A 55908-nucleotide genomic window follows, 5' to 3' on the forward strand; every position below is an offset into this window, starting at 1 on the left:
TCATCTGCGCTGGCACGCCGCGCGGCTGAAGGCGTGATCATCACTTAGGACAACGCCGGTCCATCTCCGTCACCCCCGCGCAACGGCTTTGCCGTTGTCGCTGGAGGAGCCGCGAAGCGGCGTCTCGAAGGGTCGACGGCCCCTACTTTCTCCGCGCGGCTGGAGGTGGGCCGTTCATCCTTCGAGACACGCTACGCGCTCCTCAGGATGACGGGGAAAATCCGTGCGCGAAGCTATCGCGATTGCGGCACGCCGTAATTCGGGGCGAGCAGGCGGTTGCGCACGAGGTAATTGGTGGCGCGCGACCAGGATTCGTCGGTATTGCCGCGCATGTCGGCGCTCGCCGCGGCCAGCAATTGCCCGCTGTGCACGTCACGCAGATAGAGATTGATGTTGAGGATCAGGTTGGAGACCTTCTGCACCACGCCTGTCATCACGAGATCGGCGCCCAGCTCGCCGGCCAGCTTCACATCGCACCCGCCGCAGGCCTGAAGATTGCTGCCGTGTGCCGCAACATTGACGGGCGAGATGTCGAGCACGCGGAACCTGCCTGATTCCGCGAGCTCCTTGCGCACCTGATCGCCGGTCCGGAGCAGCCGTGCCTGCTCGTCAGTCCGCGGCCCGTTGACCTCGCCTTGCAGGCTGGTGTCGATCATCTCGAGGTCGAACACCGCGAGCCTGGGCGGCTCGGCGCGCGCGGCCGCCGCAGACATCACCAGCAAAGCGACGACGAAGGCGAACGTTGATCTCATGATTGTGAACCAATCGAAATTTGTAACCTCGCAACGACAAAAAGCGGGGTTGCAAGCTAGGCCAATTCGGTCATCTTGCACGTCAACGCATGGTCCGACAATCGCCATGCCCGGTGAAGAAAGACTGCGGGAGGAGTTATGTTCCGATGGCTGATCGGCACGATCGCGCTCAGCATGATGGCGACCGGAGCGCTGGCGGCTGATCCCGTCGAGGTCCATATCGGCTATCTCGGCCACGCCGGCGTCAAATCGACGCTTTCGCTGCTCGACCAGCCGGCCGACAATGACGGCATCGCCGGCGCACGGCTTGCGATCGAGGACAACAATACGACCGGGAAATTCCTCAACCAGCGCTTCGTGCTCGACGAGATCAAGGTCAAGGACAGCGACGACGTCGCCAAGGTCGCGACCGATCTCGCCGGCCGCAACGACTACATCATCACCGACCTGCCCGCCGATGCCCTGCTCAAGGTCGCCGATGCGCTGCGCGACCGCGGCACCGTGCTGCTGAATGCAGGCGCGATCGACGATCGGTTGCGCGAGCAGGACTGCCGCGGCAACGTCATCCATGTCGCACCGACCCGCTCGATGCTGGCTGACGCGCTTGGCCAGTACCTGGTGTGGAAGCAGTGGAAGCGCTGGGTCCTGGTGGTCGGCTCGCACGATCAGGACAAACTCTATGCCGACGCGCTGCGCCGCGCCGCCACGCGTTTCGGCGCCAAGATCGTCCAGGAACGGACATTCGAGGACACCGGCGGCGCACGCCGCACCGACTCTGGCGTCACGCTAATCCAGCGCCAGATGCCGGTGTTCACGCAGCAGGCGCCGGCTTACGACGTGCTGGTCGCGGCCGACGAGAGCGAGGTGTTCGCGAACTATCTGCCTTACCGGACCTGGGACCCGCGGCCGGTGGCGGGCTCGGCCGGCCTGGTGCCGACCAGCTGGGACGCGGCGCATGATCAATGGGGCGCCGTCCAGATTCAGAACCGCTTCATCAAGCTGAACATGCGCCGCATGACGGCGATCGATATGCAGGCCTGGACCGCCGCGCGCATGATCGGGGAAGCCACGTCGCGCACCAATTCGGGGGATCTCAGGAAGGTCATCGCCTTCCTCAAGGGCCCCGACTTCTCGATCGCCGCCTTCAAGGGCACGCGATTGACCCTGCGAAACTGGAATCTGCAGCTGCGCCAGCCGATCCTGCTGGCCGATGGTCGTATGGTGGTCTCGGTCTCGCCGCAGGAAGGTTTCCTGCATCAGGTCTCCGAACTCGACACGCTCGGTGTTGACCGGCCTGAAACGAAGTGCAAGCTGCAGTGAAGGAGAACCAACTTATGTGGCGCCGCTGTCTGTTGACCGGGATGCTGATTTGGCTTGCCGCGGCGCCGGCATCCGCTTTTGTTGCCTATGTCTCCAACGAAAAGGGCAACACGGTCACGGTGATCGACACCACGAGCTGGACCGTGACAAAAACCATCAAGGTCGGCCAGCGGCCACGCGGCATCGAGTTCTCACGCGACGGCAAATTCGTGATGGTCGCGGTCGGCGATGACGACACGATCCAGGTGATCGACACCAAGACCCAGGAGATCGTCGACACCCTGCCCTCCGGCCCCGACCCTGAACTGTTCGCCCAGGATGCCGCCGGCAAGACCATGTATGTCGCCAACGAGAACGACAACACGGTCACCGTGATCGATCTCGAGAAACGCGCCCGGATCGGCGACATCCAGGTCGGCGTCGAGCCCGAGGGCATGACGATCAGCCCGGACGGCAAGATCCTGATCAACACCTCCGAAACCACCAACATGGCGCATTTCATCGACACGGCGACGCGCCAGATCGTCGCCAATGTGCTGGTCGATTCGCGGCCGCGCTTTGCCCAGTTCAAGCACAACAGCTCTGAGTTGTGGGTATCGTCCGAGATCGGCGGGACGGTGTCGATCGTCGATCCCGTCAAGCACGAGGTGACGGGCAAGATCACCTTCGAGATTCCGGGCCTGCGGAGCGAGGCGATCCAGCCGGTCGGCATCGGCATGACCAAGGATGACAAGACGGCGTTCATCGCACTTGGCCCTGCCAACCGCGTCGCGGTGGTCGATGCCACCAGCCACAAGGTGATCAAATATCTCCTGGTCGGCCAACGGGTCTGGCACATGGACTTCACCCCGGACGAAAAATATCTGCTGGTCACCAACGGCGTCTCGAACGATGTCTCGGTGATCGACGTCGCGGCCCAGAAGGTGATCAAGACCATTCAGGTCGGCGAACTGCCCTGGGGGATCACGATCGCGCAGCCATGACCGCAACCGACGCCCATATCGCGAGCCAGCCCTCGCCGGACTCAGCCCCCGGAGCAGAAGCGGCCGTGCAGCCGGCACTGTCGATCGGCAATGTCAGCCACAGCTACGGGCCGCGGCGCGCCCTGATCGATGTCAGTTTCACGGTCGCACCGGCGAGTTTCACCGCGCTGCTGGGCCTCAATGGCGCCGGCAAGAGCACGCTGTTCTCGCTGGTGACGCGGCTGTTCGGCATCCAGAACGGCCAGATCAAGATCTTCGGCCACGACATCAGTCGGACGCCCGGTGAAGCGCTGCGGCTGATGGGCGTCGTGTTCCAGCCGCGCACGCTCGATCTCGATCTCTCGCTGACGCAGAACCTGCTCTATCACGCCGCGCTGCACGGCATCTCGCGGCGCGAGGCGCGGATGCGCAGCGCCGAGGTGCTCGGCCGCATCGGCCTTGCCGACCGCGCCGGCAGCAAGGTGCGCGACCTCTCGGGCGGCCAGATGCGGCGGCTCGAGATCGCCCGCGCGCTGCTGCACCGTCCCAAGCTGTTGCTGCTGGACGAGGCCACCGTCGGGCTCGACGTCAAGGCGCGCGCCGACATTCTCGACCATGTCCGGCAGCTCGTCACCGAACAAGGCATCGGCGTGCTCTGGGCAACCCATCTGTTCGACGAGATCATGCGAACGACGACCTCGTCGTGCTGCATCAGGGCAGGATGCTGGCGCACGGCCCGGTGTCGCGCGTGATCGCGGAGGCCGGCGCCCAGGACGTCAACACCGCGTTCATGCGCCTGACCGGAACGGCCACACTTTCGGGGAGACCGCCGTCATGAGCAGTACGACGGTGACGCCCGAGCGAAGCGGCTTCTCGCTGTCCGAATACATCGTCTGCCTGAACGGCATCGTGTGGCGCGAGGCGCTGCGTTTCCTACATCAGCGCGAGCGCTTCGTCTCGGCGCTGGTCAGGCCGCTGGTCTGGCTGTTCATCTTCGCCGCCGGCTTCCGTCAGGTGCTCGGCATCTCGATCATCCCGCCCTATGAGACCTACATCCTCTACGAGGTCTATATCGCGCCCGGCCTGATGGCGATGATCCAGCTCTTCAACGGCATGCAATCCTCGCTGTCGATGGTCTATGACCGCGAGATGGGCAACATGCGCACGCTGCTGGTCAGCCCGCTGCCGCGCGGCTACCTCCTGTTCTGCAAGCTGCTCGCCGGCACGGCGGTCTCGCTGCTGCAGGTCTACGCTTTCCTCGTCATTGCGTGGTTCTGGGATATCGCGCCGCCGACGATCGGCTATCTCACTGTGCTTCCGGCGCTGGTGCTGTCGGGCCTGATGCTCGGCGCATTGGGCATGCTGATCTCGGCCAGCATCAAGCAGCTGGAGAATTTCGCCGGCGTGATGAACTTTGTGATCTTCCCGATGTTCTTTGCATCGTCGGCGCTCTACCCGCTGTGGCGCGTGCAGGAAGGCAGCCCGATGCTGTATTATGTCTGCCAGTGCAATCCGTTCACCCATGCGGTGGAGCTGATCCGGTTCGCGCTGTATGGCAAGATGAACTGGGTTTCGCTCGCGGTGGTCGGCGGCTGCACGGTGGTGTTCATGATCGGCGCGATCGTGGCTTACGATCCCTCGCGCGGCCTGGTGCGCCGCGGACCCGGCGGAGGCGAGGCATGAGAGGTCTACGAATCGGACTGGGCGCGCTGTGCGCGATGGTTCTGTCGAACCAGGTCGCATCCGCCGCGGACCCGCGCTATCCGGACTGGCCTTGCGCACAGGCCAAGGTGCCCGAGATCTCGCTCGCCGCCGTCTGGGCCGGGCCGCCGCTGGGCGATGCCGAGACCAAATGGAAGGACGATCCGAAGATCAGCGCACTCGCGGCCAAGCTCGCGGCACGCCGCATTCCGCTGGAGGACGCGCAGAAAGAGATCACCGAGTTCCTGTCGGCCGCCGCGGCCGACAAGGCCAATGCGGGAAAGCTGCTGTTCGCGGGCCTGTTCAACACGCTCAACGGGCAGCGGGCCTCGGTGATGAACGGGCTCGAACGCGTGATGCGCAAGCAGCGGGAGGCCGCGGAAAAGATTCGCGCCGATACGCTCGCGCTGCAGGCACTGCAGGACGCCACACCGCCGGATCAGGCCAAGGTCGATGAGCTCGGCAATCAGCTGGTCTGGGAGACGCGGATTTTCGAGGACCGCGGACGCGTGGTGCGATTCGTCTGCGAGGTGCCGACCACCATCGACCAGCGCCTGTTCGCGCTGGCCCGCACCATCCAGCAGGAGCTGGATTGAGGCTGCGACCGATCGCCCCGGCGGTCATGAACATGCCTCCCAATGTGTTCACTTGGGCGGCGCCGATCCGGAACAAACTGCGCGCTCCGCTCGTTGTCTCCAACTATATCTGAAGTTGGGAGGCCTCGATGAGAGCAGCCAAGATCGTCATGACCGGCCTTGCGGCCGCGAGTCTGGTCACGTCAGCGGCTTTGGCCCAGCAACCCATGTCGGGAATGGTCACCAAGATTGACCGATTGAGCGGAACCATCTCGATCCAGCAGACACAGAGCGGAACCGTTGGCGCGGCTAGCGGCGCGATCCAGGAATACAAGGTACCCAAAGGACAGTCGCTGGAGGAGCTTCACGCCGGCGACAAGGTGACGTTCACCGCGGCGGACGGCGACGGAGGCAAGACGATCAGCAAGCTCGACAAGCAGAAGTAGCTCGCAAACCGCGCGTGAGGGCGGGCTCATTGCTCGCCGACGCGCGGCTCGGGCTCCGCATCCGCCAGCGGCAGTTTGGCGCGCCCCCACCCGTCGGTTCCATCCGGATACCACGCCACGTTGCGGTAGCCGTAAGACAGCACGCGCTTGGCGGCATTCCACGACATCCAGCAATTCTCCTGGCAGTAGATCACCAGCAGTCTCGCCTTGTCGTCGCCGGAGGCGCGGGTCAGTCCGCGTCGCAGATACGTTTCCGTCGGCGCGGCGAGCCTGCCGTAGCCGGTGTCGGGCAGCCAGATGCTGCCGGGGATATTCTGATGCGGCCGCTCGCGCCACACCGTGCCGGCGGGCAGATTTGGCTTCGGCGCGCGCGGCAGCACGTCGACGAAGGCGCCGGATTTCTCGCGCCAGATCGCTTCCGCTTCCGCGGTCGTGAGCACCTGTGCGCCGGCAAGCGTTGTCGGCACCGGCGCGCGATAGTCCTCGGTGCGATAGCCCTCGGGTTCTGCGGGATGGTCCTGCGCGCGGACAGGCGAAGCGGCGACCAACATCACCGCAAGCATGGCCGCAAACCTGATCATGGCGACTTGGTTGCGGTCTCCGGCCCGATCGGACGGTCGTTCTCGTCGAGCAACGGAACGCCGTAATCGAGCAGGATCTTGTTGATCGCCGGCTGGTTCTCCTGGATCAGGCGATTGAGCTGCCGCTTCCAGTTCTGATCGGACCCACGCACGCCCATGCCGATGCGATAGACAAGCTTCGGTCCCGTGGTCTCCTTGACCAGCGGCGTGATATGCAGCGGCGGGTTCGCCTTCTTGGCGTAATAGCCCGCCATCGGTCCCCACAGGATGCCGGCGTCGATCTCACCCTTGGCGAGATCGTTCATCATGGCCTCGGCCGACGAATCGTAGCGCGTGTCGATCATCAGCGGATAGGGCTTGGCGTTGCTCATCAGACCGTTGATGGCCATGTTGGTGGCGGGCGGCGTTCCCGCAACGATACCGATATGCTTGCCCTTCAGCCGCGCGTCCTCGAGCGTCGTGACCTCGTCGAGCCCGCTGCCAGGCTTGGCGACGATCGCATAGGCCGTGCGATAGTAGGGATTGGTGCCTTGCGCGAGGTCATCGCCTTGTGGAAATCCCATGATCACGTCGCAGCGATGCGCCGCGAGCGTCATCCGCACGAAGCCGGTCGCCTGCGGAAAGAACATGTAGTCGAGCTTCTTCTGCAGTTTTTCGGCAAACAGCTCGCCGAGCTTGTTCTCAAAGCCCTCGCCCTTTTCGTTCGAGAACGGCAGGTTGCGCGGATCGGCGCAGATACGCAGCACTTTGGCATCGATCAGCTCGATGGAGAGTTCGCCCTGATCATTGACCTGCGCGTGCGCGATGTCGCGCCCGGCCAGACAGGCGATGAAGCCTGCAAGCGCGAGCAGAACAGGACGGTATCCGGCAATTCTCATCACGCGGTCTCCTCTCGAACGGACGCTTCGCCGTCATCCAGCAATTGCAGGGCGTACCATGACGTGCAACAGGGATAATGATCGCGACAGCGCCGCGTTGCTTGTTGCAGCGCAAACTGGCGCGCGCCGACATTGATCGCGCGTCCCGGAGAAACTGAGGCTGAAACATGGCTCATGGCGGTTCGGTGCTTGCGCTGCTCCTGATGCTTTGGGCGCCGACCATAGCGTGGGCGCAAGAGGCGGAATTGCCTGTGAGCGAAGTCGCCCCCGGAATATTCGTTCACACTGGGGTCATTGCGTTGATGACGCGCGAGAACGAAGGCGCCATCGCCAATGTGGGATTCGTGGTCGGCGACAGCGCCGTCGCCGTCATCGACACCGGCGGCAGTGTCCGCGAAGGGCGGCAATTGCTCGCCGCGGTCCGCAGCCACACCGACAAGCCGATCCGCTACGTGATCAACACCCATGCGCATCCCGATCACAGCTTCGGCAACGCGGCCTTCGTGGGCGACGGGACCAGCTTCGTCGGCCACAAGACCCTGCCCCGCGCGCTGGCGACGCGCGGGCAATTCTATCTCGACGGCTTTCGGCGCACGATGGGCGACGCGTTGATCGACGAAGTCAGGATCATTCCCCCGACCGTGCTGGTCGAGGACACGCTGAAGCTCGACCTCGGCGGACGCAGCCTGACGCTGAAGGCGTGGCCGCCGGCGCACAGCGACAACGACCTCACCGTGCTCGACGAACAAACCCAAACCCTGTTCGCCGGCGATATGGTGTTTCTCATCCATATTCCCGTGGTCGACGGCAGCCTCAAGGGCTGGCTGCGTGCGCTTGACGACCTCCCGGCGATTGCCGCCGAGCGCGTGGTTCCCGGTCACGGCCCCGTGAGCGCATGGCCTGCGGCGCTCGCCGACCAGCGGCGTTATCTGGGTACGCTGACCTCAGACGTCCGTGCGCTTCTCGCGAGCGGCAAGCCGATCACGGCAGCCGCCGAGCATGCCGGCGAAGCCGAGCGGCCGCGCTGGCAATTGTTCGACGATTACAACGCCCGCAACGCAACTGCAGCATTCTCGGAAATTGAATGGGAGTAGCTGTTGGTCCTATAATGACGCAGCTCGCATAGGATTTCGCGAACATGCCTCGACATCGCGCCCGCCTGCTTTGCATCGCCAGCTTTCTCACGATGACGCTGGGCACATCGGCTGCGCCCGCCGCCGAGGCCTATGATCCCTGGCCGGGCCTCGTCCAGGACATCTTCAGCAACCGCCCGATGAACGACGGCGGCGACGTCATCGGCATCGAGATGCCGGCGCGCGCGGAAGACGCCGCGATCGTCCCGGTGACGCTGCGTACCAAGCTGCTGCCCAGCGACAGCCGCCGCGTCGTCGCGATCACGCTTGTCATCGACGAGAACCCGGCGCCGATGGCCGCGAAATTCACGCTGGGGCCGAGCGCCAACGTCAGCGAGATCTCGACCCGCGTCCGCGTCAACAACTACACCAATGTGCACGCCGTCGCCGAGCTCAGCGACGGCAAGCTCTATGTCAGCAAGGTCTATGTCAAGGCATCCGGCGGCTGCTCGGCGCCGGCCGGCAAGAACGTCGAGGAGGCGAAAAACCGCCTCGGCCAGATGCGCTACCGCCAGTTCACGAAGTCCGAACGGGGTCCGGCGACCAGCACGCGGGAAGCCCAGATCATGATCGGGCATCCGAACAATTCGGGCCTGCAGATGGACCAGGTCACGCAGCTCTATATCCCGGCCTTCTTCGTCAACGAGCTGCACATCTGGCAGGACGACAGTCCGGTGCTGGCGATGGAGGGAGGAATCTCGATTTCCGAGGATCCCAATATCCGCTTCACCTACGTCTCGAACGGCGCAAAACTCTTCCGTGCCGAAGCCAAGGACACCGACGGGCACGTCTTCGAGCACGAATGGAAGGTCGAGAATCCCGGGACCTGAGGCACCGTCGATCTCACTATAGACGTTAGAAGCACCTGACTTCGGCCTCGGCCTGGGCGCGCCTGAGGTCATTGAGGGCGTTCGCGGCCTGCTCGGACGAGCGGAACTGGCCGCCCAGATTGCCGCGCACCTGCGACATGCTCAGCACGGTCTCGGCGGTGATGTAGCGATCATAGGGGATGATCGATGCGACGACGTCGATCGAGCAGGAACATTGCTCGATCGACTGCCGGCTTTCGCCATTGGCCTTCATGCAGCCGAACACATATTCCGCCCGCGCCGAGGTCGGATAGTCGTTGACCTCCTGGGCCCGCACGCTGATGGCCGTCCCGGCGAGCACCCAGACGGCGACAATCGGTCGTAGCATGCCAGCTCCTGCCATGGTCCTGCTTCCTCTTCTCTTCGCGCAAGCTATGCTATGGATGTTGATCAGAAAAGAAAACATTCGGGGAAGTGGCACAAGAAACGATGATCATCTCTGTTCGCATGGTGTTGGCTGCGGCGGTCCTGGCGGTCATGCAGTTCGGCACCTCGTGCAACGCGGAGACCATCCGCATTGCAGCGCAGAAGACCGGAACGCTGGCCTGGGAACTGGCCATCATTCGCTCCCATGGCCTCGACAAGAAGGCGAATCTGTCGATCGACGTCACCGAGCTCGCCAGCCCCGAGGCCGGCAAGATCGCGCTGCGCGCCGGCTCGGCCGACGTGATGGTGTCCGACTGGCCCTGGGTGTCGCGGGAGCGTTCGCTCGGCGCCAAGCTGCAGTTCTATCCCTATTCGAGCGCGCTTGGGGCCGTGATGGTCCCCGCCGCCTCGCCACTCAAGACGCTCGCGGACCTCAAGGGACGCAAGCTTGCCGTCGCCGGCGGCGCGATCGACAAGAACTGGCTGCTGCTGCAGGCCGCGATGAAGCAGGACGGCGTCGACCTGAAGTCGCAGTCGACCATCGTCTATGGCGCGCCGCCGCTGCTTACGGCCAAGACGCTCGACGGCGAGATGGACGCGACGCTCAACTACTGGAATTTCTGCGCCGCGCTTGAAGCCAAGGGCTTCCGCCGTCTCGCCGGCATGGAAGAAATCCTGCAAAAGCTCGGCAGCAAGGGCCGCATCGCAATGATCGGCTACGTGTTCGACGAAGCCTGGGCCAACGCCAACAGGGATCTGGTGGCTCGTTTCATCGCCGTGACGCGCGCCGCGAAGCAGATCCTGGCAACCTCGGACGCCGAATGGGAGGCGATCGCGCCCCTCACCGGTGCGCAGGATGCCGCAACCCTGCATGCCTATCGCGACCGCTACCGCGAAGGCATCCCGCGTCGTTCGATCGCGGACGAAGAAGCGGATGCGCGCGTACTCTACCGGGTGCTGGCGCAACTCGGCGGCCGCGATCTGGTCGGCACGGCAACCGAGCTCGATCCCGGCACATTCTATCAAGCGATCCCGGGAGACTAGCGGTGCTGCGTCTCCTGTCCTTCGCGCTATTCATCGCGACCTGGTGGATCGCCTCGCTGCTGATCGGCGATGCGAAGCTGCCGGCACCGCCGGCGGTGCTGTCCGTGCTCGTCGCCGAAGCCCGATCGGGGGCGCTGTTCGTCAATCTCGGTGCAACGCTGGCGCGCGTCGCGCTGGCCTTCACGCTCGCGATGGCGCTCGGCTCGGCGATCGGTTACCTGATGGGCCGCGTCTCGCTGGCCAACCGCCTTGGCGACCCCTGGCTGATCCTGCTGCTCAATTTGCCGGCACTCGTCGTCATCGTACTTGCCTATATCTGGGCCGGGCTGACCGAAGTCGCCGCGATCGTGGCGATCGCCATCAACAAGCTGCCGACCGCCGTCGTCACGCTACGTGAGGGCGCCCGCGCACTCGATCCCGCGCTCGACGAGATGGCAACGGCGTTTGCCTTGCCGCGCGGCCGCGCCTTCCGACATGTGATCCTGCCGCAGCTTGCACCCTACATTGCGGCCGCGGCGCGCTCGGGACTCTCGCTGGTGTGGAAGATCGTTCTGGTCGCCGAATATCTGGGCCGGCCGAACGGCGTCGGCTTCGAGATCGGCGTCGCCTTCCAGCTGTTCGATATCCCCTTGCTGCTCGCCTACTCGCTGAGCTTTGCTGGTGTCGTTCTCGTCATCGAGACCCTGCTGGTGCAGCCGTTTGAAACCAGGCTAACGCGGTGGCGGCTCCGTGCAGCTTGAGGTCGATATCACAGGCAAGAGTTTTGCGAGCGCGGCCGGGAAACGGCACGACGTGCTCGACAACGTCACCTTCACGTTGAACGCCGGCGAGGTTGGCGTGCTGTTCGGCCCGTCGGGCTGCGGCAAGAGCACCCTGCTCAGGATCCTCGCCGGGCTCGACGGCAACTACCAGGGCCACGTCGCGCGCTCGCCCGGCATGCGCCTCGGCATGGTGTTCCAGGAGCCGCGGCTGCTGCCCTGGCGCACCGTCGAGGAGAATGTGCGGCTGGCCGCACCTCACGTCGACGACAGCACACTCTCGACGCTGTTCGAGGTGCTCGAACTGACCGTGCACCGCAACCATTTCCCCGGCGAGTTGTCGCTCGGCCTCGCCCGCCGCGTCGCGCTCGCCCGCGCCTTCGCCATCGAGCCGGATTTCCTGATCCTCGATGAGCCGCTGGCCTCGCTCGACAATGCACTCGCGGGGCGGCTGCGCGATCAGATCGCGACTCTGGTGGCAAGCCGGAAGATGATGACGCTCCTGGTCACCCACGATCTCGACGATGCAGTCCGCCTCGGCGACCGCCTGTTCTTCCTGTCGCCGCGGCCGGCGCGTATCCTTCACGTCGAGACCATCGCCGCACCGCGCGCGTCGCGCGATGATGCCCAGATCGGAGAAATCAAGCGGCAGCTCTCACAGTTGGACCTTGCAAATATGTGAGACGCCGTCATCCTTGGACAAAGCGTAAGGGAGAAATTGGATGTCGCGCGCGTTGATTGCTGCTGGGGTTGCGTTGCTTGTGCTGCCGGGCGCGGTGCTGGCCCAAAGCAAGGGCAAGGGCATCCGGCTGTGGAATCTGACCAGCGCCACGATTTCGAGCTTCGAGCTGTCGCCGGCGGGCAAGAACGAGTGGGGTCCCAACCAGACGCTCAATGACAAGGACAAGGAAGTCGACCACGACGAGCGGCTGCGCATCACCGGCGTCGAGCCCGGCCGCTTCGACGCCAAGGTCGGCTACAGCGGTGCCAAGCAATGCTTCGTCCGCGACATCGAGATCAGGGCCGACGCCGTGTTTTCGGTTTCCGACAAGGACCTGAAGGACTGCAACAAGTAGAGCGCCTAGCCCGCCGGCGGCTCGCCACCGGTGCCGGCGCGGTCATTGCTGTGCGGATATTCACAGCGCCATCGCACCGCGGTCCATTTCGGATGCTCACCGACCCATTGCGCGATGTAAGGCGGCGCGGCCATGGCGCATTGCTGCAGCGAGCCGCTCCAGTTGAACACCAGATGCTGCTCCTCGCAGGTGGCGGGCGACAGCACGGCACATACAGTGACGATCAGATCAATCGGGTTCATGCGCGATCCCTAAGCGTGCTCATGAAGTAGATAACACGACGGAATACGTAATCAGCCAAGACAGAGTTTCACAGCCCCGTGAGAGGACGTGGGAACCTAGAAGTTGAGACCGTACACCAGCCGCGCCTGATGGCGCTCAAAATTGACCAGATCGAGGGCGCCGCTGCTCCCGGCGTGCTGTCCCCAGGCCTGGACGCTCCAGGTCGCCGTCAGGCGTGAGCGCTCGGATATCTGGAAATAGGCGGTCGGCCCGATGAACAGCGCTTGCCCGAACAATTCATCGAGCCCGATCCCCTCATACTTCCGGAAATAGCGCACTTCGCCGCCGAGCAGGATATCCGGCTTCACCTTGGCCATCAGCCCGAACGCGACGCCGACCGTGGCATCCTGCTCTGCTGTGCCGGTGCGCGGCATCCGCGTCCATTCCGGCTCATAGCTGACGTTCAAGGCCGCCACCATAAAGTTCGGGATCACTTCGCGGTCGAACGCCAGCGTGAGCTCGGTGCCGTAGCTGCGGACGGCCGCGGCTGTCACTTCGTCGACGCGGTCGGCACGTGTCTCCAACGCGACGGTCATACCGAATGGCGCCGACTCGCGATCGAGAAAGCGATAGCGGAAATCGGCCGAGACGCTCTGCCACGACAATTGGCGGCGATCGTCAAAGCCGGGGACGCGGTTGATGTCGTAGGCCGAGAACGAGGTTCCGAGCTCGACGCGAAAATTCGGCGCCGGAACGAGCTCGAGCTCGAGCTCCTGATTGAGCGTGCGATACCGGCCGCCGACCTTGGCGAAGCGTCCGGTGGTCTGAGTCTGAAACTCGCGCTCGCCGACCTCCCCCACATCGGAGCCGATCATGAAGCCGAAGATGTGCTCGGTATCAAAACCCTCGGCATAGGCGCCGAGCGGCAATACCGCGGCGACGCCGGCAACCGCCGCGCACACCACGCCTACCCAACGCCCGATCTTGATTGCGAGATTCATCGTCCCCTAGCACCACCTTGAACCGCACTGTAGGACAAAGCGGCACGGCCCGCCAATCGCACGGGCGATGTCGATCTCAAGGTCCTGTGGGAACGATGTGAGGGAAGCTGTTCGAGCGACTGCGTCGGAGCCGCGAAAGTACTTTGCGCGAAAGACGCCTGCCACGGCCCGATGCAGCAAGCTGCACCAGCCGGGCAGGCTGTCTCACATTACTTGCGTTACTTGCGCGCCGCGCAGGCGTACATGTTGATTTCCATGCCCACCGGCACTTCGACGATCTTCGGTGTTTTCCAGGCCATTTCCTTCTCCCAAGTATAAGTTGGCGCAAGCTTCGCGCCGCGCGGCAAGCTAGGGCTGGCTTTTCCAGCGCGCAAGCCGGGGTGGTCGGGACCCGACTTCGCTGCTGGACATGCCGGAACGGACGACGGCTCGCTGACGCCTGCCCGGCTTTGGAACGGCTGGGAAATTCCGACACTGTTCTGTCAGGCATTTTCCGGCTGCCGGGCAGCGGCGCACGGATAAGGAGACCCGATCACGGCAGCCGAGTCTTGCCCAAGAGCGAAATCGCAACTTTTTTTGTTATGCGCCGGATTCCAGCGTCAATGACCGGAATCGGCCCCGTGGAGGGTGCTGCCGGAAGCTTATTTGAGCAGGCGCAGCAGTGCCCGGCCGGCGCGCGACTTCAGCTCTTTCGCATCCAGCGTTCCGTCATTGTCGGGATCGGCGGCCTTGAAGCGCTGCTCGACGACCGCGAGATATTCGTCGAGCGTCAGGGTGCCGTCGTGATCGGGATCGGCCATCGCCAGCTCTTTCGCGGTCAGCCGTCCGCGCAATTCGCGCACGTCGAGCGTGCCATCATGGTCAGGATCCAGCTTCGCGAACAGGTCGGCGGCCGCCTTCTTGGCTTCGGCAAGGTCGACCGTCCCGTCATTGTCGGGATCGAGCATCTTGAGCACGCTGCCGCGGCCGGATGCCGCCAAAGCGGGGCCCGCGAGGGCGGCCATGCCCAAAGTCAAAGCAAGCGATCGGCGCGAAATCATCATTCGTCTCCCTTGCGTGCCGCTCCGGCGACGTGACGAAGCGCGCGCTGCAAATCGAGACAAAGCATAGCAGCTTTGGAGACGCGCCGTACAGTTTGCACAGCCGGTAAGCCCTCGTCGGGTTTCGGGTGGAACGAGACTGCCCCACCGGTCATCTCTGGAGTCCTGACGCATAGCACCAGAATGAACGAGGTCATCCATGAGCGGCATTTGCAGGAATGCGTTGGGCTGCCTTGTCGTGCTTGGCCTGATCGCGCCGGTGTCGGCACAGACCAGAGCCCCTGACCGATCCGCGGAGGCGGTCCAGCAACGCACGCTCACCGGCAAGGAGCGGCTCGGCCGCAAATGGACCGACGAGCAGCGCATCGACAATTGCAATGTGCCACCGGACAAGCGGGGCACGAAGCCGCGCCCGAGTGCCTGTCCCCATTCGCCGTCAAGCTGATCGAACCGTGCGCGTTGCGACATAACCGCGGGCCACGCGTGGTGTTGTGTATTCCACGCCGCGGTAAGCTACGGACGCATCTGCGAAAAACCTGACGTTCTTGACCGGGTCGCCGCGTTCGCTGGGGTTCGTTCACGTTTTCGTATTGACCCGTTTTGCTTTCAGGCCGATGGTTGCATCCGCAACGTCAGGGAATAGGCGTGCAGCAAAAAGGTTCATTGGGAGGAGATATGATGAGACGCATTGCGCTGGCCGCAAGCCTCGTGATTCTTGCATCGTATGGTGCAAGCGCGCAGACCAACGAACAGTTGGTCAAGGGGGCGACTGATACATCTAACGTTCTCAATTATGGAATGGGCTACAATCTTCAGCGCTTCTCGCCGCTGAACCAGATCAACAAGGACACCGTCAAGAATCTGGTGCCGGTCTGGAATTACAGTTTGAACGACGACCGCAGCGAGGAATCGCAGCCGCTCGTCTACCAGGGCGTCCTTTACGTCACCACCCACAGCGCCACGATCGCGATCGACGCCAAGACCGGCAAGCAGATCTGGAAGACCAAGGTCGAGTATCCCGCCGAGACGCCGCGTATCGTCTGCTGCGGCATCATCAATCGCGGCGCGGCGCTCTATGACGGCAAGGTGTTCCGCACCACCCTCGACGCCAACGTGATCGCGCTCGATGCCAAGACCGGCAAGGAGCTGTGGCGCGAGAAGGCCGCCGACATCAAGGAAGGCTACTCGATGACGGTGGCGCCGCTGGTCGCCGACGGCGTTGTCATCACCGGCATCTCGGGCGCCGAATTCGGCACCCGCGGCTTCATCGACGGCTGGGATCCCGCGACCGGCAAGAAGCTCTGGCGTACCTATTCGATCCCGACGCCGGACGAGCCCGGCGGCGACACCTGGAAGGGCGATACCTGGAAGCTCGGCGGCGGATCGACCTGGATCACCGGCTCCTATGATGCCGAATTGAACACGGTGTATTGGGGCATCGGCAATCCCGGCCCGTTCAATTCGGCGGTGCGCCCGGGCGACAACCTCTACACCTGCTCGGTGCTCGCGCTCGACCCGAAGACCGGCAAGATCAAGTGGCACTACCAGTTCTCGCCGAACAATCCGTTCGACTATGACTCGGTGGCCGAAATGGTGCTCGCCGACATGAATGTCGAGGGCAAACCGACCAAGGTGCTGATGGATGCCAACCGCAACGGCTTCTTCTACGTGCTCGATCGCACCAACGGCAAGCTGCTCGCGGCCAATCCCTATGTGAAGGTCAATTGGGCCACCGGCATCGACATGAAGACCGGACGCCCGATCGAGACCGACGTCAGCAAGGATGCGCGCGACGGCAAGAAGGTCACCGTCTATCCGTCGATCCTCGGCGGCAAGAACTGGGAGCCGATGTCGTACAATCCGCAGACCGGCCTCGCCTACGCCAACACGCTGGCGTTCGGCGGCAAGTACAAGGCCGAGCCGGTGACGTTCAAGCAGGGCGAGTGGTATCTCGGCATGGACCTCACCGATCCCTGGGAATGGGGCACCGGACCGCGCGGCCATCTCAAGGCGATCGACCCGATGACCGGCAAGGCCAAGTGGGAAGCGCCGAGCGACATTCCGCGCTTCTCCGGCGTGCTCTCCACCGCCGGCGGCGTAGTGTTCTCCGGTCAGCTGACCGGCGAGTTCGAGGCATTCGACGCCGACACCGGCAAGAAGCTCTGGCAGTTCCAGACCGGCTCCGGCATCGAAGGGCAGCCCGTCACCTGGCAGCAGGACGGCGTGCAGTATGTCGCGGTGACCAGCGGCTATGGCGGCGTCTACGCACTGTTCTCCGGCGACGAGCGGCTGGCGAAAGTGCCGCCCGGCGGGTCGCTGTGGGTCTTCGCGGTCAAGAACTGAGCGCGGAGCGCACGTGACTGAAAGAGTAACTCTGTTGACGGCGGCGAGCTTCGCCGCCGTCGCGGCCGGCCTTGATCATGCTGATCCCGGCTGCCGCACAGCAAACCAGTGCAATCGATCTTTCCGGTCAGGCCGACCAGGGCAAGGTCACCTACGCCAAGAACTGCTCGCATTGCCATGGGCCCAACATGGTCAACTCCGGCACCATCACGCCGGACTTGCGCGCCTTCCCCGACGACAAGACGCGCTTCGTGACGACCGTCAAGCAAGGCAAGAACGGCAAGATGCCGCCCTGGGTCGACATCCTGAACGAACAGGAGATCGCCGACGTCTGGGCCTTCGTGTCGAGCCGGAGGACGCCATGAGGGCTCTGCTTGCGGGCGCAGCGACGGTTCTGCTGCTCGCCGCGATGCCGGTGGCGCATGCCGCCGGCGACCCGCTCAAGGTATGTCTCGACGAGGATCTGCCGCCGCTGTCGGCGCATCATCGCGGCAAGCCGGATGCCGGCTTCGACGTGGCGCTCGCGCAGGCCATTGCCGAGCGGCTCGGACGGCCGCTCAAGATCCAGTGGTTCGAGAGCAAGCTCGACGAGGATTCGAGTCCCGCGCTCGAAGCCAACGCGCTGCTGTCGGACGGACGCTGCTCGCTGGTCGGCGGCTACGCCCTCACCACGGACTCGCTGAGGGTGCCCGGCGTCACGACGGCCAAGCTGCCGGGCTTCGACGGCGCCACCCGCGAGGATCGGCGCCGGCGGATCCCGATCGGCGTGCTGGTGCCGAGCCGGCCCTATATCTACTCGCCGATGACCGTCGTGCTCGGTCCCAAGGCCAAGGACAAGCTCAAGGACCGCAAGATCACCGATATCGGCGATCTCGCCGGGCTTCGCCTCACGATCGAAAGCGGCACGCTCGGCGATGCCATCCTGATGACCTTCGACAAGGGCAAGCTGATCGACGACATCACCCACCTCGTTCCGGGACGCAGCGACCTGCTGGGCGAGCTCGAGCGCGGCGAATTCGACGCCACGTTGCTCGACCTGCGCCGGTTCGACGCCTACCGCGCCGAGCATCCCGACACCAGGATCACGGCCTCGGGCTACTATTATCCGATCGGCGCCAACCGCGGCTACGTTGCGCTCGAAACCGACAAGGCGCTGCTGGATGCCGTCAACAAGGTGCTTGAGGATATGCAAAGCAAGGGCAGCATCGGCCAGCTTGGCCAGGCGGCTGGCCTCACCTGGCTTCCCCCACGCGAACCGATCATCCTCGGCGATGTCTGGCTGAAGATCCTGAACCGCTGATGCGACCTGTGGCCCGCTATCGCAGATAGCTCGCCAGGTTCATGCTCTGGATCTTGGAGATCGCCGAATAGGATGCGGTCAGCTGCGCCTGATAGGTCGAAAGCTGCGCCGTCACTGCAGCGACATCGACGCTGGTGAGGTTGGTCGACAGGGTCTTTGCGAAATTCTGGTAGTCGCTCTGGTTGGTGCTGGCGGTCTCGATCTGCGAAGCCGCTGTCGAAAGCTTCGCCTGCACCGTTGACGTCGCATCCAGCGCATTGCTGGCAAGGTCGAGCGCTTGCGAGATATCGCTCGACGACAGTGTCGTGCTGTTGCCGACGTACTTCAAGAGCCGCATCACCTGCTCGAAGGCCGGGTTGTCAGCGGTGACGCCGTAGGAAATCGACTGGCTGTCGGAGACGCGCACCGACGCGATCTCGCTGTCACCCTTGTAGTAGCTGGTGTCTGATGTCGTCAGCGAGCCGGTGCCGGTGTCGAAGGTCGACAGATCCGCAGGGGCGGTGTCGGTGCGGGCGCCGCTGAAGACATATTCGCCGTCATATTGCGTGTTCAGCAGTCCCTGCATCTGCGATATCGCCTGCTGGGCATAGTTGATCACCGACGCCGTCGCCGTGCTGCTGCCGGTGGTCGCAGCACTGAGCTGGGTCCGAAGCTGCGTGATGATATCGGTCACCGAGCCGACCGCCGAATACATCGCCTGCACCTTGTTGTCGGCGAGATTGCTGGCATCGATATAGGACTGGGCGCGCGTCACCGAGACCTGCAGATTGATGACACGCCCGGCGCCGGAGCCGTAACCGCCGAAATCCTCGGATTGCAGCCCGGAGGACTCCTGCACCTGCTCGTTGGCCATCACCGCCTGCACCCGCAGCGCACTGGTGATCATCTGTTCCGACTGTGCAAAGGTGGCAACACGCATCATCATGATAACGCCCTCACACTCAGCTTGCGCTCATCGCGGTCATCAGCGCCGAGAACATGGCGTTGATGGTCGTAATGATCTGGGACGCGGCAGCGTATTTGTTCTGCAACGAGCTCAGATTCGCGCTTTCCTGATCGAGGTTGACGCCGGACTGCGACGACAGCGAGCTCGCATAGGTCGACTGCGCGGTCTGCTTGGCGGTGTAGGTCGCCGACGCCTGGGTCGCCTTGCTTGCGACGTTGGCGACGATCGCGGCGGCATAATCGGTGAACGAGCCGGTGGTGGCGCCGAGCCCGCCCGCCATGGCGAAATTGGTCGACCCCGTCAACGTGCTCGAGAGCGCGTTCACCACCGTCGCGGAGCCCGGCGACAGCACCGAGTTTCCGACCGTCAGCGTGGATGACGCATCGAGCGTCGCGGTCGGCAGCGCCGCCGTGCCGTTGAGGATGTCGCTGCGGACCGCGATATCCGACGCGCCAGTCCCCGTGATCAGGTCGTTGAGCCCGAAATAATCCGAAAAGCCCTCACCGGAACTGCCGACCGAGCTCGTCATCTCATTGATGGCGACACCGTTGCCGGACCCGGTCGCCGAGATCGACAGATGTCCGTTGGCATCGACCGACGCCGACAGGCCCGATATGCCGTTGATCGCGGTAACGAGATCGCCGACCGTCGCGTAGGACGACAGATCCAGGTCCTTGTAGGACACGAGATTGCCGCTCTTGTCCGCAACCGCGATGCGCACCGTGCCGGTCGCCGACAGCGCCGTCGCGCTGCTCACGGTGGCGGTCCCGGTCAGGCTGGACGGCGGCGGCACCGACGTGCCCTGGTTCGACACCGCGTTGACGCTCGCGGCAAGCTGCTGGGCGAGTTGATCGAGCTGCGATTGAGCGGCCGGCAGCGTCTGGTCGCGCAGCGTGATCAGCGCGCTGACCTTGCCGGAGGAAATCTGCGAGGTGATGTCGACCCCGTTGACGGTGATGCCGCTGAAACCGCTGGACGATCCAGCGCTGTAGGTCGTTGAAGCCGTGACGCTGGGCAGCGCCGTATAGCTCAGCGGATGCGCCGTGCTGTCGACCAGCGCCTGCCCCGATCCGGTATAGACCTGCAGATCGCCGGTCGACGTGTTGAAATAGCTCACATTCATCATCGACGCGAGGTCCTGCAGCGCGCTGTTGCGCTGGTCCTCCAGATCGGCGGTCGACTGCCCGGCTGCGGCCTGCTGCTTGATCTGCTTGTTGAGGTCGGAGATCTGCTGCAGATCGGAATTGATGTCGGTGACCGACGACGCGATATCCTGGTCGGCATTGGAGCGCAGCGTCTGGATGCCGCTCGAGGTCTGCTGAAGTTGCGTCGTGACCGCGGCAAGCGCGCTGACCGCGTTCGACTGCAGCGACGCACTGCTCGGCGTGCTCGCCAGCGACGACAATGCCGACTCGAATGCCGCGAGCGTGTTGGCAAGCGAGGTGCCCGTGGTGGAGCTGTCCCCGCTCGAGGTGCTGCCATAGAGCTGCTGGAGCTCGGTCAGAAAGCTGTTGGTGGTGTCGGCGGCGCCGAGATCGGAATCGGCCCCGACCAGCGACTTCAGGAGCAGCTTGTCGACGGCGCTGGTGATCCCCGTGATCGTGACGCCGGTACCGACGCCACCGGTGACGCTGGCGCTCTGGTTGGCGGTCTTCTCGGTGTAGCCCTTGGTGTCGGCATTCGAGATATTTGCCGAGGTCACGCTGATCTGCACCTGCGTGGCCGACAGCCCGCTGAATGCAATGCTTCGTGCAATATCGAGCGACGACACGGCTAACTCCCTCCGGCGCGGACCAGATCAGGCCCGCACGTTAGTGCCATAGGACATCGCGGGCGTGACGCGACGGCCGCCGGCCCCGTAGGGCGATACGTTGGCGATCTGCTCGCGGATCGCCTGCATGATCGCCTCGATCCGGCGGTTGCTGGCATCGATCGCCGCACGCAACCGCATCACGTTCTCGTCCATCGCCCCGCGGAGCTTCAGGATCCGGTCCATCAGCTGCTCGCGCAGCACCCGGTCCTGGACGTTGAGGTTTGCGGTCTTGCCGACGGCCTCGGCCACGCACTGCTCGAACAGGGTGGCAAGCCGGTTCTTCTCGTCGACATGCTTCAGCCGCGAGGCCGGCAGGCCTTTGGCGAGCTCGACGTTCTCCTCGTTGACGATCGCGATCAGATTGTCGATCAGCGCGATCAACGACCTCGCGCGCTCGTCATTGCCCGCGGGATTGATCTTGATGTTGCGTTCCGGTGTCATGTCATCGCTCCCGTTCAAGCTAGTGTCCGCGACGTAGGGCGCGGACCGATTGTGCGCTGCGCCCATACGCGGTGATCGCCGTTACCCGGACCGTGGCCCGGTTGAGTTCCTGGTCGAGCCGCGTGCATTCGCGCATCAGCTCGCCGCGCAATGTCTCCACATCGTCGAGCAGCGCAGTGAGCTGCGCCCGGTCATTCGGCTGAACCGAAGCGGCCCTCGCCTTCAGCCGCCGAAGCCGGACCAGCAAGCGGTCATTCTTTGCGGTCATCATCGCGACACCGCCGAGATCAGCGTATCGAACATCTTGTCGACGGTGGTGATCACCTGCGATGCCGCGGAATAGGCCTGCTGCGCCGAGATCATGTTGGAGAACTGGCCGCTGGTGTCTGTGGTGCTTGATTCCAGCTCGCTGCCGTAGATCGTTCCGGCACCGTTGCTCCCCGAAGTCTGCAGCGTGGCGTTGCCGGAGGCTGCCGTCGCGGAGTACATGCCGTCGCTGGCCGCGCTCAATCCGTTGGGATCGCTGAAGGTCGCGACCGCAATCTTGTAGATCGCGATCGTCTGCCCATTGGAATAGGTCGCGTCGACCACCCCGCCCTTTCCGATCGAGATGCTGCTCAGCTTGCCGTAAGGCAGGCCGTCCGACGTGATGCTCGTGAGATCGACCGCCGGCGTGGTCTCGCCCGACGAATATTGCGTGAGGCCATCGGTCTTGCCGGCCGTACCGAGATTGAGCGTGATGGCATTGGTGCCGGAACTATCGGCCGCACCGTCCTTCCAGCCGGTCACCGAGATTGTTGGCGGACTCGGCACCGTCGAGGCGAGCGAACCGTCGCTATTGAAGGTGATATCCACCGTGTCGGTGATCGCGTTCGCACTGGCCGTACTGGAGTCCGACGCTAGCTTCGGCTGCTCGAAGCTGGCCTGCCAGGTATTGTCGGCGGTCTTCTTCCAGTCGATCTGGATCGTGCTCGCCGTGCCGAGCGAATCGTAGACCGTCATCGAGCTGTTGAAGGTCGCGTTGACGGCCGCATCGGCCGGCAGATTCGCCGCGACTGTGGTCTTGGTGGTGGCACTACCGCTGGTCGATGCCACCTGGGTGTTGATCGGCCCGAGGCTCGCGGCCGAGGCATTGCCAACGATGTTACCGTCAGCGTCGGTACGCCAACCCTCGAGGTAATTGCCGTTGTTGACGAGATAGCCGGCGTTGTCGGTGGTGAACGCACCGTTGCGCGTATAGGAGGTGGTGCCGCCCGACGTCGCGTTGGTGGTGACGAAGAAGCCGCTGCCCTGGATCGCCACGTCGGTGGCGTTGGTGGTCGCGGCCAGCAATCCCTGCTGGGTGATGTTGGCGCGGCCGGACACCGTGACGCCGCCGGACGTATATGAGGTGGCGCTGTTCGACGCCGTCACCAGATCTTCGAACATCGCCGAAGTGGTCTTGTAACCCGTGGTATCGGCGTTGGAGATGTTGTCGGAAATCATTGCCAGCGACTGGCTCTGCGCATTGAGCGCCGAGATCGCCGAGGAAAGAGCACCAGTGAGACTCATGATAATACTCCGGAAGCAATCAGGACGTGACGCCGATGATGTTGGCGGCGCTGACGGGGACGCCATTCACAAGCAACGAGGGCGTCGAGCCGGAGGCATCGATCCCGGTCACCGTTCCGGTCATCGTGGTGTAGCTGAGCAGCGAGTTTCCGGCGGCGTCGGTCGCGGTCACCTGGATCGTGTACTGGCCGCCATCGCTGAGCTGGGTGCCGCTCGTGGTCTGACCATTCCAGGTGAAGCTGTTTGAGCCGGCGTTTCCGGTCCCCTTGCCGCTCCAGACCGTGTTGCCCGAGGAATCCTGGATCGTGATCGCGACGTTGGAAGCGGCCGAGGTGAACGAGTAGCCGAAGGTCGCCGAGCCATTGGTCAGCTCCGCCGTGCTCGTCTTCGCCTCGACGGTGTGGCCGATATAGTTGACCGAGTTCAGCGTCACGAGACTCGAGAACGAACTCGCCAGCGACGTCATGCTGGCGTTGGTCGACTGCTGCTCGGTGAAGTTTGCGTAGGAGGTGAGCTGATTGATGAAGTCGGTCGTGCTGGTGGCGTTCAGCGGATCCTGGTTCTGCAGCTCGCTGACGAGCAAATTGAGAAAATCGGTCGAGCTCATCCCCATCGATGCGCTCGACGATGAACTCGACGAGCTCGAGGCGGCGGAGGCTGCAGCAGAGGTTGCCGAGGAGACGGTCATGACAAGGCTCTCTTCGCCGCGGGCTAAGGCGGCGGAACGCGTTGGAACATTGGGATCGTGAAGTCGTTCGCAGATAAAACGGACGACGCGCCGATTTCAGGCGCGGATTCATCCGCGCGGAATCACTTGATTAATCGGCAGAATTTGCCGCGTCGGCTGCGGCTTCACGGCGCGCCGAGCGGGCGCAAGCGATCTGCCGCGGACACCGGGCCGCGGGCGCAAAAGGAATGTGGAGAGCCTAGAGCGAGAGGCTGATCGGCAGATCCGGTTCGCCGAGCATCAATGCCGGCGGCGCCAATGCGGGCAACAGGCAGAGGGCCAGCAACAGCGCGGGCAACACCTTGCCCTGCTGTGCCGCATCACCCGGAGCTTGCGCATCGCCCGGCTGATCCGCCGGCGCGGCCGGCTCCGAGGCCATCTCCTGTGCCGTCTCTTGGGGCAGTTTCGCCGCGGCGGTCACGATGCGGTCGACAAGCACCTTGGGCGCGCGAACCGGCGGCGCGGCGAGCGCCCGGCGTACCGCGCTCGCCTCTTCATAGAGCGTCCGCGCCTCGGCCGAGGATGCGAGGAGCTGGACGGCGGCAAGACGTTGATCGTCGGGCCAGCGGGACAGATCCTCCCCCAGCCGGTCGATCAGGTCTTCGAATGTCGCAACGTCCATCGCGCGCGTAGATCCAGCCTCGTCGCCAAGGCTGTCATAAAGCATTCGCGGGACGGCGGAAATCAATTTCCGCCGCCGGTGCGTCAGGTCCAGCATGGTGTCCGTCAGGCGGCTATTTTCCCCACCAGGACGCCTTCCCCGGGGCGTCCTGCACCACCGGCGAAGCGGTCTCGCCGGGCGATTCGTGCCTCAGCCGCGCCTAGCGGCCGGCGGCTGATTCGAGCGTTTTGGCCTTGGCGGCCTTGCCGGCGGTGGCCTCGACGTACTTCCAGGCGTCGCGGAGTTCCGTCAGGCTGGCGATGATGCGCCGGAAATTCTCCCTGGCCTGCGGCCGGCCATAAGAACGCAGACACGCCATGATCAGGGCGTTGTAGGTGCGGTAGAGCCGATCCGCCATCGCGCCGCCACGGGTGAAGTCGAGATTGTGGCTCAGTCCGCGCAGGATCGCGGTCGCCCGCGTCAGATAGGTGTGGCCTTCCTCGAAGCGCTTCGCCTCGTGCGCGTCCAGCGCCTTCTGCAACAGCGTGATCGCGCCGTCGCACAGCATCACCACCGCCTTCAGCGGCGGCACCGCCACTGCGGCGGATCGGTAGGCATTGTTGGCAAGGTAGGCGGTAGCGTTCTGTGTCATCAGTTACTCGATGCTGAATCCAGGAGTGCTTTCAGGTAGCCCAGCGTGTTGTTCGCGCTTTCGATGGCAGCCTGATAATTGGCGTATTGGACCTGCAGCTGCGCCTTGAACGTCGCGGCATTGCTCTGGATGTCGCTGACCTGGGACTGCAGATCGGTATCGCGCGACTGCAAATTGGTGATCATGGTCTGCAACTGACCGCTGGTCCCGGAGCTGGTGTGCGCGAGCTGATAGAGCTGCGATGCAAGGCCGGACGTCGACGTCACGGTGATCGATTGCGAGGTCGATCCGGTGTAGGTGAATGCCATGCCGGCGTAGATCGTGCCCGCATTGCCGATGATGCTGTTGCCGACCACCGAAAAGCCCGAACTGTCGCCGCCGACGGACGCGCCGGTCAGCGTGCCGGTCGAATCCACCGTCACGTCGAGCGTGAACGATTGCGGCGATGTGCCGGTGTTGACGACGTTGAGCTGGCTGGACGAGGTGGTCGTCTGCGCCGACAGCAGCTGGGTGACGCCGGCAAGATTTTGCGTCAGCACGGTCGACAGCGTTCCGGTATCGAGTTGCAGCTCGTTGTTCTCGTTGAAGGACAGGCCGAGGTCGGCCATCGTCATGCCGCCCACCGAGCCGCTGAGCACCTGCTGCAGCTGAGTCATGATATCGCGCATCGTGCTGTCGCCGAACAGCACCGCGCTCGATGCGGCTGTGCCGTCGGAATTCTGCGCGGACTGCGCGATCACCTGGTCGCGGAATGCATTGTAATTGGTGACGAAGGTCTGCAGCGCGGAGGTGATCTGGCTGGTGTCGGTCTGGATGCTGATGTTCAGGCTGGTGCCGCTCGGCGTCGGCTGCAGCAGATCGAAGGTGACGCCCGAGAGAACGTCGGAAATGTCGTTGGTGTTGCGGGTAAGCGCGATGCCGTCGAGGGTGAATTCCGCGGACTGCGACTTCTGCAGCACGTCGGTGAAGGCACCCGACGTGTCGGTGACGCCGAGCTTGTTCAGGATGTCGTCGCCGGAGGTCGAGGAATAGGTGATGTCGGCGGCGTCCTCGGTCCCGGTCAGTACCATCTCGTAGGACCCGCTCGACACCTGGACGATCGAGGCCTGGACATTGGTGCTTGAGGTCTGGGCGTTGATGGTGTCGACGACATCCTGCATCGTCATCCCGCTGGTGATCGAGATCGCGGTGCTGCTGCCGCCCGCGAGCCCCAGCGAAAACGTGCCGGCGAGGCCCAGCGCCGTCGACGAGCTCGACTGCGAGGAGCCGATCACCTTCTGCGCGGTGGCGAGCTGGGTGATCTGGAGCGTGTGATCGCCGGTCGCCGAGCCGCTGTTCACGCTCATGTTGAGCGCCGAGGAGGCACTGACGTCGCCGGTGGACGAAATCGTCGCCGAGCGCGTGGCGAAGGCGTTGGTGGCGATCGAATTGATGATCGACGAGCTGAGCGACGACAACCCGGTTGCCAAAGTCGACAGCTCGGTCTGCAGCGACTGGTAGGCGGTGACCTTGGCCTGGTTCGCGGTGATCGTCGTGGTGATCGAGGTCGCCGCCGCGAGCTTGGCGTCGACCTCGGCTTCGATCAGGGCGTCCCAGTCGATGCTGGTCGAATTGGTCGTGCCGGTCGTGGTCACCGTGCTGGCAGAGCTGGCAGAACTCGACGACGTCGTGCCTGATGTACTCGAGGTGGCGCTGCTAACCGTCATGTCGACACTTCCGCCGCAATGGGAATCGGGCCGGCATCATGCCGGCCCGATCTATCCCTGGATTTAGCCGAGCAGCTTGAGCAGGTACTGCGGCATCTGGTTCGCCGCCGTTTCCGCCGAAACCGCGGCCTGGGTCTTCACTTCGGCCGAGGACAGCGTCGCCTGCTCGGAAGCGATATCGACGTCCTTGATCGCCGAATTGGCCGACTGCAGGTTCTGGGTCTGGGTCGAGATCGAGTCGGCGCTGAAGTTGAAGCGCGATTCCTGGGCACCGATCTCGGCGCGGGCCGACGACACGGTGTCGATGGCGCTGTCGAGTGCCGACATGGCGCTGGTCGCGCTCGACAGGCTGGAGACGTCGAGCGAGGTGACGCCGAGCGAGGACGCCGTCAGGCTGGTCAGCGTGATCGTGATGGTGTCGGCCGAGGTCGAGCCGACCAGCACCGAGACGCCCGAGGAGAACACGCTCGAACCGTCGAGCAAGCTCTGGCTGCTGTAGCGGGTGCCAGAGGCGATGGAGTCGATTTCGCCCTTGAGCTGCGTGAATTCCGAGTTGATGTAGGCGCGGCTGGAGTCAGCCACGGTGCCCGAGGCGGACTCGGAGGCCAGCGACTTCATGCGGGCCAGGATGTCCGAGATGTTGGACGCGCCGCCGTCGGCGGTCTGCAGGATCGAGGTCGCCTGCGCCGCGTTGGTGGCGGCCTGCTGCAGCGTCGTGATGTCGGAGGAGATGCGGGTCGAGATCGCGAGACCGGCCGCGTCGTCGGAGGCCGAGGTGATACGCGAGCCGCTCGACAGCTTCGACAGCGCGCTGGTTTCCTGCTGCGAGTTGATGTTGAGGTAGCGGACCGCGGAGTTCGCGGCGGTGTTGGTGGAAATTGCCGGCATGAGTAGCTCCTGTGGTGATGGGGCATGGCATGCCGCATCGTGAAAAAGAGAGGTGACGCGGATCCAGCCCCCGTCCGCCCGATCAAACGGGTCGGCCGCCGGTGGTCAGGCGCAAAAACTTCAGAAGCCGGAATTTATGGTTAGCAGTCGGTAAACGCGCCGCGCAGGTCGCGCTCGTGCCGCTTCAGCATTTCGCGCAGCTGTTGCCGCCCGCGCTTCAACAGCGACTCCACCGCGGCCACGGTCGTATCCATGACCTCGGCGATCTCGCCGTTGCTCATGCTCTCATGATAGGAGAGGATCACCGCGACGCGCTGCTGTTCGGGCAGCCGCTGCATCGCCACCTCCAGAAGATTGCCGATCTCGTTGCGCTCGATGACGGTCGAGGCATCGAGCTGGGTATCGGCGACTTCGGGCACGACGTCGACATTCTCGGTGCGCGGCTTGCGGCGCAGATCGATGCAGCGGTTGCTGACGACGCGATACAGCCAGGTCGAGAACTTGGCGCGGCCGTGCTGCCAGCGGCCGCGATGCGTCCACACTTTCAGCATCGTGTCCTGCACCACGTCTTCGGCGTCGGCGGCGTTGCCGACGATGCGCAGCGCGATCGCGTAGGCGCGATCGACATGGCGTTCGACCAGAGCACGAAACGCCGCCTCGTCGCCGGCGGCGAGGCGGTCGAGCAGTTCCTTGTCCTCGTCCTGGATCTCGACGGTGTCGAGCGGGCCTGCATCGGCGACCGTGGGAACGTCGCTCCAGGGCGCAGCCGTCTCGACTGGCGCGACCGCGGCCGTCGTGGCCTCGATCTCGGCCGCTGCCGTCATATCAAGCGCGTAACTCATGCCCCGCTCTCCAACCAGCGCCGCTGGCACACATCCCATGCGGCTTCTGAGCGTTGAACGGAGGCGCCGGACAAACCAGGCGAAGATTTTTTGTTATTTTTCAAATGCTTAGCTGGATGTTTTTGCCGACTGCCCGGCAAAAGCTGCCGCTGCGCCAGCGCGCAGGGAAAAGTTCGACGGGATCTGGAGCAGTCGTTCAGCATCGCCTTGCATGCCCGCGGGAAGAGATCGTCGCGCCGGAAAACGCTGTTGTCACACCAACTAACGCCACGCGAACACACATGCATGCGCGGAGCATGCGAGTGATCCGTCGCCGTTGGTCGCCATCTTGCATTCGACGATTGCGACTAGGCAATTTTTTCCGAATCACCTTTTCGACGTTATCGGATTTTTTGAATCTGTCAGTCGCGAAGCGCGCGTTTTTGAATCGCGCATCAACTTTTTTGGATCAGCGCGCCTGATTTGTCTCACGCACGCGTTCAACGCATGAGGACTGGCGGGAATTTTGCGCATGACGATCATGACGGTCGACGCGACGCGTCGAGCGCAGAATGTTTCTGCATGTTCATTCGATGTTTTCGATACATTTCTGTTGCGTGCGTGCACGACGCCAGATGGCGTATTTGAAAGGGTTTTTCAGCTTTCGCCCATTGCTGAAGAATTTCCAAGTATGTCCGTCAGTTTCGTTCAGCATCGAATCCAGGCCGAAGCGCGCGCGCGCAAGGTTGCGCTGGAGCGCAGCGGCTCCACTGAAGTGCACATCGCCGACATCTATAAGTACTTTCCGTTCAGGCTGTTCGGCCTGAACCGCGATGCGCTGCCCGATCTCGCGCGAACCGAGTTCGGGGTCGAGCTCGAGCTGTGCCGCGTCAATCCGGAAATGCTTGAGCAATATCTGGACATGAAGCGCGGCGGCTTTCGCACTGGCTTCATTTCCGACACCTACTGGAGCACCGACCAGCTCGCGCAGCTGTTGCGCAGCTGCAGCCCCGGACTGACCTGGGATTTCCTCTACGCATCCTGCGATCACGGCTCAGGCAAGAGCGAGGCGCTGTTCGAGGTCTATCTCGCCGAGCAAGGCATCGATGCGGCAAGCTCGTTCCATATCGGCGACAACCACAACGCCGATATCAAGGGTGCCCGACGTCATGGCATCCGCCCGCGCTATTATCCGCAGGCCAGCGCGGCACTGGCCTCCAAGTTTCAGCGTGAAACATCGATCTACGAATTGCTCTGTCCCGATCAGCCGTCGCGGCTCGATTGTGGCGCCCGCACGCTGCGGCGCGCGGTGACGGCGCAGAGCGCGGAGCATTCTCCCGCCTTCCATCTCGGCGTCACCGTGCTCGGCCCGGTGATGGCGGCGTTCGACGCGTTCATCGAAGCACGACGCTCCGCGCTCGCCCGCGAGGGCGCGCGGGTTGCGATCGGATTCCTCGGCCGCGACGGACTGCTGCCGCATCGTGTCTGGCAGGCGGACCATGGCGAGAGCGGCGCCTATGTCGAGATCAATCGCCGCGTCAGTCTGGTCGGATCCGCCGATACGCTCGAACCGCTCTGCGAGCTGTTGAGCCGGGTCGTCAAGATCGATGCGGCGACCTTCGTCGATATCGTCAAGGTGCAGCCGCCCGCGGTGATGAATTTCTTCGCGCAATACCCCGATGGCATCGCGAGCGGCCGCGAACTTGCCGACGCCCTGCCCGATCTGATGGACCCGCGCGAGATCACCGATATCGCCGCCGGCGTCCGCGCCCGGCTGCTCGCCTATCTGCGCGCACGCATCCAGGATTTTGACAACTGCACCGACCTGATCCTCGTCGATCTCGGCTATTCCGCTAGCGTGCAGAAGTCGCTGCGCCGGATATTCGATCGCGAGGGCATTCGCACCCGCCTGCACGGCGCCTATCTGCTGACGCTTGACGATGCCTTCGACGACATCGCCGATGACGACACCGCAGAGGGGCTGATTTCCGATCGGGTCGTCACGCCGCACGTAAAACGCATGCTGATCCGCAACGTCGCGCTGTTGGAGCAGCTATGCTGTTCTGCGGAAGGATCGGCGCGCGACTATCGTGGCGGCGAGGTGTTGCGCGAGGGTGATCAGCGCCCGGCCGCGCAGCTGGCGCTCGCAACCGAAGTGCAGTCGGGGGTGCTGGCCTATGCCGCGCGCGCCCGCGAGCTGGCACCGCGCTACGCGCTGCAGCCCTACGCGGACCCCACTGTTGCGGCACGCTGGGCCGCCGCTGTACTTGGACGCCTGCTGCTGCTGCCAGACGACGACGAGCTCGTGCTGCTCGGCGGCATCAAGCATGACGTCAATCTCGGCACCCAGGCGCTGGCGCCCCTGCTCGACGCCAGCTTCGTCAACGACTGCATCGTCGCCCGCGGGCTCGTGTCCGCCTGCACCGCCCCGGCGCCTCCGATGTGGCTGGCCGGCAGCTTTGCCGCCTTGTCACCGGCGCATGCCTACCTCTACACGCTGTTCGGCGCCAACCGCCTGTCCGCGAACGTGTTCGGCGAAGCCCAATGCGGGACGCTGCAGGTCGGCCTGTTCCGCCACGATGGCCAGGCGTCGCTCGAGGCCATCAACGTCTATCACACCGGGCTCGGCGATCTTCGCCTGCGGATTCCGCTGTCAGGCCGCATGACGGTGGCGACCATCGCACTTCCGCTGGCAAAGCTCACCAGCAACGGGATACTCCACGGCATCACGGTGCAGTACGGCGAGAGCGCCGCAAAGGCCGCGGACAATTCGAACATGAAGACGATCGTCGAGGGACGGCTCACCGATGCCGGCATCGAGAGGAGCGGCCGTCACTTCCGTGCCGCCGGTGACGACGGCATGCTGCTGATCCCGGTCGACGGCTTCGAAGAGGATGTTGCGATCTACACGGTCGCGCTGACCGCCCTCGACCACGACCGCATCCTTGCGCTCGGGGACCGCGACGGCAACGAGGCCGCCTCGGCCACGCTCACCTGGCGCAGCGCCAATCGCACGCCGGCCGCGAACGGCAAGTGATTTGTCCGCCTGATCTGACCGCCCCGCTCGTAGAAGGTTAACGAGGGGTAGCGCGGGCATGACATCGGCTGACACGGCGCAAGCGGACGGCTTGCAGACGAATTTAGACCAATTGCTGTCGGCGAACGGCATCCGGATCAACGCGGCGCAGCGCCGGCGGCTCGCATGGCTGTCCGCGCGGCTCGGACGCGCGGCCGTCCATCAGCCCGGTTCAGTTCCGGCGCGGGATCATGGCGTCGTCATCCTCGTTGAGCCGCCGAGCGGCCCCGCCGCCGAGATGCTTTACCGGTCGCTCCGCGCCGACTGTGCGGTCGTTATCCCCTTCGGCGAGAATCCGGCATTCGACTTCCTCAAATCCAAGCTCACCGACTTCGGCACGATCGGGCCGAGCTCAGACGGCCCGCATGAGATGTGGTGGGGCGGCCTCAATTGGCGCCCGATCGCACCCGAGGAGGGCTCCCGATCCGACGCATCGCTGCGCGTAGTCTCCTGCTATCCTCGCGCCCTCGGCGACGATCATGCCGGCACGCTCCGGCAGAAGCTCGCCGAATTTCAGATCGCCTGCGACATCGTACCGATCGACACCGCGGACGGCGAGCAGATACGCGCATCCGAGAAATCTGCCTTCATGCTACGGATGTGGGAGGAGCATCGCGAGCCGCTGCTCTTCGTCGAAGCCGATGCAACGCTCAGCGAGCCGCCGCTGCTGCCGTCATATCTCGATTGCGACGTCGCGCTCCACAAATGGAACCGATGGGAGATGTCGGCGCGCACGCTCTATTTCGGCCGGTCGCCTGCCGCCGAAGCGCTGCTGCGCAACTGGCATCACATCGCGACCGCTTATCCCGCGGTCTGGGATGGCTATCTGCTCGACCAGGCCTGGAGCCTGACGTCGTCGCAGATCGCGCTCGACGCCGCCTGGCTGCCGCGCTCGTACCATGCGCCCGCTGAGGACGTCGGCACGCCCCGCCACACCACCGTCGTTCACAATCTGCCGACCGACAACAGCGATCTTGGACCAGACGCCGAATTCGGCGTCGCAATGCGCCCCGCGCGGCGCGCCTGCCGCAGCGGCGGCCGCGACGCGATGATCGTAATCAACTCGCAGGCAGCTTCGAATGCCGCGATCACCGTGATCATGCGCGATATCGCGACCAGCGACGCGCGCGAGATGGCCGCCAGCATCGAGGCGGTGACCGGCGCGTTCGCCGCCGACTGCGGCGGGTTCGGCCGGCTCGAGCTCGCGCTCTGCCCGTGGCAGGACGATATCCGCGCGGCGAAATCGGCAGCGAAGAGCGCGAACAACCGGATCATCGAGATTGCGCCCTGGCAGACACTGCCGGCCGATCTGTTCCGCACCGTGGGTCAATCCCGCGATGCCGGCAGTGTCGTCGTTATGGCCGATCAGCGCGGCTGATATCGGCTGAAGGGCTGAACAAGGGAAGGACATCCGCATCATGAAGACCATCATCCTTCTCACCGGCGTCGCCACCCAGCAATTCGCGCTCACCGAGCTGTTGAAGGCGCACAATCCCGCGCTGTCGTTCCGCTGCGCGGTGACGGCCGACGACCTCGCCGCGATCGAGCCGGAGGTCCTGCGCGACGCCCGGCTGTTGGCGTTCACCACCAGCGTGATCGTGCCTGAAAGCATGCTGGCCGCGCTCGGCCATGGCGCCTACAATTTCCACCCCGGCCCGCCGCAATATCCGGGCTGGGCGCCGGCGCATTTCGCGCTCTATGACGGCGCCCGCACCTTCGGCGCGACGGCCCATGTGATGGCCGCGCGCGTCGATTGCGGACCGATCGTCGGCGTCGAGTCCTTCATCATTCCCGACAAGATCAGCGTGCGCGGCCTCGAGCAGATTGCCTATGTGCGGCTTGCCCATCTGTTCTGGCGGATGTCGCGCGACCTCGCCTGCGATGGCGCGCCGCTGAAGGAGTTGGACATCGCCTGGTGCGGCATCAAGAGCACCCGGCGGATGTACCGGGAGATGTGCGAGCTTCCCGCCGGCATCAGCGCCGGCGAGCTGGCCCGCCGGATTCGCGCCTTCCACGACGACTTCCGCGGCATCCCGCTGACCGTCTCTCTGCACGGCATCCGCTTCCAGCTCGCGACATCAGCCACACAGGCGCCCGAGGCACCGCAGGTGGTCTCGCCGCCGCTCGCCGCGGCATCCTGAGGATTGGCCTCAACGACATTACCTGCGGCTCCGGGACTCACGTTGCTGCTGCAACAGCGCCCTCACCGCGCGCTCCGCGGCCCGTGCGGAGCCGAAATAGCCGCCATCGAGGCCGTCAAAGGCGCGGTCGGAGGAGAAGAAGCAGAAGCCGCTTTTGTCGCTGACAACGATACCTGCTGTGCGATCCGATATTTCGATGACGTAAGCTAGGGATTTTTGGGCTTGGGATATCTGGGCTTGGGACATGCGTGCTCAATCGCCGGGTGACGGCGCTCCTGTCTGATTGTCGCTGACTCTGGATTTGTCGAAGCGATCAACAACAGACGCCGGTCGCCGCCGAGACGCAGCGATGCTGCATGCGGCTTCGCATGTCGTACATCAGGCTGCGGTCGTCATGTCTCATTGCGGTGACCTTGAACATCGTAGGATACCGCGCATCAATATCCAGCCGAAGCGCGCTGCGGTCAATGAAATGGCTGTCCAAAGTTGACCGCGCGGCGCGATGCATCCATTCGCGGCGGGCAGAAAAACAGCACAGATTTGGTGATGACGGTTGCGGACCGCTAAACTGGCAAAGCGACGGCCGGGCACCGAGCCCTACGGTGCCCGGCCGTGATTCCTCAAGGCAGGATCGGCGGGTGATAGCTGAAGGTCGCCATCAGGATCGCCGCCAGCAGCATTACGATCGGGAAATGGATGAAGAACTGCACCGAGGTGTAGCCGATCAAATCCTTCGACTTCAGGCCGAGAATACCGAGCAGCGGCAGCATCCAGAACGGGTTGATGAAGTTCGGCAGGGTCTCGGCGATGTTGTAGACCATCACCGTCCAGCCCAGATGCGCGCCGATATCGTTGGCCGCCTTCATGATGTAGGGCGCCTCGATGATCCACTTTCCGCCCGCCGACGGCACGAAGAAGCCGAGCAGCGCCGAATAGATTCCGACCAGGAACGAGAACACGGTGGAGTTGCTGGAGGCGCCGACGAACCAGTGCGCGATCGTGTCCGACAGCGTGGTGCCGCCGCTGTTCGGCACTTTGGTCAGGATCTGCGCGATGCCGGCATAGAACGGAAACTGCAGCAGCACGCCGGAGACGCTCGGCATCGCCTTGGAGAAGGACCCGATCAGGCTGCGCGGGCGCCAGTGCAGCACGATGCCGAGAATGAGGAAAACGAAATTATAGGTGTTGAGGCCGGACAGGGTGATCAGCGGATTGCCCGACTGAAAGGTCTGCCATAGCCAGCCGGCGGCAAGCAGCGCGATCAGGATCGTCAGCAGCGGACTGAACTCGAGCCAGTCGCCCGGACGGGCCGGCTTCCTGGCCTCGATCCGATCATTACCGAGCGCAACGCCGAGGTCCTCCGCCGTCTTGGCCTGCTCGGGCGCCGGCGTCGTGAAATAGCAGATTGCGGCGGACACGACGGTCACCATCACGACAGTGACCATGTTCTGCCAGGTCAGGATGGTTTCCGAGAAGCCGATCACGCCGGTGATCGGCAGAAGGGACGCCGGAATGCTGCCGGCATTGGCCTGGAGCTGTGCGGCGGAAGACGTGATGCCGAGCGTGAAGCCGCAGCCGAGCCCGAGATAGCCGGCCGCGCCGGCCGCCCGATAGTCGAGCCGAATGTCGGTGCGCCGCGCGATCTCCCGCACCAAGAGGCCGGAGAAGATCAGGCTGAGGCCCCAGTTCAAGAGCGAGAGGAAGATGCTGAGCACGCCGACAAAGACCACTGCGCCGCGCCCGGTCTTCGGCACGCTCGCCAGCCGCGCAAGCACGGCCGCCACCGGCGGCGACATCGCCACGACATAGCCGCCGATCGCGACCAGCGCCATCTGCATCGTGAAGGGAATCAGATTCCAGAACCCGTCGCCGAACGCGCGACTGACCGCGAGCGGCGAGCCGCCATGCAGGATCGCACCGACGGCAACCGCAATCACCGCGATCAGGACGAAGACATAAGCATCCGGAAACCAGCGTTCCGCGAACACTACCAGAGCCTGCGAAAATCGCGCGAGGATGTTGTCCACGTCAGGTTTTCGCAGGCTCACGGTTTGGTCGTGCGTTGCATTCGTCATTAATCTCGTCCCCCTACCGGTGATGCGGTGACAGCCTTCAGTGTGATTTGGTCATCAAAGCGCGAGCGTGAGGTCGGTCAGAGGGACCGCCTGGCAGGCAAGGCATTGTCCCTCGCTTGCATCGACAGGCCCGAGATGGGTGAACTCGCCATCGACGACCTCGACCGCACAGCTTTCGCATTGCCCGACGCGACAGCCGCTCGGCAACGCGACGCCCGCCGCCCTGGCAGCGTCGAGCAGCGTCCCTTGCTCCGGTGCCCACGAAAAGCTCTGCTCGCTGCCGGCAAGCCGGACGGTGCGCGGCGCAAGATTGCTCGGCACCGCGGGCGGGGACACGAAGCTCTCGGCGAAGATGTCGAAGCGCGGCACGCCGAGCGCCGTCACGGCCTCGATCTGCGCCGCGACGAAATCGGGCGAGCCGCAGATGTAGACCAGCGGCCGGCGCGCCGACAGCCGCTTGACCTGTTCGAGATCAAGCCGTCCCTTGCGCAGCGAATGCGAACCGACCGGGTCCTGCGCGAGCGGTGCCGAATAGAACGTCAGGCGTTTGAGCGCCGGCGTGCTGGCCTCGAGCTCGTCGAGCCGCCGCGCGAACGGATGCTCGCGGCCGCTGCGGCAGCCGTGCAGCAGCAGGATCTCGCCGACACGATCATCCGGCGCAACGTGTTGCAGCGTCTCGAGATGGCTGATGAACGGCGTGATGCCGATGCCGGCGGCGAGGAAGATCAGCGACCGCGGCCCCTTCAATGGCGGCGTGAAGATGCCGCCCGGCGGCTCCAGCAGAACCTCATCTCCGACCGAGAGACGGTGCAGACGATCCGGCATGAAGAACGCCGCATCGCCGCGCCGCGGTTCATCAAGGAAGCGTCCCTTCACCGCAATCGACAGCGCTTGCGGCAGTTCGCCCGATCCGGTCAGCGAATAGGCTCGCGCTTCCGCCGCGCCAGGCAGCGAGATCATCACGTGCTGGCCCGGCAGGAAGTCGGGCAGCGGGCCACCGTCAAGCGGCCGCAGGCTAAGCACGACCACGTTATCGGCCTCGGCCCGGCGTTCGCCGACCGTGAAGCGGCGCCGGCCGCTCCACACGCCGCGGCTTGCATCGGCGTCGCGCCTGATATCGCAGACGATCGCGCGCAGCGGGACGGAGCCGCTAACGGGATCGCGCGCATCGTCATGCAGCACCGCGTTGATGTTGCGCGTTCGGATGCCTGCCGTCGTGGAGCGATCGCGGCCGAGCGGCGGACAATCCTCCCACCAGCCGAATTCGGCAACGACGACGCGATCGTCGAGCGCCGCATTGAGACGCACCTTCAGGCGTACGGCACCGCCCTGGGTCTCCACCACGGCCCAGTCGCCTTCCACCAGCCCGCGCCGCTCGGCGAGTTGCGGGCTGATCTCGACGGCCGAATCCGGTGACTTACGCCGCAGCGAAGCCACATGCCGATAGGAGGAGTGGACGAACCAGCCGCTCTTGGCGGTCGAGAGCACCAGCGGAAAGCGCTCATCCGCGGCACTGGTGAGCGGGCTTCCGACCGGCTCGACATGATCGGGCAAGGGATCGTGCCCGTGTCCCAGCATCAGCTCCGAATAGATCTCGACGCGGCGCGTCGGCGTCGCAAATCCCGCCACCGTTCCGTCCTCGCGCGCGACGGCGTATTTTTCATCGCGGAAGGCCTGCGGGAAGCGGCGTCCCTCGGGATGCGCGCGCAGCTCATCGACGCCGACGCCGAGCGGCGCCAGTTGGTAGTTCCAGCCGGCCTTGATGTCGCCACCGAAGAACAGCTCTCCCATGCCGAGCTTCAGCGCGAGCGCTGCGGCGATCTCGTAATCGGCTTTCACGGCGCCGACCGGCTCGACCATGCGCGGGCGAAACTGCACGGTCTCGACGGCTTCCTGCGTGATCTCGAACCCGATCTTGAGCGCGTCGCGTTCCCACGGCGTGCTGGCGGGCAGCACGAAATCGGCGCTCTCCGCGGTCGGGTTCATGAACATGTCGATATGAACCTGGAACTCCAGCGCATTCAGCGCCGCACGGTTGCGCTCGGAATGGCCCTGCGAGACGACGAAGTTGGTCCCGAACGCGACCAGCGCGCGCACCCGGTAAGGCTCGCCGTCGAGCACAGCCCGACTGAAGTCGCGCGCCGTGATCCAGCCCTTCGCCGGCGGGCCGAGCGGCAGCTCAGTAATGCCGAGCGCCTTGGCCTGCTGCGCCGGCGACAGGATGTTGTAGTCGTTGAGGGCGCGCGTCGGCGGCGGCACCGGCCAGCGATTGCCGCCGGGCCGATCGCACGCACCGGTCAGCGCGTAGAGCGTTGCGATCGCGCGCTCGATCGCGGTCGCATTGGTGTGCTGGCCGACGCCGGTCCAGGAATGATAGGCAAGCCGCGGCCGGCCCTCGAGCAACGCGTTGAACGCGTCGACATCCTCGGTACGAAGCCAGGTCAATTCCGCCACGCGCGCCGGCGTGTAAGGCGCAACGCGCTCGGCCAGCAATTCGAACGCGGTTGCCGCCGGTATCATCCGGCCGTCGCGCGCACGGATCGATAGCGCGCCACGCAGCCGGCCGCCGCTCTCCGGCGCGTAGCTTGTGTCGCACGGCACCGGCGCGCCCGACGCATCGAGACGAACGAAGGCGTCCGCCATGCCATCTGCCCACAACGCGTCGGCACGCAGGAAGCGCCCGGTCGTGCGATCGACCAGCAGCGCTCCATTGGTCCATGCGTTGACGAAGTCCGCGTCGAAGCTGCCGGTCGCGACGAGATAACGGATCGCGCCCATCGCGAGCGCGCCATCGGCGCCCGGCCGGATGCGCAGCCAGAGATCGGCCTGCTGACCCGAGCCGTTCGGCTTGGGGTCGATCACCACGACCTTGGCGCCGCGCCGCCGCGCATCGGCGATCCGCGTCGCCTGGGCGAGCCAGGTGCGGGCCGGGTTGTGGCCCCACAGGATGATCGCATCGGCATTGTCGTAATCGGGAAAGCCGATGCCGCGGCCGAACGTCAGCGCGTGCGCATAGTCCTTGTGCCAGCCGCAGATTTCGACCGCATAGATCAAATTGGGGCTGCCGAAGCCGCGGATGAAGCGCTCGACCCACTCAAAACTGTCGACCATCGGCGTGCCGCTCGGCGTGGTGACGCCGAATGCGACGGCTTCGGCACCGCTCTCGGCGCGGATCGTGCCGAGCCGGTCGGCGATCTCGGTCAACGCCTCGTCCCAGGACACCTCGACCCAGCCCGGATCGGCGGCATCGCGCGGACGGGTCCGCTTTAGCGGCACGGTCAGGCGGCGCGGGCTCGCAACTATTTCGGGGGCGGCGCGGCCCTTGGCGCAAAGCGCGCCGCCGGTAGGGTGGTTATTTAATACCTCTACACCAACGAGACGTCCGTCCTCGACCACGGTGACGGCACCGCAGCGCGAGCGGCAAAGCGTGCAATAGCCGGGTAGCCGCTGTTTCACCGCCATCTCACGATCAGTCACCCTAGTGACGCATGTTAGTAACGCGTTACACATTTACGTCATACGCTACCGCCCCCGTCAAGGCTAAGTAATAATCAGGGACGAATCGGAGTTCGGAGCGAGAGGCGGCGGACGACCACCCATGGACCAGAATTTGCGAGAACAGGTGCTGCAACGGGTGCGCGCCGAGATCATTTCCGGGCAGAGCCTACCGGGCACGATGTATTCGGTGCCTAGCCTCGCCGCGAGCCTCGGCGTCTCCTCGACGCCGGTGCGCGAGGCGCTGCTCGAGCTCAGCCGCGGCGGCCTGGTCGAGCCGATGCGCAACCGCGGCTTCAAGGTCGTGGAGCCGACGCTGACCGAGCTGCGCAATTTGTTCGACATGCGCGAGGTGCTGGAGCTGCACGCCGCGGTGCTGGTCGCCGCCAATCCCCCGCGGGATCTTCCGGCCGTGCGCGGCTGGGCCGACCAGATCGCCAAGGCGGTCGAGACCGACGACGTCCAGCTCTATCTGGAAGCCGACCGCAACTATCATCGTGAGTTCATTGCGGCTGCCGGCAACGAGCTCTTGACCGACATGGTGATGGGCCTGCGCGACAAGATGCGGCTTTACGGCATCAGCTCCCGCGCCGGCCACGAGCGACAGCTGGCGTCGGTGCCGGAGCATTACCGGCTGATCGAACTCGCGCTCGCCGGTGAGACCGAGGCGCTGCCGACCCTGCTGCGCAGCCACATCCGCTCCTGGGAGCCGATCTTCGTCGATGCGCTGCTGCGCTCGAAGGAGCACGTGCGCGAGCCGCTGCGCCAGGCGCGCGGCTGACGCGGAGCGAGGCAGACAGCCGATCGCGGCGGCGATCGGCTAATCCAGAATGCTCTTGTAGTGCTCCGAGAAGACATCGCGGCCGATGATCAGCCGCATCACTTCGGAGCTTCCCGCCAGGATCCGATTGACACGCGCGTCGGTGAACATGCGGCTGATCGGATATTCATCCATGTAACCTGCGCCGCCATGCAGCTGTACGCCGAGGTCGAGCATCTTCCACTCGACTTCCGACGACATCATCTTGGCCTTGGCGCCCATATTGCTGGTCAGGCGTCCCGCGTTGTGCTCGGCCACGCAGTGATCGACATAGACCTGCACCAGATCGATTTCGGCATCCATCTCCGCCATGCGGAACTGGGTATTTTGCTGTTCCGCAAGAGGCCTGCCGAACAGCTTGCGTTCCATCACGTAAGCGCGCGTGATGTCGAACGCCTTGCGGCCATTGGCGATCGATCCGACTGCGGAGATCAGCCGTTCCTCGGCAAGGCCTTCCATGAGATAGTAGAAGCCCCTGCCGGGCTCGCCCAGCACGTTGGCCTTGGGCACCTTCACATTATGGAAGAAAAGTTCGGCGGTGTCCTGCGCCGGCATGCCCATCTTCTTGAGATTGCGGCCGCGCTCGAAGCCTTCCATGCCCCGCTCGACAATCAGCAGCACCATGGCATGCTTCTTCTCTGCGCCTGCGAGCCTGGCGGCCACGATCACCACGTCGGAATTGATGCCGTTGGAAATATAGGTCTTCGAGCCATTGAGCAGGAAATAATCGCCCTTGTCCTCCGCCGTCGTGCGCATGCCCGCGAGATCTGAGCCCGCGCCGGGCTCAGTCATCGCGATCGCCAGGATCGTCTCGCCGCTGACGCATTTGGGCAGGAATCGGTCACGCTGCTCCTCGGTGCCGAAGCGCTTGAAGTAAGGACCGACCAGGCGGCTGTGCAGCGTGTTGTACCAGCCCTTGCAGCCGGAGCGCGCGGTCTCCTCGATGATGATCTGCTCATAGCGGAAATCGGCGTCGCCCATGCCGCCGTATTTTTCCTCAGGCCAGATCATCAGGAAGCCGAGGTCGCCGGCCTTCTTGAACGCGTTGCGGTCGACGATGCCGGCCTCCCGCCACTCCTCCATATGAGGCGCGATCTCGCTGGCGAGGAACTTGCGGTAGGAGTCGCGGAAAATGACCTGATCTTCGGTAAAGCTGCGCATCATTCCCCCAATAGAGCGTTTTCGAGCGAAGTGGGCACCGATTCGCGTGAAGAAAACGCGTCAAAATAAGAAGCTAACGTTTCAAGCGACGTGAATACCGGCCGGCGCAAAAATTCTGAGCGCCGGTTCTCAGTCAATCAAAACCGGCGCTCCATTGTCGAAACAGTCGACGCCTTACTTGCCCTTCCAGTTCGGCGCGCGCTTTTCCGCAAAGGCCGCCGCGCCCTCACGGGCATCCTCGGAGACGAAGACAGGACCGACGATCTCCTGTTGCTTCTTCCACATCTGGTCTTCCGGCCAGAGCCGGGATTCGACGATCACCTGCTTGGATGCCTTCACCGCGAGCGGGCCGTTGGCGCCGATCGCTGCCGCAAGCTCAAGCGCGGCGTCGAGCGCGGGGCCATCGGTCACGCGGTTGATGATGCCTAGTTCGTAGGCTCGCTCGGCGCCGAAGAACTCGCCGGTCAGTGCGAACTCCATCGCCACGCGAATGGGCATCTGGCGCGGCATGCGGATCAGCCCGCCCGCCGCGGCGGCCAGCCCACGCTTCACCTCGGGGATTCCGAACTTGGCGTTGCGGTTGGCGACGATCATGTCGCACGACAGCGCGATCTCCATCCCGCCGGCGAGTGCGTAGCCGTCGACGGCCGCAATCAGCGGCTTCTTCGGCGGCGCCTCGGTGAGGCCGGCGAAGCCGCGGCCGGGGATCGACGGCCGCTCGCCTTTCAGGAACCCCTTGAGGTCCATGCCCGAGCAGAACGTGCCGCCGGCGCCGGTGATGATGCCGACGCCAAGGGCATCGTCGGCGTCGAGCCGGTCGATCGCCGCGGCCACGCCCTTGGAGAGGGCGAGGTTGGCCGCGTTCTTGGCTTCCGGCCGGTTCAGGGTGATGATCAGTATCGGTCCGCGGACTTCAGTGAGGACCGGCGTTTCTTCGGACATCGCTTTCGTCTCCTGTAGTCACCTAGCGCGGGGCCATACGGATGGCGCCATCGAGGCGGACGTCTTCACCGTTGAAGTAGCCGTTGGTGATCATGGTCAGCGCCAGCTGCGCATACTCCTCCGGCATGCCGAGACGCTTCGGGAACGGCACCGACGCGCTGAGCGCGGCCTTGACGTTCTCCGGGGCGCCCTGCAGCAGCGGCGTGTTGAAGATGCCCGGCAGGATCGTGTTGACGCGGATTCCCTCGGCCATCAGGTCACGCGCGATCGGCAGCGTCATGCCGACGACGCCGGCCTTCGAGGCCGAATAGGCGGCCTGCCCCATCTGGCCGTCCTCGGCCGCGACGGACGCCGTATTGACGACCGCGCCGCGCTCGCCGTGCTCCAGCGGCGTCAGCGACAGCATACCCTGCGCCGACTTGGCGATGCAGCGGAAGGTGCCGACGAGGTTGATCTGGATGATGCGGTTGAAGGCGTCGATCGGGAAGTGAGTGGGTTCGCCGGTCTTCTTGTCCCGGCCGGCGGTCTTCACCGCGTTGCCGGTGCCGGCGCAGTTCACCAGGATGCGCTCCTGGCCGTGTGCCGCGCGGGCCTTGGCGAAGCCCGCATCGACCTGCTCGTCGGAGGTGACATCGACCTTACAGAACACACCGCCGATTTCCCTGGCGATGGCTTCACCCTTCTCCTCGTTGAAGTCGAAGATCGCGACCTTCACGCCTTGCGCGGCGAGCGCCCGCGAGGTGGCTGCGCCGAGGCCGGAAGCGCCGCCGGTGACAACGGCGCCGACCGATGAATCGAGTTTCATGGCAGGTTCCTTTCGCGATCAGATGCGTTCGATGATGATGGCCGGTGCCATGCCGCCGGCGGCACACATGGTGACGAGACCGTAACGTCCGCCGCTGCGCTCGAGTTCGTCGAGCGCCGTGCCGATCAGGATCGATCCGGTCGCGCCGATCGGATGGCCAAGCGCAATCGAGCCGCCATTGATGTTGACCTTCTCGCGATCCAGCTTGAGGTCGCGAATGAATTTCTCGGCGACGACCGCGAAGGCCTCGTTGATCTCCCAGACGTCGATGTCGTCCTTGCTCAGGCCGGCCTTGGCGAGAACCTTCTTGGCCGCCGGAACCGGCGCGTTGAGCATCAGCGTCGGGTCGTCACCCTGATTGGCGTAGGCCACGATGCGGCCGCGCGGCTTGAGGCCGTGCTTCTCGGCATACATCTTCGAGGTGATCAGCACCGCGGCGGCGCCGTCCACCACGCCGGAGCTGTTGCCGGCATGATGCACGCCCTTCCAGTCGAGGTCCGGATAGCGGCGCTGGATCTGCTTCTTGAATGTCACGCCGTTGCCGAGATCGAAATCGGCAAGCTGCTCGAAGCTCGGCTTCAGCGACGCCAGTCCTTCGGCAGTGGTCTCGGGGCGCGGGAATTCTTCGCGATTGAGCGCGACGCTGCCGTCGTCGTTGAGGACGGGGATCATCGACTTGGCGAAGCGGCCTTCATCGATCGCCCGCTTGGCACGCTGCTGGCTGACCAGTGCCAGGGCATCGCATGCCTCGCGGCTGATTCCCTCGCGCGTGGCGATGGCGTCGCCGCAGACGCCCTGGTGAGACTGCGGGTGAATGTCGTCAAGCGCCGGATTGCCCGAGCCCATCATCCGCGCCGGCTGTCCGGCCTTGGAGCGCTCGGCCGCGAGGGTCTGCTGATAGCTCATCATCTCGGTGCCACCGGCGATGACGCAATCCTCCATTCCCGACATCACCGAAGCTGCCGCGAGGTTCACCGAGGTGATGCCGCCGCCGCAGAAGCGATCCAGCGTCGTGCCGCTAGCGTTGATGTCGTAGCCGGCCGCGAGCGCCGACATGCGTCCGAGATCACCGCCCTGCTTGCCTTCCTGGGTCGACGTCGACCAGATGATGTCGTCGACGGTCGACGTATCGAGCTTGTTGCGCTCCTTAAGCGCGCCGAGCACTGTTGCTGCCAGTTGCTGCGGGTGCAGGTGCGACAGCGCTCCCTTGCCCGGCTTGCCGATGCCCCGCGGCGTGCGGACCGCGTCGATGATGTATGCTTCAGACATGCGTTTCCCCTTCGTTTCAGATGTTTCGTGACTGTGAGCTCGCGGGCGATGGTCCCGATCATTCTGCCTCGGAACAAGCCGAGCGTCAGCGGTAAGGTGGCATCACCGCAAGCGGCTCGGCAACCGCGTTGCGCTCGTCCTCGAAGTACCCGAAGCGCGAGCCGATCCCTCGCCGCACGGATGCTTGTGCCTCATGGAGTTCCCGCTCTTCGGCAAAGGCCGGCTCGTTGCAACTCGCTGCGAGCAACGGGGCGCCGGCCGTGTTGGCGTCGGGAGCCAGGGCATATTTCTGCTCGTGCGGCAGGTAGATCAGTTGGCCGATCTGGGTGAGGGTCAATGTGAGACGAGAGACCGTCGATCGCGGAAGCCCACAGCGATCGGCGATCTCGCGATTGCCGAGGCGCATGCTTCGACCCTCGAAGCAGCGCACGATGTCGAATGCGCGCGATACCACCTGTATCACGCGTCTGTTGTCCGTGCCGGCCGTCTCTTGCGCCATCAGTACTTCAGATCGACGTCCCATCGTTTACGCCTCAATCCTCGTTTTCATACGGGTGAACAAAGCCCACGCTGGTTCGAGCAGAAGGCCCGATCCGAGATGTCCCTGCCGGGCGCGCAACGTGGCGCGGCCCGCGCGCGAGCGGCCAAGCGTGCAGGATCTGACGACAAGGATCGGCGGACGCCGCGTCGGTGTCCCAGCGGTGCTGGTCGGCTTGTTCCGGGATCGACGGTTTGACGTGGTGGCCGGCTGCTTCGGCATTCGGCGGAATGCCGGTCGTGTTGATTGTACCGACGCCGTGCCGCGCAGGTTCGGCAAGGAATGCGGCCTGCCAGACAACACCGTCCCGGCCTGTTCGAGGCCGGTCTGCACGGAACCCGTGAGCGCGTGGTTTTCCAGCCGGGTGAAGCCGCCACCGAGCGGGGCAAGCAGCTTCGGATATCTTTGGCCGGCCAGCATCAGGCGGATTCTTTCCCTAGGGTTTCTGCCTTAATTAATTGATTAATTAGTTTATTGGTGGAGTGATTAAGATGGGCCGGCCTCCCTGTCAACTATCCTTCGGCGCGCGCCTGCCCCTCGCCCAACGCCTTACACATCGCTCCAGCCGCTCGCGGCCGGCTTTGTCAGAGCCGTGACCGGAGCGCCCGGCGCGACTTTCTTCAGACTGAGGCCGACGCTGAACGTTGATGACGCAAAACGTCGGCGAGAGTCCGCCCGCAACGGCGGGCATGCTACGACGCATGATGCAAAAACGATCGCGGAATGAGGCGGCGCTGCAGAGCTGGCTCGGGAAAGGTGCGTACCGGCGTGCGACCCAGAGCATCATTCCCGATCGGAAGCGGGGTTCAGGTCCGACCCGTTGCTCAAATTTGGTCTAGCCTCCCGCCAAACAACGGAGGTCGTAGGAAACCAGAAACGTCGACATCTGCGCGTGCCAACGTCCCGCTCGCGCCCTGATCGCAGGAATGTCGGAGGCTCAAGTCGATGGAAGGCTTAGCAACCTGGGCCAATAACTCGCTGCGGATCGACGGTCCCTCGGAGAATGACTTTCGTCGTTTCCGCAACCGGCGGAATGACTTATCTGCCAAAAGCAACCCGCAATCTGCAAAAAGCAACCCGATCCAGCGTCTCGGACGAGCGAAAGGCTGACCGGCGATATCTCCTCCAATTGGTCGCTTGATGTTGCTCGACCCTTTCACTCGATCGCTTCGATCAGAGCCGCTGTTACGCAGTCGATCGGCTGTGATGCGTCAACGCTCCTGAGTAGTCCCTTCGCGGAATAGTAGTGAGTAAGTGGGCTCGTTTGGTTTGTATAAGCCGCTAGACGTACGCTGAGCGCTTCCTCGTTGTCGTCCGCCCGCCCTGCTTCACCGCTGGCGCGAGCCTGGATGGCACGTCCTAAGATCCGGTCGAGCAACTTCGCTTCATTGACCTTGAGTTCGAGGACGCAATTGAGCTCGTGCCCGTCGGCGACCAGAAGCCCGTCAAGAATTTCGGCCTGCGACACGGTGCGCGGAAACCCGTCGAGGATGAAGCCTCTCGCCGCATCGGGCTGCGCGATCCGCTCGATGATCACCCTCGCCACCAGGTCGTCGGGAACGAGTTCGCCCCGCTTCATGATATCCGCTGCTTTCATCCCGACCGTCGTTCCCGCCGACGCGGCCGACCGAAGCATGTCGCCGGTCGACAGCTGCGGAATCGCGAGAATCTGGGACAATCTGAATGCCTGCGTACCCTTCCCGGCGCCCGGCGGTCCCAAAAGCACAAGTCTCATATCGCTTCTCCGTCAACCAGGCTTGCGCACGGCGACGCGGCCTATCGCGGTTTCAATCAGCGTGCGCGCCTCGTCGGCATGTCCCCATCCTGCGAGTCGCACCCACTTGCCGGGTTCGAGATCCTTGTAATGAAGGAAAAAGTGCTCAATCTGCTTCCAGGTGATCTCGGGCAGGTCTGTGTAGGTCTGCACATGTTGATAGCGCTGGGTCAGCCGTGACGACGGCACCGCGATGATCTTCTCATCGCCGCCACCGTCATCCTCCATCTTCAGAACGCCGATCGGCCGCACGTTGATGACGGCGCCCGCAATGATCGGGCGTGTATTGGCGACCAGCACATCGATCGGATCGCCGTCGTCGGAGAGCGTCCGCGGCACGAAGCCGTAATTTCCGGGATAGCGCATCGGCGTGTACAGGAAGCGATCGACAAAGAGCGTGCCGGACGCCTTGTCCATCTCGTATTTGATCGGTTCGCCGCCGAGCGGCACCTCGACGACGACATTGACGTCGTCGGGTGGCGTGTGGCCGATTGCAATCGCATCGATGTTCATGGGATGCTCACGCCTATCGCTTGTTCTGCCGGTTCTCGACGAGGTCCTCGACCACGGCGGGATCGGCCAGGGTCGAGGTGTCGCCGAGGCTCGACGGCTCGTCCTCGGCGATCTTGCGCAGGATACGGCGCATGATCTTGCCGGAACGCGTCTTCGGCAGGCCGGGCGCGAACTGGATCAGATCCGGCGAGGCGATCGGGCCGATGTCCTTGCGGACCCAGGCGACCAGCTCCTTGCGCAGCGCTTCCGTCGGCTCGGTGCCCTTCATCAGCGTGACATAGGCGTAGATGCCCTGGCCCTTGATGTCGTGCGGATAGCCGACAACCGCGGCTTCCGACACCGCCTCATGCGCGACCAGCGAGCTCTCGACCTCGGCGGTGCCCATGCGGTGGCCGGAGACGTTGATGACGTCGTCGACGCGGCCGGTGATCCAGTAATAGCCGTCGGCATCGCGCCGGCAGCCGTCACCGGTGAAATACTTGTTCTTGTAGGTCGAGAAGTAGGTCTGCTCGAACCGCGCATGATCGCCATAGACCGTGCGCATCTGGCCCGGCCATGACTTGGTGAGACAGAGATTGCCCGAGGTCTCGCCGTCCAGAGTCTTGCCGTCGGCGTCGACGATCTCCGGCACCACGCCGAAGAACGGCCGCGTCGCCGATCCCGGCTTCAGCTTGGTGGCGCCGGGCAGCGGCGTGATCAAGATGCCGCCGGTCTCGGTCTGCCACCAGGTATCGACGATCGGGCAGCGGTCGTCGCCGACCACGCGGTAGTACCACTCCCAGGCTTCCGGATTGATCGGCTCGCCGACCGAGCCGAGCAGGCGCAGCGATTGGCGCGAGGTCTTCTTCACCGGCTCGTCGCCGCCCTGCATCAGCGCGCGGATCGCGGTCGGTGCGGTGTAGAAGATGTTGACCTTGTGCTTGTCGACCACGTTCCAGAAGCGCGAATTGTCCGGATAGTTCGGCACGCCCTCGAACATCAGCGTGGTCGCGCCGTTACAGAGCGGTCCGTAGAGGATGTAGCTGTGGCCGGTGACCCAGCCGACGTCGGCGGTGCACCAGTAGATGTCGCCGTCGTGATAGTCGAACACGTATTGATGCGTCATCGAGGCGAACACGAGATAGCCGCCGGAGGTGTGCAGCACGCCCTTCGGCGTGCCGGTCGAGCCCGAGGTGTAGAGGATGAACAGCGGGTCCTCGGCGTGCATGTGCTCGGCCGGGCATTCCGTCGTCACCATCTCGGCGGCCTCGTGATACCAGAGGTCGCGGGTCGGGTTCATGTCGATCTTGCCGCCGGTGCGCTTCACCACCACGACCCAATCGACGCCGCCGGTCTTGGCGATCGCAGCATCGACATTGGCCTTCAGCGGCACCTTCTTGCCGCCGCGCAGGCCTTCGTCCGCGGTGATGACCACCTTGGAATCGCAGTCCTTGATGCGCTGGGCGAGGCTGTCAGGCGAGAAGCCGCCGAACACCACCGAATGGATGGCGCCGATCCGCGCGCAGGCCAGCATGGCATAGGCCGCTTCCGGAATCATCGGCAGATAGATCGTGACGCGGTCGCCCTTCTTGACGTTGCGGGTGCGCAGGATGTTGGCCATCTTGCAGACTTCGTCGTGCAGCTGGCGGTAGGTGATGTGCTTGGATTCGGAGGGATCGTCGCCCTCCCAGATGATCGCGGTCTGGTCGCCGCGTTTCTCGAGGTGGCGGTCGATGCAATTCCAGGCGACGTTCAAAACGCCGTCCTCGAACCATTTGATCGAGATGTTGCCGGGCGCGAAGGAGACGTTCTCGACCTTGCTGTAGGGCTTGATCCAGTCGATCCGCTTGCCGTGCTCGGCCCAGAAGCCGTTGGGGTCCTTGACCGAGTGCGCGTACATCTCGCGATATTTGGCGTCGTTGACGTAAGCGCGCTTGGCCCAATCGGCCGACACCGGATGAACCTGCTCTGCGGACTTGTCCAAGCTCGTCGTCATCAACCAACCTCCGAGAAATCACGTGGCGGGGCCTTCAGGAAATCCGTTACGACCTTGATCTGGTCCGGCGTCACCAGCGGTGGCACATGACCACGATCATCGAACCGGAAAATATCAGCGCGCCGATTCCGGCGCCTCATCTCATTCGTCAGATCGATCGACAGCAGGTCCGATTTGGCGCCGTGCAGCACCAGCATCGGCACCTTGATCGCTTCCCAGTACTTCCAGAGATCGAGTGGCGCGTAGAACCAGGGCATTTTGAACGCCTTGGCGATCGCCGGATCGCAAAGCACCGCGTAACGCCCGTTGGCTTCTTCCCAGCGCAGACTATGGATCGTAAGATGCCGCCAATGCTCGTCGGCGAGATAGCCATAGGGCGCGAGCACCGTGCGGAAGTATTTCTCGCCGTCCTCGATGGTCGCGAACGCCGTCGGCATGTCCGCGATGTAACCGCCGATCCGCCGCAACCCGGTCGCGGACACGAACGGGCCGATATCATTGATCACGAGCTTGCGGACAATGCTTCCGGAAAAGCCAGCCATCACGATCCCGATCAAACCACCGAGCGATGTTCCGACCCAATCGACCTCCCTCACGCCGAGGCGTGCGACCAGCGCATTCATATCGGAGCAATATTGCGGCAGCGAATAGTCGTCGGGATTGCTGATCCGCCCGCTTCGGCCGCGACCCGGCAAATCTGGACAGATCACCCGCCGGCCGCTCGCCGCGAGATCAGCGGCGAGATGGTCAAAATCCCGCGCCTGCCGCGTCACGCCGTGGACACAGATCACCGGCCTGATATCGTCAACTGGCCCCCAATCGACGTACGCAATCTCGTGAAAGCCCGACGGCGAAAGGCCAAGTAGCCGACCCGCGCGATCCGGCTGCGGGCCTTCGGATGTCCCGCCCGAAGCCTTCCCTGCCACCTCATATTCTCCGTCAAGCATCCCGTCTCCCGACAGGCGGCCGCGGAAAGGGTCGCCATGCGCGGCGCTCCCCATCCGCGAGCAAGCCCCCTCAATGACGCCCCATCATCACGATTTATCTGCCCGATGCATCGCCGCCTGCCTGAAAATGCGCGAAGCGCTGGGCTTCCGCCTGCGTCTCGAAAATATGCGGCGCAACATGCCGCTCGGCGAGCCCTTCCCCGAGCTTCATCCGCATGAATGCGCTCGTGGTGTAGCGGGACGCCGAACTGTAGTAGCGCTTCTCGAGATAGGCGATCATCGAGAAATAGGTGTCGCTGACCTGCGGCTCGAGATGGAATCCATCGTAGTTGGCGATCAGCGCAACCGGTTTCCCGACCACCCGGCAGGCGTTCTCGACCTCGCGCCGGACCAGATCGACGTCTTCGACGGTGCGGACCTCAAACCCTTCGAAATTTACGAACAGGGCATTGCGTTCTGCATCGTAGCTGATGCGATCGGCGAGGTTGCGGCCGAGCAGCATATGGTCCAGCCCCATCGGCTGGTTGCGGAAGATCCGCGCGTCCATCGGACGCACGTTGCGGATCAGCGGCTTGAAATCCATCTGGCCGAGGATGTCGCGTTCGATATCGATGCCCGGCGCCACCTCGATCAGTTCGAGCCCTGCAGGCGTCCGCTGCAGAACGCAACGCTCGGTGACGTAAAACACCGACTGGCCGGTTTCAGCCGCGTAGTCGCCACTGAAGGTGATCTGCTCGACCTCGGCAATGAATTTCCGCATCGTGCCTTCGCGCAGGATGTGGAGCGCTTCGTCCTCGACCGCGAGCTTGAGCCCGCCGCTGGTGAAGGTGCCGGCAAAGACGATCTTCTTGGCGCTCTGGGATATGTTGATGAAGCCACCCGCGCCTGCCAGCCGCGACGAGAACCGGCTGACATTGACGTTGCCAGCGCTATCGACCTGCGCCATGCCGAGGCAGGCGAGATCGAGCCCGCCACCGTCATAGAAATCGAACTGCTGGTTCTGGTGGATGACGGCGTCCGGGTTGAGCGCGGTGCCAAAATTGAGGCCGCCCTGCGGCATGCCGCCGATGACGCCGGGCTCCGCCGTCAGCGTCAGGTACTTCAGCACGTGCTCCTCGGTGGCGACCGCCGCAACGCCTTCCGGCATGCCGATGCCGAGATTGACAACGCCGCCCGGCGGCAGCTCGAACGCACAGCGGCGCGCGATGATCTTGCGCTCGTCGAGCTCGAGCGGCCGGACGCGATCCATCGGCACCCGCTGGCGGCCGGAGAAGGCGTGGCTGTAGGTGGTGCCGTAGGTCTGCGGATGGTTCTCGGGATCGGCGACCACGACGCAGTCGACCAGAATCCCTGGAATCTGGACCTCGCGCGGATTGAGTGAATTGCCGGCGGCGATGCGTTCGACCTGCACGATGACAAACCCACGCGAATTCTTGGCCGCCATCGCCATTGCGAGATTGTCGAGCGTCAGCGCTTCGCGCTCCATCGTGATGTTGCCGGCGGGATCGGCGGTGGTCCCCCGCAGGATTGCGACGTTGATCGGGAACGCCTTGTAGCGCAGCCATTCCTCGCCATCGATGGTCATCAGCTCGACCAGGTCCTCGGTGGTCTTTTCGTTGAGCTTGCCGCCTTCGAGCCGCGGATCGACAAAGGTGCGTAGCCCGACCTTCGAGATCGTGCCGGGACCACGCGCAGCAATGCTGCGGTAGAGGTGCGAGATGCAGCCGAGCGGCAGATTGTAGGCTTCGATACGGTTGGCGAGCGCCAGTTCGCCGAGCTTCGGCACCAGCGCCCAATGCCCGCCGACAACCCGCTTGACCAGACCGTCATGTGCGAGCCGGTTCAAGCCACGCTCCCGGGAATCGCCCGGGGCCGCAGCAAACAGCAGCGTCAAGTCGGCGGGATGACGCGTCTCCCGATACCGCTTCTCCAATGCAATCAAGAGCTCGTCGGGCGTGCCGACGCCGACGAAACCGGACGTGCAGACCGTGTCGCGATCCCGGATGATCGCGACGGCTTCGTCTGCGGATACGATCTTGTCCTTCATGGATGCGCCTCAATCCCTGGCCGCCAGCCATTCCGCGATGCCCTTGCTCAGCCGTCCCTGCGACTTGCTCGATACGAACAGCCCGACGTGGCCGCCCGGCAGGGGGATTTCCGTGTAGTCCTTGGTACCGATCAACGGACCGAGTGCCTTCGAACAGGTCGGCGGAATGATGTGGTCGTCGAGCGCGAAGACGTTCAGCGTCGGCGCCGAGATCACGCGAAGATCGACTTTGCGGCCGGACAGCGTGAAGGTTCCGTTCACGAGCCGATTCTCCTGATAGAGATCCTCCAGCCACTGCTTGGCCGCTTCGCCGGGATGGGCCGGTCGGTCGGCGAGCCACTTCTCCATCCGAAGGAAATTCATCAACTTGGCTTTGTCGTCGATGACCTCGATCAGGTCGATATTGTACTTGGTCAGCGAGCGCATCGGCGTCATCAGCGAGAAGACCGAGCTCATGAATTCGCCGGGGAGTCCGCCGTAGGTATCCACCAGCCGATCGATATCGGCGCTGTCGAGGCTTCGGGTCCAGAGATTGAGGAAGCCGTGATGGGTGTCGGGATCGTCACGATCGGCGTGAAAGTCGATCGGCGTGATGGTCAGGACCAGACCCTTGACCTTGTCCGGGTGAAGCGCCGCATAGCAGGTCGTGAACACGCCGCCTTCGCAGATGCCGAGCAGCGTGATCCGGTCATGCCCGGTCTCGCGACAGACACGCTCCACCGCGGCGTGGATATAGTCGTCGACGTAATCGTCGATCGTCAGCCAGCGTTCGGTGCGGTTGGGCTGCCCCCAATCCACCAGCCAGAGATCCAGTCCCTGCGACAGCAGGCTGCGGACCAGCGAGCGGTCCTCCTGCAGGTCGGCCATGGTGTAGCGGCCGATCAGGCCGTAAGCCAGCAGCACCGGCGTCTTGACCCGCTGCTCGGCCAGCGGCTCATAGCGAAACAGCTCGACTTTGTCGCGACGCATCACCAGCTTCTTCGGGGTCGCTCCGACATCGACGTCCTGATCCCTGATGTTCGACAGCAGCTTGCCGGCCTTGAGCAGCTTGTCCGTCATCTCGGCGAACCCGCCGGCCGCACCCTTGTCTGGCGTCTGGCTGCTCATGCTTCACCTCGTGCTGCGCCGAATGCGCCGATCCGGCGTTCCAAGGCGCGCATTTCGCGCCTGAGCTCGGTGAGCTGGCGGGTGACGTCGTCGAAATCGCGCTGGGTCGGAAGCCCCAGCACGGATGCGATGGTGTCAGCGATATCAGATTGCCGGGCACGAAATTCGGTCGCCGCCTGCAACAGCTGTTTTTGCGCGACCAGGAAGTCCTCGGTGCGCTGGTTGGCGATCAGTTCTTCGTTGGCAAGCTTGTTCCAGGCGCCCAATTGCTCACGCCAGCCCGCAGTCGCATCGGCGCCGCCCTCTTGCCATCCGCGCGCATTGTACTGTTCAGCCGCGCGCACCCAGGGCCGCGAGGCGACAACATGATATGCCGCAAGCTTGCTCTGCAGCTCACCCCAGGCGGTCGCAACGCCAGCCAACTTACGGTCGAAATCCAGAACGTCGGCGAGCCGCGGCCCCTTGGCCATCCGCTCGATGGCCTCGGCCAGATCGTTGCCTGCCCCGAAGCCAAACCCGCTCTCGGCGGCACGCTTCATGATGAAGGGCAGCATCGAATTCGACCAGCTTTCGCTGATCCCGCCGGTGCCGGCCATCGCACGCCAGGATTCCATCCACTGCGCGGCGATCGGCCCGAACGGGTTGACGTCGCCCTTGTCAGCCATGGGGGGCCTGCACGGAGCGATTGCTACCGTCATCGAAAGCGGCGCTGTAGATCGCATAGGCGTCGTCCAAGGTCAGCTCGCGGGGATTGTTGACCAGGAGACGCGTCTGCTTCATCGCATCCTCGGCGAGCTTCTTCAGATCATCGCGGCCAATACCGACCGCCGACAACGACGCCGGAACCTGACAATCACGGCCGATCGACGCCATCTCGTCGATGAAGGCCCGCGCCCGTTCCGCCTGGCTGGTCGCGTGCAGGCCAGGCCTGACGAGCTCGGCGAGCTCCGCATAGAGCGCCTCCGCCGCCGGCAGATTGAACTCGAGCACGTGGCGCAGGACGAGCGCGTTCGACAGCCCGTGCGGAACATGGAAGATTGCGCCGATCGGATAGGCCAGCGCGTGGACGGCCGCGACTGGCGCGTTGGCGAAGGCCATGCCGGCGAGCATCGATCCCAGCAGCATCTGCGAGCGCGCCGCCAGGTCGGCGCCGTTCTGGCAAGCGCGGCGTATGTTGGCCGACAGCAGCCCGAGCGCCTGCCGCGCAAGCTGATCGGACATCGGGTTCTTCCTGACCTTGCTGGTATAGGCTTCGATCGCATGCACCATGGCGTCGATGCCGGTTGCAGCCGTGACCGGCGCCGGGAGGCCCAGCGTCAGTTCAGGATCGAGGATCGCCCAATCCGGGATCAGCACGGGTGAGACCACGCCCTTCTTCTCGGTGGTCGGGGTGGTGACGATCGCGATCGGCGTCACTTCCGATCCGGTACCGGCCGTGGTCGGCGCCAGCAGAAGCGGCAGGCGCTTTCCTTTGGCGAGCCCAACGCCATAGATGTCATCGAGGCGATCCTGCGTTTTCGCGAGATAAGCGACGAGCTTGGCGGTATCCAGCGCGCTGCCACCGCCGATCGACAGCACAAGCTCGATGTCGTTGGCCTGAGAGGCCGCAACCGCGGCTTCCACAACATGGGACGGAGGATCAGCGACAACATCATCGAAAACGCTGACCTCGATGCCGGCTACCGCAAGCGAGGCCTCGGCACCCCCGGTCAACCCTGCCCCGCGCACGCCCTTGTCGGTCACCAGCATCACGCGCCGCGCGCCGTAGCCAGCAACCAGCTCGTCGATCTTCCGCGAGGCGCCTGGCTCAAACAGGATGTTCGACGGTGCCTGGAAAGTGAATCTTCCGATCATGTTCCCGATCCTTGTGTCTCGCCGCGCGGCTTACGCTCTCGGCCCACGGATGAATCGCCGGCACGCGCGGCGCCGGCCAGCCATTGCCGGCACGACCTGCAATATCGCTCTCTCGTCAGGACGGCCTGACATCGAGCTTGCGGCCATTGAGCTCATCGACCAGCACGCGGGTGTTTTCTGAGTAATCGATCGCCACATCGACGAGGTGGACGCCGCCGCCCTTGAAGGCGGCCTCCAGTGTCGGCACCAACCCGTCGACCGAGGTGACGCGGGAACCCTTGGCACCGTAGGACTCGGCATAGCGGACGAAGTCGGGATTGCCGAACGTGAGGCCGAAATCCGGGAATGCGTCGACCGCCTGCTTCCAGCGGATCATGCCGTAGGCGCCGTCGTTGAGGATCAGCACCACCAAATTGAGCTTGAGGCGGACCGCGGTCTCCAGCTCCTGGCTGTTCATCATAAAACCGCCGTCACCGCAGATCGCCATCACCCGACGATCTGGATACAGCTTCGCCGCCATCATGGCCGACGGCAGGCCAGCCCCCATGGTGGCAAGCGCGTTGTCGAGCAGCAGCGTATTGGCCACATAGGTCCGGTAGTTGCGCGCGAACCAGATCTTGTACATGCCGTTGTCGAGCGCGACGATGCCGTTCTCGGGGATCACCTGCCGGATGTCGTGGACCAGCCGCTGCGGCGTCACCGGCCAGCGGCTTTCGGTGGCGCGATCCGCGATGCGGCCAAGGATGCTCTCGCGCAGCGGCAGCAAGGCCTTGGCATTCGGCAGCCTGCCCTCCACCCGGTCAGCGAGCAGCTCAAGGCTCGGTCCGACGTCGCCGACCACCTCGGCGTCCGGGAA

General features: G+C 64.2%; 56 protein-coding genes and 2 pseudogenes (2 of these 58 running past the window's edge). 21 read left to right on the top strand and 37 right to left on the bottom strand.

Features of this window, described 5'->3' with window-relative positions; translation table 11 throughout:
- Positions 1-37: the 3' end of an S-formylglutathione hydrolase gene (gene fghA / locus V5279_RS31750; RefSeq protein ID WP_338691071.1), read on the top strand. The gene continues 803 nt to the left of window position 1, outside the view; only the last 37 of its 840 coding nucleotides appear in the window; its start codon lies beyond the left edge, outside the window; its stop codon occupies positions 35-37.
- Positions 38-233: 196 nt separating this feature from the next.
- Here fghA and V5279_RS31755 read toward each other — a convergent pair whose 3' ends face one another.
- Positions 234-713 (bottom strand): DUF3280 domain-containing protein, encoded by a 480-nt coding sequence (locus tag V5279_RS31755; RefSeq protein WP_338701465.1) that lies wholly within the window; start codon positions 711-713, stop codon positions 234-236.
- 177 nt (positions 714-890) lie between these two features.
- Between V5279_RS31755 and V5279_RS31760 the strand changes: the two genes are divergently transcribed.
- From V5279_RS31760 to V5279_RS31785, 6 genes and pseudogenes are all read left to right on the top strand, one after another.
- Positions 891-2072, top strand: a complete 1182-nt coding sequence (locus V5279_RS31760) for an ABC transporter substrate-binding protein (RefSeq protein WP_338691072.1) — start codon at positions 891-893, stop codon at positions 2070-2072.
- Between the two features lie 14 nt (positions 2073-2086).
- Positions 2087-3055, top strand: coding sequence for a YVTN family beta-propeller repeat protein (locus tag V5279_RS31765; protein ID WP_338691073.1), 969 nt, complete (start codon positions 2087-2089; stop codon positions 3053-3055).
- Positions 3052-3872 (top strand): annotated as a pseudogene (locus V5279_RS31770) (ABC transporter ATP-binding protein). The gene V5279_RS31765 and the pseudogene V5279_RS31770 overlap by 4 nt, the downstream one beginning before the upstream one ends.
- The gene (locus tag V5279_RS31775; RefSeq protein ID WP_338691074.1) at positions 3869-4717 is read left to right on the top strand and encodes an ABC transporter permease; all 849 of its coding nucleotides are present in this window, start codon (positions 3869-3871) and stop codon (positions 4715-4717) included. Before V5279_RS31770 ends, V5279_RS31775 begins: the two are co-directional and overlap by 4 nt.
- Complete coding sequence (locus V5279_RS31780; protein WP_035976578.1) at positions 4714-5331, top strand: hypothetical protein; 618 nt, start codon at positions 4714-4716, stop codon at positions 5329-5331. The genes V5279_RS31775 and V5279_RS31780 overlap by 4 nt, the downstream gene beginning before the upstream one ends.
- A gap of 128 nt (positions 5332-5459) precedes the next feature.
- Entirely contained in the window at positions 5460-5756 is a 297-nt protein-coding gene (locus tag V5279_RS31785; protein ID WP_338691075.1) for a copper-binding protein, read from the top strand.
- Positions 5757-5782: 26 nt separating this feature from the next.
- Here V5279_RS31785 and V5279_RS31790 read toward each other — a convergent pair whose 3' ends face one another.
- Positions 5783-6337, bottom strand: a complete 555-nt coding sequence (locus V5279_RS31790; protein ID WP_338691077.1) for a PQQ-dependent catabolism-associated CXXCW motif protein — start codon at positions 6335-6337, stop codon at positions 5783-5785.
- A complete protein-coding gene (locus V5279_RS31795) occupies positions 6334-7215 on the bottom strand; it encodes a substrate-binding domain-containing protein (protein WP_338691078.1) in 882 nt (293 codons plus the stop codon). Before V5279_RS31795 ends, V5279_RS31790 begins: the two co-directional genes overlap by 4 nt.
- A 167-nt stretch (positions 7216-7382) precedes the next feature.
- Between V5279_RS31795 and V5279_RS31800 the strand changes: the two genes are divergently transcribed.
- Together V5279_RS31800 and V5279_RS31805 are read left to right on the top strand one after the other, a co-directional pair.
- Complete coding sequence (locus tag V5279_RS31800) at positions 7383-8309, top strand: quinoprotein relay system zinc metallohydrolase 2 (RefSeq protein ID WP_338691079.1); 927 nt, start codon at positions 7383-7385, stop codon at positions 8307-8309.
- A gap of 92 nt (positions 8310-8401) precedes the next feature.
- The gene (locus V5279_RS31805; RefSeq protein WP_338701466.1) at positions 8402-9178 is read left to right on the top strand and encodes a quinoprotein dehydrogenase-associated SoxYZ-like carrier; all 777 of its coding nucleotides are present in this window, start codon (positions 8402-8404) and stop codon (positions 9176-9178) included.
- A gap of 25 nt (positions 9179-9203) precedes the next feature.
- Here the strand turns inward: V5279_RS31805 and V5279_RS31810 are convergent, their stop codons facing one another.
- Positions 9204-9545, bottom strand: coding sequence for a hypothetical protein (locus V5279_RS31810; RefSeq protein ID WP_414645635.1), 342 nt, complete (start codon positions 9543-9545; stop codon positions 9204-9206).
- Positions 9546-9664: 119 nt separating this feature from the next.
- On the opposite strand from V5279_RS31810, the gene V5279_RS31815 reads away from it, so the two are divergent.
- The 4 genes from V5279_RS31815 to V5279_RS31830 are packed head-to-tail and all read left to right on the top strand — an operon-like array spanning position 9665 to position 12461.
- The gene (locus tag V5279_RS31815; protein WP_338701467.1) at positions 9665-10627 is read left to right on the top strand and encodes an ABC transporter substrate-binding protein; all 963 of its coding nucleotides are present in this window, start codon (positions 9665-9667) and stop codon (positions 10625-10627) included.
- A 2-nt stretch (positions 10628-10629) separates the two neighbouring features.
- Positions 10630-11367, top strand: coding sequence for an ABC transporter permease subunit (locus V5279_RS31820; RefSeq protein ID WP_166305366.1), 738 nt, complete (start codon positions 10630-10632; stop codon positions 11365-11367).
- Positions 11357-12067 (top strand): ABC transporter ATP-binding protein, encoded by a 711-nt coding sequence (locus V5279_RS31825; protein WP_338691083.1) that lies wholly within the window; start codon positions 11357-11359, stop codon positions 12065-12067. Before V5279_RS31820 ends, V5279_RS31825 begins: the two co-directional genes overlap by 11 nt.
- Positions 12068-12107: 40 nt before the next feature.
- A complete protein-coding gene (locus V5279_RS31830) occupies positions 12108-12461 on the top strand; it encodes a hypothetical protein (protein WP_338691085.1) in 354 nt (117 codons plus the stop codon).
- A 5-nt stretch (positions 12462-12466) separates the two neighbouring features.
- Here V5279_RS31830 and V5279_RS31835 read toward each other — a convergent pair whose 3' ends face one another.
- The 4 genes from V5279_RS31835 to V5279_RS31850 form a co-directional block, all read right to left on the bottom strand.
- The gene (locus tag V5279_RS31835) at positions 12467-12703 is read right to left on the bottom strand and encodes a hypothetical protein (RefSeq protein ID WP_166305357.1); all 237 of its coding nucleotides are present in this window, start codon (positions 12701-12703) and stop codon (positions 12467-12469) included.
- Between the two features lie 96 nt (positions 12704-12799).
- On the bottom strand, positions 12800-13684 hold the full coding sequence (locus V5279_RS31840; RefSeq protein WP_338691087.1) for a hypothetical protein: 885 nt from the start codon (positions 13682-13684) through the stop codon (positions 12800-12802).
- Positions 13685-13902: 218 nt separating this feature from the next.
- A complete protein-coding gene (gene pqqA, locus V5279_RS31845) occupies positions 13903-13983 on the bottom strand; it encodes a pyrroloquinoline quinone precursor peptide PqqA (RefSeq protein WP_009031067.1) in 81 nt (26 codons plus the stop codon).
- A gap of 342 nt (positions 13984-14325) precedes the next feature.
- The gene (locus V5279_RS31850) at positions 14326-14724 is read right to left on the bottom strand and encodes an EF-hand domain-containing protein (RefSeq protein WP_166305354.1); all 399 of its coding nucleotides are present in this window, start codon (positions 14722-14724) and stop codon (positions 14326-14328) included.
- Between the two features lie 199 nt (positions 14725-14923).
- On the opposite strand from V5279_RS31850, the gene V5279_RS31855 reads away from it, so the two are divergent.
- The 4 genes from V5279_RS31855 (at position 14924) to V5279_RS31870 (ending at position 18367) form a co-directional block, all read left to right on the top strand.
- On the top strand, positions 14924-15169 hold the full coding sequence (locus V5279_RS31855) for a hypothetical protein (RefSeq protein ID WP_338691089.1): 246 nt from the start codon (positions 14924-14926) through the stop codon (positions 15167-15169).
- Positions 15170-15402: 233 nt separating this feature from the next.
- Complete coding sequence (locus V5279_RS31860) at positions 15403-17067, top strand: methanol/ethanol family PQQ-dependent dehydrogenase (RefSeq protein WP_338701478.1); 1665 nt, start codon at positions 15403-15405, stop codon at positions 17065-17067.
- A 77-nt stretch (positions 17068-17144) separates the two neighbouring features.
- Positions 17145-17432 (top strand): c-type cytochrome, encoded by a 288-nt coding sequence (locus V5279_RS31865; protein WP_166215880.1) that lies wholly within the window; start codon positions 17145-17147, stop codon positions 17430-17432.
- On the top strand, positions 17429-18367 hold the full coding sequence (locus V5279_RS31870) for a transporter substrate-binding domain-containing protein (RefSeq protein ID WP_338691092.1): 939 nt from the start codon (positions 17429-17431) through the stop codon (positions 18365-18367). The genes V5279_RS31865 and V5279_RS31870 overlap by 4 nt, the downstream gene beginning before the upstream one ends.
- A 16-nt stretch (positions 18368-18383) precedes the next feature.
- Here V5279_RS31870 and V5279_RS31875 read toward each other — a convergent pair whose 3' ends face one another.
- The 11 genes from V5279_RS31875 to V5279_RS31925 all read right to left on the bottom strand — a co-directional run bounded on the left by V5279_RS31875 (position 18384) and on the right by V5279_RS31925 (position 28534).
- A complete protein-coding gene (locus V5279_RS31875) occupies positions 18384-19292 on the bottom strand; it encodes a flagellin (RefSeq protein ID WP_338691094.1) in 909 nt (302 codons plus the stop codon).
- Positions 19293-19308: 16 nt separating this feature from the next.
- The gene (gene flgK / locus V5279_RS31880; protein ID WP_338691096.1) at positions 19309-21084 is read right to left on the bottom strand and encodes a flagellar hook-associated protein FlgK; all 1776 of its coding nucleotides are present in this window, start codon (positions 21082-21084) and stop codon (positions 19309-19311) included.
- 27 nt (positions 21085-21111) lie between these two features.
- On the bottom strand, positions 21112-21567 hold the full coding sequence (locus tag V5279_RS31885; protein WP_338691098.1) for a flagellar protein FlgN: 456 nt from the start codon (positions 21565-21567) through the stop codon (positions 21112-21114).
- 19 nt (positions 21568-21586) lie between these two features.
- The gene (locus V5279_RS31890; RefSeq protein WP_338691099.1) at positions 21587-21838 is read right to left on the bottom strand and encodes a hypothetical protein; all 252 of its coding nucleotides are present in this window, start codon (positions 21836-21838) and stop codon (positions 21587-21589) included.
- Positions 21835-23118, bottom strand: coding sequence for a flagellar hook protein FlgE (flgE, locus tag V5279_RS31895; RefSeq protein WP_338691101.1), 1284 nt, complete (start codon positions 23116-23118; stop codon positions 21835-21837). The genes V5279_RS31890 and flgE overlap by 4 nt, the downstream gene beginning before the upstream one ends.
- Before the next feature lie 19 nt (positions 23119-23137).
- Positions 23138-23806, bottom strand: a complete 669-nt coding sequence (locus V5279_RS31900; RefSeq protein WP_338691103.1) for a flagellar hook assembly protein FlgD — start codon at positions 23804-23806, stop codon at positions 23138-23140.
- Between the two features lie 238 nt (positions 23807-24044).
- The gene (locus tag V5279_RS31905; protein ID WP_338691104.1) at positions 24045-24563 is read right to left on the bottom strand and encodes a hypothetical protein; all 519 of its coding nucleotides are present in this window, start codon (positions 24561-24563) and stop codon (positions 24045-24047) included.
- A 103-nt stretch (positions 24564-24666) separates the two neighbouring features.
- The gene (gene fliS / locus V5279_RS31910; protein WP_029080083.1) at positions 24667-25098 is read right to left on the bottom strand and encodes a flagellar export chaperone FliS; all 432 of its coding nucleotides are present in this window, start codon (positions 25096-25098) and stop codon (positions 24667-24669) included.
- Positions 25098-26804, bottom strand: coding sequence for a flagellar filament capping protein FliD (fliD, locus tag V5279_RS31915; protein WP_338691105.1), 1707 nt, complete (start codon positions 26802-26804; stop codon positions 25098-25100). The genes fliS and fliD overlap by 1 nt, the downstream gene beginning before the upstream one ends.
- Before the next feature lie 63 nt (positions 26805-26867).
- Complete coding sequence (locus tag V5279_RS31920) at positions 26868-27692, bottom strand: flagellin (RefSeq protein WP_029080085.1); 825 nt, start codon at positions 27690-27692, stop codon at positions 26868-26870.
- Between the two features lie 140 nt (positions 27693-27832).
- Positions 27833-28534 (bottom strand): RNA polymerase sigma factor, encoded by a 702-nt coding sequence (locus V5279_RS31925; RefSeq protein WP_029080086.1) that lies wholly within the window; start codon positions 28532-28534, stop codon positions 27833-27835.
- A gap of 511 nt (positions 28535-29045) precedes the next feature.
- Here V5279_RS31925 and V5279_RS31930 point away from each other — a divergent pair.
- Genes V5279_RS31930 through V5279_RS31940 form a run of 3 tightly spaced genes read left to right on the top strand, consistent with a single transcriptional unit; the run spans position 29046 to position 33730 of the window.
- Positions 29046-31550: a hypothetical protein gene (locus tag V5279_RS31930; protein ID WP_414645853.1), complete on the top strand. Its 2505-nt coding sequence runs from the start codon at positions 29046-29048 to the stop codon at positions 31548-31550.
- A gap of 58 nt (positions 31551-31608) precedes the next feature.
- The gene (locus V5279_RS31935) at positions 31609-32967 is read left to right on the top strand and encodes a hypothetical protein (RefSeq protein WP_414645854.1); all 1359 of its coding nucleotides are present in this window, start codon (positions 31609-31611) and stop codon (positions 32965-32967) included.
- A 37-nt stretch (positions 32968-33004) separates the two neighbouring features.
- A complete protein-coding gene (locus V5279_RS31940) occupies positions 33005-33730 on the top strand; it encodes a formyltransferase family protein (protein ID WP_338701480.1) in 726 nt (241 codons plus the stop codon).
- Between the two features lie 18 nt (positions 33731-33748).
- Here V5279_RS31940 and V5279_RS31945 read toward each other — a convergent pair whose 3' ends face one another.
- From V5279_RS31945 to V5279_RS31955, 3 genes are all read right to left on the bottom strand, one after another.
- The gene (locus V5279_RS31945; RefSeq protein ID WP_175619490.1) at positions 33749-33976 is read right to left on the bottom strand and encodes a hypothetical protein; all 228 of its coding nucleotides are present in this window, start codon (positions 33974-33976) and stop codon (positions 33749-33751) included.
- 374 nt (positions 33977-34350) lie between these two features.
- On the bottom strand, positions 34351-35805 hold the full coding sequence (locus V5279_RS31950) for a short-chain fatty acid transporter (protein WP_414645855.1): 1455 nt from the start codon (positions 35803-35805) through the stop codon (positions 34351-34353).
- A gap of 54 nt (positions 35806-35859) precedes the next feature.
- Entirely contained in the window at positions 35860-39267 is a 3408-nt protein-coding gene (locus tag V5279_RS31955; RefSeq protein ID WP_338691110.1) for a molybdopterin-dependent oxidoreductase, read from the bottom strand.
- 136 nt (positions 39268-39403) lie between these two features.
- Between V5279_RS31955 and V5279_RS31960 the strand changes: the two genes are divergently transcribed.
- Positions 39404-40081 carry a GntR family transcriptional regulator gene (locus tag V5279_RS31960; protein WP_338691111.1) on the top strand — a complete coding sequence of 226 codons (678 nt, stop codon included), beginning with the start codon at positions 39404-39406 and terminating at the stop codon, positions 40079-40081.
- Between the two features lie 39 nt (positions 40082-40120).
- Here V5279_RS31960 and V5279_RS31965 read toward each other — a convergent pair whose 3' ends face one another.
- The 15 genes and pseudogenes from V5279_RS31965 to V5279_RS32035 form a co-directional block, all read right to left on the bottom strand.
- Positions 40121-41281 (bottom strand): acyl-CoA dehydrogenase family protein, encoded by a 1161-nt coding sequence (locus V5279_RS31965; RefSeq protein ID WP_338691113.1) that lies wholly within the window; start codon positions 41279-41281, stop codon positions 40121-40123.
- A 174-nt stretch (positions 41282-41455) separates the two neighbouring features.
- Positions 41456-42223 (bottom strand): crotonase/enoyl-CoA hydratase family protein, encoded by a 768-nt coding sequence (locus V5279_RS31970; RefSeq protein WP_338691115.1) that lies wholly within the window; start codon positions 42221-42223, stop codon positions 41456-41458.
- A 22-nt stretch (positions 42224-42245) separates the two neighbouring features.
- On the bottom strand, positions 42246-43028 hold the full coding sequence (locus tag V5279_RS31975; RefSeq protein ID WP_338691117.1) for an SDR family NAD(P)-dependent oxidoreductase: 783 nt from the start codon (positions 43026-43028) through the stop codon (positions 42246-42248).
- 18 nt (positions 43029-43046) lie between these two features.
- Positions 43047-44297 carry an acetyl-CoA C-acetyltransferase gene (locus V5279_RS31980; RefSeq protein ID WP_338691118.1) on the bottom strand — a complete coding sequence of 417 codons (1251 nt, stop codon included), beginning with the start codon at positions 44295-44297 and terminating at the stop codon, positions 43047-43049.
- 265 nt (positions 44298-44562) lie between these two features.
- Positions 44563-44820: pseudogene (locus V5279_RS31985) on the bottom strand (helix-turn-helix domain-containing protein); the annotation flags it as partial.
- Between the two features lie 3 nt (positions 44821-44823).
- Positions 44824-45255, bottom strand: a complete 432-nt coding sequence (locus tag V5279_RS31990; RefSeq protein WP_338691119.1) for a hypothetical protein — start codon at positions 45253-45255, stop codon at positions 44824-44826.
- A gap of 736 nt (positions 45256-45991) precedes the next feature.
- Positions 45992-46570: an adenylate kinase gene (locus V5279_RS31995; RefSeq protein WP_338691120.1), complete on the bottom strand. Its 579-nt coding sequence runs from the start codon at positions 46568-46570 to the stop codon at positions 45992-45994.
- A 12-nt stretch (positions 46571-46582) separates the two neighbouring features.
- The gene (gene ppa / locus V5279_RS32000) at positions 46583-47122 is read right to left on the bottom strand and encodes an inorganic diphosphatase (protein WP_338691122.1); all 540 of its coding nucleotides are present in this window, start codon (positions 47120-47122) and stop codon (positions 46583-46585) included.
- 13 nt (positions 47123-47135) lie between these two features.
- The gene (gene acs, locus V5279_RS32005; RefSeq protein ID WP_338691124.1) at positions 47136-49097 is read right to left on the bottom strand and encodes an acetate--CoA ligase; all 1962 of its coding nucleotides are present in this window, start codon (positions 49095-49097) and stop codon (positions 47136-47138) included.
- Complete coding sequence (locus V5279_RS32010; RefSeq protein ID WP_338691126.1) at positions 49097-50044, bottom strand: alpha/beta hydrolase; 948 nt, start codon at positions 50042-50044, stop codon at positions 49097-49099. The genes acs and V5279_RS32010 overlap by 1 nt, the downstream gene beginning before the upstream one ends.
- Positions 50045-50138: 94 nt before the next feature.
- Positions 50139-52091 carry an acyl CoA:acetate/3-ketoacid CoA transferase gene (locus V5279_RS32015; RefSeq protein ID WP_338691127.1) on the bottom strand — a complete coding sequence of 651 codons (1953 nt, stop codon included), beginning with the start codon at positions 52089-52091 and terminating at the stop codon, positions 50139-50141.
- Between the two features lie 9 nt (positions 52092-52100).
- Positions 52101-53198 (bottom strand): class III poly(R)-hydroxyalkanoic acid synthase subunit PhaC, encoded by a 1098-nt coding sequence (gene phaC, locus V5279_RS32020; protein ID WP_414645856.1) that lies wholly within the window; start codon positions 53196-53198, stop codon positions 52101-52103.
- Complete coding sequence (locus V5279_RS32025) at positions 53195-53794, bottom strand: poly(R)-hydroxyalkanoic acid synthase subunit PhaE (protein WP_338691129.1); 600 nt, start codon at positions 53792-53794, stop codon at positions 53195-53197. The genes phaC and V5279_RS32025 overlap by 4 nt, the downstream gene beginning before the upstream one ends.
- A gap of 61 nt (positions 53795-53855) precedes the next feature.
- Entirely contained in the window at positions 53856-55049 is a 1194-nt protein-coding gene (locus V5279_RS32030; protein ID WP_338701484.1) for an iron-containing alcohol dehydrogenase, read from the bottom strand.
- Between the two features lie 118 nt (positions 55050-55167).
- Positions 55168-55908, bottom strand: the 3' end of a protein-coding gene (locus V5279_RS32035; RefSeq protein WP_338691130.1) for an acetolactate synthase large subunit. The gene runs 912 nt beyond the window's last position; the window shows 741 of its 1653 coding nt (coding positions 913-1653); its start codon lies beyond the right edge, outside the window; it ends in the stop codon at positions 55168-55170.

The organism is Bradyrhizobium sp. 26S5 (assembly GCF_036923295.1).
Classification (GTDB): Bacteria; Pseudomonadota; Alphaproteobacteria; order Rhizobiales; family Xanthobacteraceae; genus Bradyrhizobium; species Bradyrhizobium septentrionale.

Excerpts from the sequence above, each read along its gene's own strand:
- V5279_RS31755 (WP_338701465.1), bottom strand. The coding sequence starts at position 713 with ATGTCTGCGGCGGCCGCGCGCGCCGAGCCGCCCAGGCTCGCGGTGTTC.
- V5279_RS31760 (WP_338691072.1), top strand. The coding sequence starts at position 891 with ATGTTCCGATGGCTGATCGGCACGATCGCGCTCAGCATGATGGCGACC.
- V5279_RS31765 (WP_338691073.1), top strand. The coding sequence starts at position 2,087 with ATGTGGCGCCGCTGTCTGTTGACCGGGATGCTGATTTGGCTTGCCGCG.
- V5279_RS31775 (WP_338691074.1), top strand. The coding sequence starts at position 3,869 with ATGAGCAGTACGACGGTGACGCCCGAGCGAAGCGGCTTCTCGCTGTCC.
- V5279_RS31780 (WP_035976578.1), top strand. The coding sequence starts at position 4,714 with ATGAGAGGTCTACGAATCGGACTGGGCGCGCTGTGCGCGATGGTTCTG.
- V5279_RS31785 (WP_338691075.1), top strand. The coding sequence starts at position 5,460 with ATGAGAGCAGCCAAGATCGTCATGACCGGCCTTGCGGCCGCGAGTCTG.
- V5279_RS31790 (WP_338691077.1), bottom strand. The coding sequence starts at position 6,337 with ATGATCAGGTTTGCGGCCATGCTTGCGGTGATGTTGGTCGCCGCTTCG.
- V5279_RS31795 (WP_338691078.1), bottom strand. The coding sequence starts at position 7,215 with ATGAGAATTGCCGGATACCGTCCTGTTCTGCTCGCGCTTGCAGGCTTC.
- V5279_RS31800 (WP_338691079.1), top strand. The coding sequence starts at position 7,383 with ATGGCTCATGGCGGTTCGGTGCTTGCGCTGCTCCTGATGCTTTGGGCG.
- V5279_RS31805 (WP_338701466.1), top strand. The coding sequence starts at position 8,402 with ATGACGCTGGGCACATCGGCTGCGCCCGCCGCCGAGGCCTATGATCCC.
- V5279_RS31810 (WP_414645635.1), bottom strand. The coding sequence starts at position 9,545 with ATGCTACGACCGATTGTCGCCGTCTGGGTGCTCGCCGGGACGGCCATC.
- V5279_RS31815 (WP_338701467.1), top strand. The coding sequence starts at position 9,665 with ATGGTGTTGGCTGCGGCGGTCCTGGCGGTCATGCAGTTCGGCACCTCG.
- V5279_RS31830 (WP_338691085.1), top strand. The coding sequence starts at position 12,108 with ATGTCGCGCGCGTTGATTGCTGCTGGGGTTGCGTTGCTTGTGCTGCCG.
- V5279_RS31835 (WP_166305357.1), bottom strand. The coding sequence starts at position 12,703 with ATGAACCCGATTGATCTGATCGTCACTGTATGTGCCGTGCTGTCGCCC.
- V5279_RS31840 (WP_338691087.1), bottom strand. The coding sequence starts at position 13,684 with ATGAATCTCGCAATCAAGATCGGGCGTTGGGTAGGCGTGGTGTGCGCG.
- pqqA (WP_009031067.1), bottom strand. The coding sequence starts at position 13,983 with ATGGCCTGGAAAACACCGAAGATCGTCGAAGTGCCGGTGGGCATGGAA.
- V5279_RS31850 (WP_166305354.1), bottom strand. The coding sequence starts at position 14,724 with ATGATTTCGCGCCGATCGCTTGCTTTGACTTTGGGCATGGCCGCCCTC.
- V5279_RS31855 (WP_338691089.1), top strand. The coding sequence starts at position 14,924 with ATGAGCGGCATTTGCAGGAATGCGTTGGGCTGCCTTGTCGTGCTTGGC.
- V5279_RS31860 (WP_338701478.1), top strand. The coding sequence starts at position 15,403 with ATGAGACGCATTGCGCTGGCCGCAAGCCTCGTGATTCTTGCATCGTAT.
- V5279_RS31865 (WP_166215880.1), top strand. The coding sequence starts at position 17,145 with ATGCTGATCCCGGCTGCCGCACAGCAAACCAGTGCAATCGATCTTTCC.
- V5279_RS31870 (WP_338691092.1), top strand. The coding sequence starts at position 17,429 with ATGAGGGCTCTGCTTGCGGGCGCAGCGACGGTTCTGCTGCTCGCCGCG.
- V5279_RS31875 (WP_338691094.1), bottom strand. The coding sequence starts at position 19,292 with ATGATGATGCGTGTTGCCACCTTTGCACAGTCGGAACAGATGATCACC.
- V5279_RS31885 (WP_338691098.1), bottom strand. The coding sequence starts at position 21,567 with ATGACACCGGAACGCAACATCAAGATCAATCCCGCGGGCAATGACGAG.
- V5279_RS31890 (WP_338691099.1), bottom strand. The coding sequence starts at position 21,838 with ATGATGACCGCAAAGAATGACCGCTTGCTGGTCCGGCTTCGGCGGCTG.
- flgE (WP_338691101.1), bottom strand. The coding sequence starts at position 23,118 with ATGAGTCTCACTGGTGCTCTTTCCTCGGCGATCTCGGCGCTCAATGCG.
- V5279_RS31900 (WP_338691103.1), bottom strand. The coding sequence starts at position 23,806 with ATGACCGTCTCCTCGGCAACCTCTGCTGCAGCCTCCGCCGCCTCGAGC.
- V5279_RS31905 (WP_338691104.1), bottom strand. The coding sequence starts at position 24,563 with ATGCTGGACCTGACGCACCGGCGGCGGAAATTGATTTCCGCCGTCCCG.
- fliS (WP_029080083.1), bottom strand. The coding sequence starts at position 25,098 with ATGACACAGAACGCTACCGCCTACCTTGCCAACAATGCCTACCGATCC.
- fliD (WP_338691105.1), bottom strand. The coding sequence starts at position 26,804 with ATGACGGTTAGCAGCGCCACCTCGAGTACATCAGGCACGACGTCGTCG.
- V5279_RS31920 (WP_029080085.1), bottom strand. The coding sequence starts at position 27,692 with ATGCCGGCAATTTCCACCAACACCGCCGCGAACTCCGCGGTCCGCTAC.
- V5279_RS31925 (WP_029080086.1), bottom strand. The coding sequence starts at position 28,534 with ATGAGTTACGCGCTTGATATGACGGCAGCGGCCGAGATCGAGGCCACG.
- V5279_RS31930 (WP_414645853.1), top strand. The coding sequence starts at position 29,046 with ATGACGATCATGACGGTCGACGCGACGCGTCGAGCGCAGAATGTTTCT.
- V5279_RS31935 (WP_414645854.1), top strand. The coding sequence starts at position 31,609 with ATGACATCGGCTGACACGGCGCAAGCGGACGGCTTGCAGACGAATTTA.
- V5279_RS31945 (WP_175619490.1), bottom strand. The coding sequence starts at position 33,976 with ATGTCCCAAGCCCAGATATCCCAAGCCCAAAAATCCCTAGCTTACGTC.
- V5279_RS31950 (WP_414645855.1), bottom strand. The coding sequence starts at position 35,805 with ATGACGAATGCAACGCACGACCAAACCGTGAGCCTGCGAAAACCTGAC.
- V5279_RS31955 (WP_338691110.1), bottom strand. The coding sequence starts at position 39,267 with ATGGCGGTGAAACAGCGGCTACCCGGCTATTGCACGCTTTGCCGCTCG.
- V5279_RS31960 (WP_338691111.1), top strand. The coding sequence starts at position 39,404 with ATGGACCAGAATTTGCGAGAACAGGTGCTGCAACGGGTGCGCGCCGAG.
- V5279_RS31965 (WP_338691113.1), bottom strand. The coding sequence starts at position 41,281 with ATGCGCAGCTTTACCGAAGATCAGGTCATTTTCCGCGACTCCTACCGC.
- V5279_RS31970 (WP_338691115.1), bottom strand. The coding sequence starts at position 42,223 with ATGTCCGAAGAAACGCCGGTCCTCACTGAAGTCCGCGGACCGATACTG.
- V5279_RS31975 (WP_338691117.1), bottom strand. The coding sequence starts at position 43,028 with ATGAAACTCGATTCATCGGTCGGCGCCGTTGTCACCGGCGGCGCTTCC.
- V5279_RS31980 (WP_338691118.1), bottom strand. The coding sequence starts at position 44,297 with ATGTCTGAAGCATACATCATCGACGCGGTCCGCACGCCGCGGGGCATC.
- V5279_RS31990 (WP_338691119.1), bottom strand. The coding sequence starts at position 45,255 with ATGCTGGCCGGCCAAAGATATCCGAAGCTGCTTGCCCCGCTCGGTGGC.
- V5279_RS31995 (WP_338691120.1), bottom strand. The coding sequence starts at position 46,570 with ATGAGACTTGTGCTTTTGGGACCGCCGGGCGCCGGGAAGGGTACGCAG.
- ppa (WP_338691122.1), bottom strand. The coding sequence starts at position 47,122 with ATGAACATCGATGCGATTGCAATCGGCCACACGCCACCCGACGACGTC.
- acs (WP_338691124.1), bottom strand. The coding sequence starts at position 49,097 with ATGACGACGAGCTTGGACAAGTCCGCAGAGCAGGTTCATCCGGTGTCG.
- V5279_RS32010 (WP_338691126.1), bottom strand. The coding sequence starts at position 50,044 with ATGCTTGACGGAGAATATGAGGTGGCAGGGAAGGCTTCGGGCGGGACA.
- V5279_RS32015 (WP_338691127.1), bottom strand. The coding sequence starts at position 52,091 with ATGAAGGACAAGATCGTATCCGCAGACGAAGCCGTCGCGATCATCCGG.
- phaC (WP_414645856.1), bottom strand. The coding sequence starts at position 53,198 with ATGAGCAGCCAGACGCCAGACAAGGGTGCGGCCGGCGGGTTCGCCGAG.
- V5279_RS32025 (WP_338691129.1), bottom strand. The coding sequence starts at position 53,794 with ATGGCCGGCACCGGCGGGATCAGCGAAAGCTGGTCGAATTCGATGCTG.